The sequence below is a fragment of the Brevibacillus sp. IT-7CA2 genome, from assembly GCF_949767855.1.
Taxonomy (GTDB): Bacteria; Bacillota; Bacilli; order Brevibacillales; family Brevibacillaceae; genus Brevibacillus.
The window spans coordinates 461374-518698 of record NZ_CATKQT010000033.1 but is presented as its reverse complement, the minus strand read 5'-3'; the positions used below and the strand labels follow the sequence as shown (position 1 = coordinate 518698).

At 48.2% G+C, this 57325-nt stretch carries 57 protein-coding genes and 1 pseudogene (2 of these 58 running past the window's edge); 16 read left to right on the top strand and 42 right to left on the bottom strand.

Going from position 1 to position 57325, the window contains the following annotated elements; genetic code table 11:
* The 12 genes from ACM6JA_RS19085 to ACM6JA_RS19030 all read right to left on the bottom strand — a co-directional run.
* On the bottom strand, positions 1-1222 hold the 5' portion of the coding sequence (locus tag ACM6JA_RS19085; RefSeq protein WP_414853597.1) for an FAD-binding oxidoreductase. It extends 194 nt beyond the left edge of the window; the window shows 1222 of its 1416 coding nt (coding positions 1-1222); it begins with the start codon at positions 1220-1222; the stop codon falls past the left edge of the window.
* A 27-nt stretch (positions 1223-1249) separates the two neighbouring features.
* Positions 1250-2158 carry an N-acetylmuramic acid 6-phosphate etherase gene (gene murQ, locus ACM6JA_RS19080; protein ID WP_414853596.1) on the bottom strand — a complete coding sequence of 303 codons (909 nt, stop codon included), beginning with the start codon at positions 2156-2158 and terminating at the stop codon, positions 1250-1252.
* Positions 2159-2202: 44 nt separating this feature from the next.
* On the bottom strand, positions 2203-3171 hold the full coding sequence (locus tag ACM6JA_RS19075) for an ABC transporter ATP-binding protein (RefSeq protein ID WP_064201227.1): 969 nt from the start codon (positions 3169-3171) through the stop codon (positions 2203-2205).
* Complete coding sequence (locus tag ACM6JA_RS19070; RefSeq protein ID WP_414853595.1) at positions 3168-4142, bottom strand: ABC transporter ATP-binding protein; 975 nt, start codon at positions 4140-4142, stop codon at positions 3168-3170. The genes ACM6JA_RS19075 and ACM6JA_RS19070 overlap by 4 nt, the downstream gene beginning before the upstream one ends.
* An 18-nt stretch (positions 4143-4160) precedes the next feature.
* Positions 4161-5381 (bottom strand): serine hydrolase domain-containing protein, encoded by a 1221-nt coding sequence (locus ACM6JA_RS19065; protein WP_414853594.1) that lies wholly within the window; start codon positions 5379-5381, stop codon positions 4161-4163.
* Between the two features lie 25 nt (positions 5382-5406).
* Complete coding sequence (locus tag ACM6JA_RS19060; protein WP_007727463.1) at positions 5407-6240, bottom strand: ABC transporter permease; 834 nt, start codon at positions 6238-6240, stop codon at positions 5407-5409.
* A 15-nt stretch (positions 6241-6255) separates the two neighbouring features.
* Positions 6256-7197 carry an ABC transporter permease gene (locus ACM6JA_RS19055; protein WP_414853593.1) on the bottom strand — a complete coding sequence of 314 codons (942 nt, stop codon included), beginning with the start codon at positions 7195-7197 and terminating at the stop codon, positions 6256-6258.
* Positions 7198-7268: 71 nt separating this feature from the next.
* Positions 7269-8804: an ABC transporter substrate-binding protein gene (locus tag ACM6JA_RS19050; RefSeq protein ID WP_414853592.1), complete on the bottom strand. Its 1536-nt coding sequence runs from the start codon at positions 8802-8804 to the stop codon at positions 7269-7271.
* 27 nt (positions 8805-8831) lie between these two features.
* The gene (locus ACM6JA_RS19045) at positions 8832-10052 is read right to left on the bottom strand and encodes an anhydro-N-acetylmuramic acid kinase (protein ID WP_414853591.1); all 1221 of its coding nucleotides are present in this window, start codon (positions 10050-10052) and stop codon (positions 8832-8834) included.
* A 317-nt stretch (positions 10053-10369) separates the two neighbouring features.
* Positions 10370-10747: a VOC family protein gene (locus ACM6JA_RS19040; RefSeq protein ID WP_087345013.1), complete on the bottom strand. Its 378-nt coding sequence runs from the start codon at positions 10745-10747 to the stop codon at positions 10370-10372.
* 5 nt (positions 10748-10752) lie between these two features.
* Positions 10753-11118: an MmcQ/YjbR family DNA-binding protein gene (locus ACM6JA_RS19035; RefSeq protein ID WP_414853590.1), complete on the bottom strand. Its 366-nt coding sequence runs from the start codon at positions 11116-11118 to the stop codon at positions 10753-10755.
* Positions 11119-11194: 76 nt separating this feature from the next.
* Entirely contained in the window at positions 11195-12019 is an 825-nt protein-coding gene (locus tag ACM6JA_RS19030; protein ID WP_414853589.1) for an AraC family transcriptional regulator, read from the bottom strand.
* Positions 12020-12191: 172 nt separating this feature from the next.
* Between ACM6JA_RS19030 and ACM6JA_RS19025 the strand changes: the two genes are divergently transcribed.
* Positions 12192-12965, top strand: coding sequence for a YheC/YheD family protein (locus ACM6JA_RS19025; RefSeq protein ID WP_414853693.1), 774 nt, complete (start codon positions 12192-12194; stop codon positions 12963-12965).
* A 36-nt stretch (positions 12966-13001) separates the two neighbouring features.
* On the opposite strand, the gene mscL is transcribed toward ACM6JA_RS19025, so the two are convergent.
* From mscL to ACM6JA_RS19010, 3 genes are read right to left on the bottom strand one after another with little or no spacing between them, the layout of a single operon-like run.
* Positions 13002-13466 carry a large-conductance mechanosensitive channel protein MscL gene (gene mscL / locus ACM6JA_RS19020; RefSeq protein WP_414853588.1) on the bottom strand — a complete coding sequence of 155 codons (465 nt, stop codon included), beginning with the start codon at positions 13464-13466 and terminating at the stop codon, positions 13002-13004.
* Positions 13450-14412 carry a nucleoside hydrolase gene (locus ACM6JA_RS19015; RefSeq protein WP_414853587.1) on the bottom strand — a complete coding sequence of 321 codons (963 nt, stop codon included), beginning with the start codon at positions 14410-14412 and terminating at the stop codon, positions 13450-13452. The genes mscL and ACM6JA_RS19015 overlap by 17 nt, the downstream gene beginning before the upstream one ends.
* A 4-nt stretch (positions 14413-14416) precedes the next feature.
* A complete protein-coding gene (locus ACM6JA_RS19010) occupies positions 14417-15265 on the bottom strand; it encodes a nucleoside hydrolase (RefSeq protein ID WP_414853586.1) in 849 nt (282 codons plus the stop codon).
* A gap of 216 nt (positions 15266-15481) precedes the next feature.
* Here ACM6JA_RS19010 and ACM6JA_RS19005 point away from each other — a divergent pair, with 216 nt between their 5' ends.
* Positions 15482-15823, top strand: a complete 342-nt coding sequence (locus tag ACM6JA_RS19005) for a hypothetical protein (protein WP_414853585.1) — start codon at positions 15482-15484, stop codon at positions 15821-15823.
* A 370-nt stretch (positions 15824-16193) separates the two neighbouring features.
* Here the strand turns inward: ACM6JA_RS19005 and ACM6JA_RS19000 are convergent, their stop codons facing one another.
* From ACM6JA_RS19000 to ACM6JA_RS18975, 6 genes are all read right to left on the bottom strand, one after another.
* Positions 16194-16409 (bottom strand): hypothetical protein, encoded by a 216-nt coding sequence (locus ACM6JA_RS19000; RefSeq protein WP_017250899.1) that lies wholly within the window; start codon positions 16407-16409, stop codon positions 16194-16196.
* A gap of 52 nt (positions 16410-16461) precedes the next feature.
* Positions 16462-17673 (bottom strand): ABC transporter permease, encoded by a 1212-nt coding sequence (locus tag ACM6JA_RS18995; RefSeq protein ID WP_414853584.1) that lies wholly within the window; start codon positions 17671-17673, stop codon positions 16462-16464.
* Entirely contained in the window at positions 17660-18391 is a 732-nt protein-coding gene (locus ACM6JA_RS18990; protein WP_414853583.1) for an ABC transporter ATP-binding protein, read from the bottom strand. Before ACM6JA_RS18990 ends, ACM6JA_RS18995 begins: the two co-directional genes overlap by 14 nt.
* 4 nt (positions 18392-18395) lie before the next feature.
* Complete coding sequence (locus ACM6JA_RS18985) at positions 18396-19991, bottom strand: efflux RND transporter periplasmic adaptor subunit (protein WP_414853582.1); 1596 nt, start codon at positions 19989-19991, stop codon at positions 18396-18398.
* Positions 19992-20134: 143 nt separating this feature from the next.
* The gene (locus ACM6JA_RS18980) at positions 20135-21568 is read right to left on the bottom strand and encodes an ATP-binding protein (protein ID WP_414853581.1); all 1434 of its coding nucleotides are present in this window, start codon (positions 21566-21568) and stop codon (positions 20135-20137) included.
* Complete coding sequence (locus ACM6JA_RS18975; RefSeq protein ID WP_414853580.1) at positions 21534-22217, bottom strand: response regulator transcription factor; 684 nt, start codon at positions 22215-22217, stop codon at positions 21534-21536. Before ACM6JA_RS18975 ends, ACM6JA_RS18980 begins: the two co-directional genes overlap by 35 nt.
* A 135-nt stretch (positions 22218-22352) precedes the next feature.
* Here ACM6JA_RS18975 and bluB point away from each other — a divergent pair, with 135 nt between their 5' ends.
* Positions 22353-23006 carry a 5,6-dimethylbenzimidazole synthase gene (gene bluB / locus ACM6JA_RS18970; RefSeq protein ID WP_007727497.1) on the top strand — a complete coding sequence of 218 codons (654 nt, stop codon included), beginning with the start codon at positions 22353-22355 and terminating at the stop codon, positions 23004-23006.
* Positions 23007-23262: 256 nt separating this feature from the next.
* Here the strand turns inward: bluB and hrpB are convergent, their stop codons facing one another.
* Entirely contained in the window at positions 23263-25767 is a 2505-nt protein-coding gene (gene hrpB, locus ACM6JA_RS18965) for an ATP-dependent helicase HrpB (protein WP_414853579.1), read from the bottom strand.
* A 138-nt stretch (positions 25768-25905) separates the two neighbouring features.
* Between hrpB and ACM6JA_RS18960 the strand changes: the two genes are divergently transcribed.
* On the top strand, positions 25906-26736 hold the full coding sequence (locus ACM6JA_RS18960) for an MBL fold metallo-hydrolase (protein ID WP_414853578.1): 831 nt from the start codon (positions 25906-25908) through the stop codon (positions 26734-26736).
* A 36-nt stretch (positions 26737-26772) separates the two neighbouring features.
* Positions 26773-27633 carry an S-layer homology domain-containing protein gene (locus ACM6JA_RS18955; RefSeq protein ID WP_414853577.1) on the top strand — a complete coding sequence of 287 codons (861 nt, stop codon included), beginning with the start codon at positions 26773-26775 and terminating at the stop codon, positions 27631-27633.
* Positions 27634-27667: 34 nt separating this feature from the next.
* On the opposite strand, the gene ACM6JA_RS18950 is transcribed toward ACM6JA_RS18955, so the two are convergent.
* On the bottom strand, positions 27668-28378 hold the full coding sequence (locus ACM6JA_RS18950) for a DUF421 domain-containing protein (RefSeq protein ID WP_414853576.1): 711 nt from the start codon (positions 28376-28378) through the stop codon (positions 27668-27670).
* A 154-nt stretch (positions 28379-28532) separates the two neighbouring features.
* On the opposite strand from ACM6JA_RS18950, the gene ACM6JA_RS18945 reads away from it, so the two are divergent.
* On the top strand, positions 28533-28925 hold the full coding sequence (locus tag ACM6JA_RS18945) for a VOC family protein (RefSeq protein ID WP_414853575.1): 393 nt from the start codon (positions 28533-28535) through the stop codon (positions 28923-28925).
* Between the two features lie 24 nt (positions 28926-28949).
* Here the strand turns inward: ACM6JA_RS18945 and ACM6JA_RS18940 are convergent, their stop codons facing one another.
* Positions 28950-30464, bottom strand: coding sequence for a PH domain-containing protein (locus tag ACM6JA_RS18940; protein ID WP_414853574.1), 1515 nt, complete (start codon positions 30462-30464; stop codon positions 28950-28952).
* A 2-nt stretch (positions 30465-30466) separates the two neighbouring features.
* Positions 30467-30958, bottom strand: coding sequence for a PH domain-containing protein (locus ACM6JA_RS18935; RefSeq protein WP_414853573.1), 492 nt, complete (start codon positions 30956-30958; stop codon positions 30467-30469).
* A 308-nt stretch (positions 30959-31266) separates the two neighbouring features.
* Between ACM6JA_RS18935 and ahpC the strand changes: the two genes are divergently transcribed.
* Both ahpC and ahpF read left to right on the top strand, forming a co-directional pair.
* Positions 31267-31830: an alkyl hydroperoxide reductase subunit C gene (gene ahpC / locus ACM6JA_RS18930; protein ID WP_106832905.1), complete on the top strand. Its 564-nt coding sequence runs from the start codon at positions 31267-31269 to the stop codon at positions 31828-31830.
* 13 nt (positions 31831-31843) lie between these two features.
* Positions 31844-33373, top strand: a complete 1530-nt coding sequence (gene ahpF / locus ACM6JA_RS18925; protein WP_007727514.1) for an alkyl hydroperoxide reductase subunit F — start codon at positions 31844-31846, stop codon at positions 33371-33373.
* A gap of 48 nt (positions 33374-33421) precedes the next feature.
* Here the strand turns inward: ahpF and ACM6JA_RS18920 are convergent, their stop codons facing one another.
* From ACM6JA_RS18920 to ACM6JA_RS18905, 4 genes are all read right to left on the bottom strand, one after another.
* Positions 33422-34252, bottom strand: a complete 831-nt coding sequence (locus tag ACM6JA_RS18920; RefSeq protein ID WP_007727515.1) for a prohibitin family protein — start codon at positions 34250-34252, stop codon at positions 33422-33424.
* Positions 34253-34338: 86 nt separating this feature from the next.
* On the bottom strand, positions 34339-34554 hold the full coding sequence (locus ACM6JA_RS18915) for a hypothetical protein (protein ID WP_414853572.1): 216 nt from the start codon (positions 34552-34554) through the stop codon (positions 34339-34341).
* A 13-nt stretch (positions 34555-34567) separates the two neighbouring features.
* Complete coding sequence (locus ACM6JA_RS18910; RefSeq protein ID WP_238543350.1) at positions 34568-34717, bottom strand: zinc ribbon domain-containing protein; 150 nt, start codon at positions 34715-34717, stop codon at positions 34568-34570.
* Between the two features lie 32 nt (positions 34718-34749).
* Positions 34750-34872, bottom strand: a complete 123-nt coding sequence (locus tag ACM6JA_RS18905; protein ID WP_414853571.1) for a hypothetical protein — start codon at positions 34870-34872, stop codon at positions 34750-34752.
* Between the two features lie 273 nt (positions 34873-35145).
* Between ACM6JA_RS18905 and ACM6JA_RS18900 the strand changes: the two genes are divergently transcribed.
* The 3 genes from ACM6JA_RS18900 to ACM6JA_RS18890 all read left to right on the top strand — a co-directional run bounded on the left by ACM6JA_RS18900 (position 35146) and on the right by ACM6JA_RS18890 (position 36982).
* A complete protein-coding gene (locus ACM6JA_RS18900; RefSeq protein ID WP_414853570.1) occupies positions 35146-35412 on the top strand; it encodes a CD3324 family protein in 267 nt (88 codons plus the stop codon).
* Positions 35413-35489: 77 nt separating this feature from the next.
* Positions 35490-36248 (top strand): MBL fold metallo-hydrolase, encoded by a 759-nt coding sequence (locus tag ACM6JA_RS18895; protein ID WP_414853569.1) that lies wholly within the window; start codon positions 35490-35492, stop codon positions 36246-36248.
* The gene (locus tag ACM6JA_RS18890) at positions 36245-36982 is read left to right on the top strand and encodes a class I SAM-dependent methyltransferase (RefSeq protein WP_414853568.1); all 738 of its coding nucleotides are present in this window, start codon (positions 36245-36247) and stop codon (positions 36980-36982) included. Before ACM6JA_RS18895 ends, ACM6JA_RS18890 begins: the two co-directional genes overlap by 4 nt.
* A gap of 58 nt (positions 36983-37040) precedes the next feature.
* Here ACM6JA_RS18890 and ACM6JA_RS18885 read toward each other — a convergent pair whose 3' ends face one another.
* Together ACM6JA_RS18885 and ACM6JA_RS18880 are read right to left on the bottom strand one after the other, a co-directional pair.
* A complete protein-coding gene (locus ACM6JA_RS18885; protein ID WP_414853567.1) occupies positions 37041-38882 on the bottom strand; it encodes an ABC transporter ATP-binding protein in 1842 nt (613 codons plus the stop codon).
* Between the two features lies 1 nt (position 38883).
* Positions 38884-40614, bottom strand: coding sequence for an ABC transporter ATP-binding protein (locus ACM6JA_RS18880; RefSeq protein WP_414853566.1), 1731 nt, complete (start codon positions 40612-40614; stop codon positions 38884-38886).
* Between the two features lie 158 nt (positions 40615-40772).
* Between ACM6JA_RS18880 and ACM6JA_RS18875 the strand changes: the two genes are divergently transcribed.
* Complete coding sequence (locus ACM6JA_RS18875; RefSeq protein WP_414853565.1) at positions 40773-41153, top strand: VOC family protein; 381 nt, start codon at positions 40773-40775, stop codon at positions 41151-41153.
* 80 nt (positions 41154-41233) lie between these two features.
* On the opposite strand, the gene ACM6JA_RS18870 is transcribed toward ACM6JA_RS18875, so the two are convergent.
* From ACM6JA_RS18870 to ACM6JA_RS18860, 3 genes are all read right to left on the bottom strand, one after another.
* Entirely contained in the window at positions 41234-41650 is a 417-nt protein-coding gene (locus ACM6JA_RS18870; protein ID WP_251254467.1) for a VOC family protein, read from the bottom strand.
* An 80-nt stretch (positions 41651-41730) separates the two neighbouring features.
* A complete protein-coding gene (locus ACM6JA_RS18865) occupies positions 41731-43035 on the bottom strand; it encodes an FtsW/RodA/SpoVE family cell cycle protein (RefSeq protein ID WP_414853564.1) in 1305 nt (434 codons plus the stop codon).
* Positions 43032-43364 (bottom strand): PadR family transcriptional regulator, encoded by a 333-nt coding sequence (locus tag ACM6JA_RS18860; protein ID WP_106778176.1) that lies wholly within the window; start codon positions 43362-43364, stop codon positions 43032-43034. The genes ACM6JA_RS18865 and ACM6JA_RS18860 overlap by 4 nt, the downstream gene beginning before the upstream one ends.
* A 167-nt stretch (positions 43365-43531) precedes the next feature.
* Here ACM6JA_RS18860 and ACM6JA_RS18855 point away from each other — a divergent pair, with 167 nt between their 5' ends.
* Together ACM6JA_RS18855 and ACM6JA_RS18850 are read left to right on the top strand one after the other, a co-directional pair.
* Entirely contained in the window at positions 43532-44791 is a 1260-nt protein-coding gene (locus ACM6JA_RS18855; RefSeq protein WP_414853563.1) for a hypothetical protein, read from the top strand.
* Positions 44792-44842: 51 nt separating this feature from the next.
* Positions 44843-45325 (top strand): GyrI-like domain-containing protein, encoded by a 483-nt coding sequence (locus ACM6JA_RS18850; protein WP_414853562.1) that lies wholly within the window; start codon positions 44843-44845, stop codon positions 45323-45325.
* Between the two features lie 58 nt (positions 45326-45383).
* Here ACM6JA_RS18850 and ACM6JA_RS18845 read toward each other — a convergent pair whose 3' ends face one another.
* Positions 45384-46766, bottom strand: coding sequence for a hypothetical protein (locus ACM6JA_RS18845; protein WP_414853561.1), 1383 nt, complete (start codon positions 46764-46766; stop codon positions 45384-45386).
* Positions 46750-47292, bottom strand: coding sequence for an RNA polymerase sigma factor (locus tag ACM6JA_RS18840; protein WP_414853560.1), 543 nt, complete (start codon positions 47290-47292; stop codon positions 46750-46752). Before ACM6JA_RS18840 ends, ACM6JA_RS18845 begins: the two co-directional genes overlap by 17 nt.
* Before the next feature lie 219 nt (positions 47293-47511).
* Between ACM6JA_RS18840 and ACM6JA_RS18835 the strand changes: the two genes are divergently transcribed.
* On the top strand, positions 47512-48450 hold the full coding sequence (locus ACM6JA_RS18835) for an ABC transporter substrate-binding protein (protein WP_414853559.1): 939 nt from the start codon (positions 47512-47514) through the stop codon (positions 48448-48450).
* Positions 48451-49785: 1335 nt separating this feature from the next.
* Here the strand turns inward: ACM6JA_RS18835 and ACM6JA_RS18830 are convergent.
* The 6 genes and pseudogenes from ACM6JA_RS18830 to ACM6JA_RS18805 form a co-directional block, all read right to left on the bottom strand.
* Positions 49786-49962 (bottom strand): annotated as a pseudogene (locus tag ACM6JA_RS18830) (YebC/PmpR family DNA-binding transcriptional regulator); the annotation flags it as partial.
* A 275-nt stretch (positions 49963-50237) separates the two neighbouring features.
* Positions 50238-51386 (bottom strand): hypothetical protein, encoded by a 1149-nt coding sequence (locus ACM6JA_RS18825; protein ID WP_414853558.1) that lies wholly within the window; start codon positions 51384-51386, stop codon positions 50238-50240.
* Positions 51387-52364: 978 nt separating this feature from the next.
* On the bottom strand, positions 52365-53084 hold the full coding sequence (locus ACM6JA_RS18820; protein ID WP_414853557.1) for a YebC/PmpR family DNA-binding transcriptional regulator: 720 nt from the start codon (positions 53082-53084) through the stop codon (positions 52365-52367).
* Positions 53085-53244: 160 nt separating this feature from the next.
* Positions 53245-54189 carry a metal ABC transporter substrate-binding protein gene (locus tag ACM6JA_RS18815; protein WP_414853556.1) on the bottom strand — a complete coding sequence of 315 codons (945 nt, stop codon included), beginning with the start codon at positions 54187-54189 and terminating at the stop codon, positions 53245-53247.
* Positions 54190-54203: 14 nt separating this feature from the next.
* Positions 54204-55064 (bottom strand): metal ABC transporter permease, encoded by an 861-nt coding sequence (locus tag ACM6JA_RS18810; RefSeq protein WP_056496552.1) that lies wholly within the window; start codon positions 55062-55064, stop codon positions 54204-54206.
* Positions 55064-55807: a metal ABC transporter ATP-binding protein gene (locus ACM6JA_RS18805; RefSeq protein ID WP_414853555.1), complete on the bottom strand. Its 744-nt coding sequence runs from the start codon at positions 55805-55807 to the stop codon at positions 55064-55066. The genes ACM6JA_RS18810 and ACM6JA_RS18805 overlap by 1 nt, the downstream gene beginning before the upstream one ends.
* A 418-nt stretch (positions 55808-56225) precedes the next feature.
* Between ACM6JA_RS18805 and ACM6JA_RS18800 the strand changes: the two genes are divergently transcribed.
* A protein-coding gene (locus ACM6JA_RS18800; protein WP_414853554.1) for an amino acid permease crosses the window boundary here: on the top strand, positions 56226-57325 show its 5' portion. It continues 271 nt past the right edge of the window; the window shows 1100 of its 1371 coding nt (coding positions 1-1100); the start codon lies at positions 56226-56228; the stop codon falls past the right edge of the window.

Here is a 57325-nt window from a genome sequence, read left to right as displayed (position 1 = left end):
CGATTGCCGCCGCGAAAATTTCTTCGAAGGCATGCTCGACACGCTCGATCTCATCCGTGTTGCGAGCGTCTGTCATGCAGGTCGGATGCAAATTGCCGTCTCCTGCATGGCCAAAGGTGCAAATTTGCAGTCCGTAACGCTCTGTAATCTCTTGGATCGCAGCGACCATCGGCGCAATCGCGGCACGGGGAACTGTTGCGTCCTCCAAAATGGTCGTCGGACGCATCCGTGACAATGCGGCGAGCGCACTGCGTCTGGCAGTCATTACCTCATCTGCCTCCTCGACAGTCGTCGCTACCTTGATTTGGACGGCATCATTCTTTTTGCAAATAGCAGCGATCTGCTCCATGTCCCGATCGACCGTCTGTGGCTCTCCGTCCTGTCCGATCAGGAGGATCGCCGCCACATCTGTCGGAAGCCCGATCTGTTTGAAATCCTCGACAACACGGATCGTGCCCTGATCGAGAAATTCAAGCGTGCCAGGAATAATGCGATTGGCAATAATATCGGAAACAGACCTCGCCGCCTGTGCCATATCTGCGAACATCGCCAGCATGACTCGCTGTGTTTGCGGCTTCGGAATCAGCTTGAGAATAGCCTCGGTAATGATAGCCAATGTGCCCTCGCTGCCGACCAAGAGCTTGGTCAGATCATAGCCCGCCACATCCTTCATCAGCTTGCCCCCGGTACGGATGACCTCTCCGTTCGGCAACACAGCTTCGAGACCGAGCACGTAATCCTTGGTTGTTCCGTACTTCAACCCGCGCAGTCCACCCGAATTGAGCGCAATATTCCCGCCAATCGTGGAGATGACCATGCTGCCTGGATCTGGTGGGTAAAACAAACCGAGTGCCTCTACCGCCTGATGGATGTCGACCGTTCGAACCCCCGGCTGCACCGTTATCGTCAAATTTTGCTCGTCAATCTCTACGATCTGATTCATCCGGCTCAATACCAAGACAATCCCGCCACCGACTGGTATCGTTCCGCCGCATAGATTGGAGCCTGCTCCACGCGTCACAATCGGGATGTGATGTCGTGCTGCAACTCGCATGACCTGTTGGACTTCGGCTGTACTCTTCGGCATGACGACCACATCCGGCAATGCTTGCTGCATCGGCGTTGCGTCATACGAATAGGCGACTAATGCTTCCTGTTTGTCGAGACAGTTTTTCTCTCCGACGATGGCACGCAGTTCATCGCGAATGGATTCTGGCAACATGGAATCTCTCCATCCTTTCCCAAAAACTTAGTCCAACTGCTGAATAGCTTCCCTGATTCTTCCATTGGTAACATTCAACAGACGAGTGGCCTCTTCCCTGCTCGATCCGGTCAGCTTCATAATAATGGCTGTCTTCGCATCACCGTCTGCCTGATCAGCCAGTTGCTCCGCTTCCTCGTAACTCGCTCCGGTCACTTCCATGATGATCCGCTTTACTCGTTCCTTCAGCTTGAGGTTGGTCGCCTGCACGCTGACCATCAGATTTCCGTACACTTTGCCCAAACGAATCATGGTCGCTGTCGTCAGCATGTTCAGCACCAGCTTTTGGGCCGTTCCTGCCTTGAGCCTCGTCGATCCGGTCAATACTTCCGGTCCTACGACGACATTAATCGCTACATCTACACCTTCATTAATGTACGAAGGCTTGTTGCAAGAGACAGCAATCGTCTTGGCATCGATCTTCTGTGCCTCCGCCAAAACACCGAGAACATACGGAGTCCGTCCACTGGCTGCGATCCCTACGACCACATCCTTTTTGGTCACGCCGTATTTATGCACATCTTCTTGACCGAATTCAAAAGAATCCTCTGCGCCTTCTACCGCGCGTACCATTGCGGATGGTCCGCCTGCAATCACACCCTGAACGAGCTCAGGCTGGGTACCAAAGGTCGGCGGACACTCGGACGCATCCAATATCCCTAAACGTCCACTCGTTCCAGCACCAAAGTAAAACAGTCTTCCGCCCTTTTCCAATGCGTGTGTGATGACCTCTACCGCATCGGATACTTGATCGAGGACGCACTCTACTGCATAAGGAACCTTCTTGTCCTCATCGTTCATCATTTGTACGATGCCTCGGGCACTCAATTGATCCAAATCACTGCTGCCCTCGTTTTTTCCTTCAGTCGTCAATGCTTGCAAGTTCTCCAGATTCATGCTCTATCGAACCTCCTTTTCAATCTTACTGCCCCATGCTCACTTCATGACTGATCCAGATGGCAAGTGACAAAGTGCCCTGCTGAAACCTCGCTAGCCACGGGCGCGACTGTTTTGCAAATGTCCATACAGTGGCGGCAACGCGGATGAAATGTGCAGCCAGACGGCGGATTCGCTGGACTAGGCAGGTCTCCCTCCAAAATGATCCGCTGGGTCGTCAAATGGGGATTCGGTACAGGCACCGCTGATAACAGTGCTTGTGTATAGGGATGTGTTGGTTTCTCGTACAACGATTGTTTATCCGCTACCTCCACCACTTTTCCGAGATACATGACCGCTACCCGGTCCGAAATATGGCGGACGACACTCAAATCATGCGAGATAAACAAATACGTCAGATTGAACTCCTTTTGCAAATCTTGCATCAGGTTCAAAATTTGCGCCTGAATCGACACGTCCAGAGCAGACACAGGCTCATCGGCCACAATCAGCTTCGGGCGCAAAATCAGTGCCCTTGCTATGCCAATCCGCTGGCGCTGACCACCGGAAAACTCATGCGGAAAGCGATCCAGCTGCTGCTTGGAGAGGCCGACGATCTGGATCATCTCCTCGACTTGCTTGCGGCGTTCTGCTGAATTGCCGATGCCGTGGATGATGAGTGGGTCCTCCAACAGCTGCCCGATTGTTTTTCGTGGGTTCAGCGAGGCAAACGGGTCCTGAAACACGAGCTGCATGTTGCGTCTAGCCCGTCGGAGCTCTGATTCATTGAGCTTGCGGATATCCTGTCCTTCAAAAAAGACTTCTCCATCAGTCGGTTCAATCAGGCGCAGGATGCATCGTCCTGTCGTGGACTTCCCACAGCCTGATTCGCCTACGATGCTGACAGTCTCACCTGGATAAACAGTCAGGTTGACTCCATCGACGGCACGGACGATTTTCTCCTTGCTGAAGAATCCTTGCTTGCTCGTGAAATGCTTGGTCAATGATTTGACTTCCAGCAGTGGTTGTCTCATTGCACGTCCTCCTCGCGATACAGCCAGCAGCGGCACTTTTGGTTGTCTGCGACAGGCGTAAGCTCTGGATTTTTCTCGCGGCAAATATCCATGACTTGTGAGCAGCGCGGTGCAAAACGACAACCCACAGGCATTTCGCTCAAAAGGGGCACCGAGCCCGGAATCGCATCCAAACGCTCTTGGTTGACACTGACAGAAGGCATCGATTTCAAAAGCCCTCTCGTATACGGATGCTTCGGCTCGTCAAACAGCTGCTTGACGTCGGCTTCCTCTACGATTTGACCTGCATACATGACGATGACGCGATGACACATCTCCGCCACCACTCCCAGGTCATGTGTGATAAGCAGGATGGAAGTGCCTTGCTCTTGCCGGACTTTTTTCATGAGTTCCAATATTTGCGCCTGAATCGTCACGTCCAACGCCGTCGTCGGTTCGTCGGCAATCAAGAGCTTGGGCGCACAAGACATCGCCATCGCAATCATCACACGTTGACGCATCCCACCTGACAATTGGTGCGGATAGTCGGAAATGATTTCATCGGCACGCGGAATTCCGACTTCGTTCAAAAGCTCGATCGTCCGTCGCTTGGCTTCCTGTTTGGACAATCCGAGATGCCGACGAAGTGGCTCGCTGATCTGTTTGCCGATCGAATGCAATGGGTTGAGCGAAGTCATCGGCTCCTGAAAAATCATCGCGATCTGATTGCCACGAATCGTCTGCATTTGTTTATCCGTAAGTGAGAGCAGCTCCTTGTCTTGAAAACGGATGCTCCCGGTCAACTCCACATTCCGTCCCAAGAGCTGCATGATGGACATGCTGGTCACGCTTTTTCCACATCCGGATTCACCGACCACACCGACGGTTTCACCAGGCTCTACAGAGAGACTGACACCCTCGATCACGGTCAGCTTTTTGCCTGCTTGGATAAAAGAAGTTCGCAAATCATCAATCGTTAGCATTGCTGCCATGAGTACTCCCCCTTTTCATCAGGATGTGTGGTCAGGTTTGATTACAGAAAATAATCGGTTATGGTGAGCGGTCCGCCACGCCCCGATCAACGGGCTCGCGACAGGATGCACGCGGTTTGTCAATGTAATCAGCGTCACGTCTCTTGCTGGGTCCGACCAGATCGACGTTCCTGTAAAGCCGGTATGCCCAAAGGCGCGCTCCGAAACAAGATCTCCCCCACTGCAGCCTGCGGCAAGCTGTTCCAAGGAGCCGCCTGTCGGGGAAATGATCCACCCCAATCCTCTGCGATGAATCGAATGGTCTGTGAGTGAGCGAGTAGCCAAGGCACACAGTGTCGGATCAAGCTGCACGGAAGCCTTCCCACTCGTCCAAATGTGCATGTAGCGCTCTGTATCAGCCAAGGTGGAAAAAAGTCCGGCGTGCCCGCTGACACCTTCCAAGCCGTAGTGGGCGTTGCAATCGTGAACAGTGCCACTAATCACTCCTTCTCGCCAACCGTATCCGGTCAAAGCTTGCTGCCATTCCAACGCCAAAGGATGTCTGGCTTCTGCTAGCTCCGACAAAAAATTCACAGCCATCTCTTGTTCAAAGGCATTGCCCTTCTCCGTAGCAGCAATATCCATTCCTTGCAGATGTGTTTGTTCGAGCGGCAAGTAGCTCGTATGAAGCATTCGGCTCGGTTGAAAAATCAGTCGCTTCGCCAGCGCGTCCAGTTCCTCGTCCCAGATGCGCTCCAGTAAAAAGCCCAACAGCATGAATCCCAAATCGCTGTACACAACGCTACGTCCTGGGTCATCCAGCATCGACTCGTTTGCGATGAGCCGCAAATAGTCCTCCCGATTTTTCCCCAGCAAAAAGTACGGACGCCATGCAGGAAGTCCCGATGTATGTGTGAGCAGGTGAATAATTTTGATCTGCCCTTTGCGTTCCTCATCGTGGGCACTCGCCAATTCTGGCAAGTAGGTCGTCACGGAATCAGTCAACGAGAGCTTGCCTTCCTGCACACTGATGAGAATGAGCGGCAGGGTCACCATCACCTTGGTCAAGGAGGCCATATCGTACAGCGTTTGACTATGAACCGGCCTTCCATCGTGTCCATAGCTTGTTTTTCCCATGCAAACTGTCACAGCAGGCGCACCTTTTCGCAGTATGCTGACAGCGCCTCCCGAAAAAATGCCCTGATGAATCCCTTGCGTCAGACTGGACTCCATTCGTTCTCTGATCTGTTGCACGTTCATTCGTTCTCACCTCTGCCTATCGTTCCTATTTCCCACGATGACGCGGGTCGAGAATATCACGGACAGCATCCCCAAACATGTTGCAAGCAAGAATCGTCACCGTCATGGCAATGCATGGCCAGATGATCATGCCCGGAGCCAGCTCCATGTAGCGGCGTGCCTCTGAAATCATTCCGCCCCATGACGGGTCTGGCGGCTGAATCCCCAAGCCCAAAAAACTGAGGGCCGATTCTGTCAGGATCGCACCTGAAATCGCCAGAGAGGATTGAACCAGCAGTGGTGCCGTTACATTCGGAAAAATCTCCTGAAACAAGATACGCGGTGTACTCGCACCAATGGCACGAGCGCTTTCTACGTACTCTAGATTTTTGATAGAGAGAACCGCTCCCCTCACCGTCCGGGTGAAGATCGGAATATTCACGATCCCGATAGCCATGATCGTGTTGAAGGTTCCCGGCCCTAATGCGGCGACAATCGCCAGCGCCAGCAAAATTTCCGGAAAAGCAAACAAAACGTCCATACAGCGCATGATAAAACCGTCAATCCAGCGCCCGAAGTAGCCAGCGATCAAGCCAAACAGCGTACCGAAAACGGCGCTGACAAGAACGGCAGAAAGCCCGACCACCAGCGATACGCGCGCACCGTGGATGATGCGGCTCAAAATATCACGACCAAATTGGTCCGTACCTAGCAAAAACTCACCCGAGCTGCCTTCCATCCGATGATCCTGAAACATCTGTGTCGGGTCATGCGGAGCCAACACCGGAGCCAGCACTGCCGTCAAACAGAGCAACGCCAGCAAAATGGAGCAGAAGACAGCTGTCTTATTCGCCAAAAAACGCTTTCGAAATGTGCTCATGTCGCATTCCCCTTGTCAATACTTGATACGCGGATCAATCCAGGTATAGATCAGGTCGATGAGCAGATTGACCAGGACAAACACCAGAGCGACGAACAAAACGCCTCCCTGTACAACCGGATAATCCCGCTGATAAATTCCCTCCAGAATGTACTGGCCCAAACCTGGAATCGAGAACAGCTGCTCGACGATAACAGACCCACCCAGCAGGTAACCGATCTGCATACCTGCGATCGTGACGATCGGAATCGAAGAGTTGCGGAACGCATGGCCCATGACGATTGTCCATTTACTGTTACCCTTGGCCCGCGCTGTCCGAATAAAATCTTTGTCCATGGTTTCCAAAAACGCAGAACGAGTCATCCGCATCACGCCAGCAGCCACCACAATCCCCATCGTTGTCGCAGGCAGTATGAATACCTTGAACGCCTCGATCGGATCATCCCAGAAGTTCACCACATCAATAGGCGGGAACCAGTTGAAATAAAGCGAAAAGCCGAGCAAGAGCAGGGTCCCGATGGCAAAGTTCGGAACAGAAATGCCTAGCAGCGTAAACACACGTACCACAATGTCTGTTTTGGAATGAGCGCGAATCGCCGAGAGAATCCCGAACGGAATCGCGAGTATCCACCCAATCAGAACGCCAAATACAGTCAGTTGCATGGTGATGGCAAAACGCTTGAGAATTTGGGGCAAAATCTCCTCTCCTGTATGGACCGATACGCCAAAATTCCCTTGCAGGATTCCTGTGACCCAATGCAGGTACTGGTTAATCAACGGCTGATCCAGCCCCATGCTTTTATTCAACGCCGCAATTGCTTCCGGTGTGGCATTCGTTCCTAGCATGATGGAAGCTGGATCGCCCGGCACCAGATGCAGGATCGTGAAGATCAAGACAGATATGCCAAACAGGATGGGAATCAGGCTGGCGACACGTTTGATTAGATAAGATCCCACGAGTTTCCCTCCATATTTAGAAACTTGGCTCCGCCTATCCTCTGGCGGAGCCTCATCACACGTATGCTACATTACTTGATCGAAGTTTTGATCAGCGAGTATACTTCACCCGCTGCGGACGGTGTGAAATCGACGTTGTCACGAACCGCGTAATAGTTTTTCGGTGATGCCAGGAACAGGTTTGGTGCATCTGCTACCAGCATGGTTTGTGCTTCGTCATACAGCTTTTTGCGCTCTGCCTGATCTACTGTCGTCAGTGCTTTTTGCACCAGTTCATCGTAGGCAGGGTTGGAGTAGTTCCACACGTTGGCAGAACCAGTTGTCGAGAAGAAGAAGCGCATGGAACGGTCAGCATCTACACCAGAAGTGTTGCGGCCTACCATCAGGTTCATGTCCTTGGATTTCCACGTATCGATGTAGTTCCCCCACTCAAGCTGGTTGATCTTCGCATTGATGCCAATTGCTTTAAGCTGTTGTTGAATCACTTGTGCCGTCTCTACCATGTCTGGGTAAGTTGCTGCTGTCTCGATTTGGGTCTCGAAACCGTTTGGATAGCCCGCTTCCGCCAGCAATTGCTTCGCTTTTTCTACATCTGTTTTGTAGGTTGGATAAGTAGCAGGGTCCAAAGCCGAATTGGTCAACGCAGGCGCGATCGGACCAGTCAGAGTCGCTTCCCCTTTCCAAACAGTCTGGATAATTTGGTTACGGTCAACGGCATAGCTGATCGCTTCGCGCACTTTTGGATTGTCAAAAGGCTTTTTGTTTACGTTAATGCCCAGGTAACTGTACTCCAAGGATTGGTAGTTTTTGATCTGTACGCCTGGCTTGCCTTCCAAGAGCTTCGCAGAATCAGCAGACACCATGCTAATGTCGACTTTACCAGAGCGAATCGCAGCGAGACGCTCCGCCTCGTCCTTCATGATTTGGAACTTGATGGACTCTACCTTTGGCAGTTCTTTATTGAAGTAATCCGCATTTTTCTTCAGCAGGACATATTGTCCTGACTCACTTTTTTCCATTTTGAATGGCCCCGTACCGATTGCTTCCTTGGTCAGGTCAGTGGACCCTGCTGGCACGATGGAAGCATAGGCGCTTGCCGTATTTGCAACGAACGAGGCATCCGCATTTTTCAGCTTGAAGACAACCGTCGTTGGATCTTTCACTTCAATCGCTTCTACACTGGAAAAATAAGATTTCGCGATCGAACCCGTGTCTGGGTTCATGATTCGCTCAAAGCTGAATTTTACGTCCTCTGCCGTCATGTCTTTGCCATTGTGGAATTTGACGCCGTTTTGCAGGAGCATGGTGACCGTTTTTCCGTCTGGCGCAATCTCCCATTTCTCTGCCAGGTTCGGTACGATGTTCATGTTCTCGTCCAACTTAGTCAGGCTATCGTAAATGAGCGCATAGACCCGCAAACTGGATGCGGCTGGAACTTTGTGCGGATCGTAGCCCACTGGCTCTTGCTCGGCTGCCACGATCAGTTCTGTTTTTGCTTGTCCTTCTGCTGACTTGCCTTGCTCTGCGGGTGCTGTTCCTCCACCAGAACAAGCGGAAAGCACGAGAGACAGTGATAGGAAAAAGCCTGCCAATACTCTTTTTTTCACGATGTTACCCCCTCTGTTGATCTCATGTTAGAAGCATATATTTCCTAACGGTACGGCCCTCTTCGCCCCTGTTACGGATGGCACATTGGATGGTCGTCCCATTAGTGTCTCATGACCCAAAATGGCAAAAGCGACGGCTTCCTTCGCATCGTCAGGCATCCCAAACTGCTGCGCCGTCATCACGGTCATTCCTGTCGGCAATTGACGCTGCAGCATGGTGAGAAGCGTCTGGTTATGAGCGCCTCCCCCTGAGACGATCACTTCCTCCACTTTGGTTGTTGGTAATACGAATTGCATATAGGCATTCGCAATTGTCGTGGCAGTCAATGCTGTCACGGTTGCTAGCAGATCCGTCTGACTAATCCCGAGTTGATTCGCATCATGAAACAGCTCTTGGGCAAAAGCTTTGCCGTATACTTCGCGACCTGTGCTTTTCGGTGGCTTGATCTGGTAATACGGGTCCTGCAGCCATTTTTCCAGTAGCACTGAAGAGATGGTGCCACCTGCGGCCAGCTTGCCACCCTCGTCATACCTCATCTGTCCGTTGGTCATGAGCTGAACGATTTGATCCATGATCATATTGCCAGGGCCTGTGTCAAAAGCAACGACTTGATCGATAGCTGCGCTTGCAGGAAGTAATGTGACATTGGCGATTCCACCGATGTTTTGCAGCAGTCTGCCTTTTTGCGGATGGCGGAACAAAATATAGTCCGCATACGGAACAAGCGGTGCTCCTTCTCCATCAGCAGCCAAGTCTCGAGCGCGGAAGTTTCCCACTACCGGAATACCCGTACGCTCTGCCAGCGTGGACAGCTCGCCGATTTGCAAGGACGCTCTGACCTCTGTCATTCCTTGTGGTCCTGGAAATGGCGTGCGCCCGGCAATATGCCAAATGGTTTGTCCGTGCATACAGACTGCATCTACTTCAGCTGTCGTGACACCAGCTTTCTGCATCAATTGCTGTACCGCATAGGCATACCATTCAGATAAGCCGTAATGAACCGCAGTCAACTGATCCACTCTCGCTGTCTCTACACTGCACAGATTCATGACCCACTCACGCAAGTCATCGGAGTAAGGCATATAAAAAAAATCGCGGAGAGTCACCTTTTCGATCTCGCCCTGTTCATCTGTGCGGATCGCTACGAGTGCGGCATCAATGCCATCCAGCGAAGTACCCGACATGAGGCCGATGAGTACATGCTCATTTTTCGCACGATAATCGAGCAATTTTGCAGGTTGATCCATGTCAAAAGCCCCCATTTGAGAATCGAGAATCGTTGAAAAATTCGTTCCTGTTATCGCTTTCATTATATGTAGCAAAATTACACAAGTCAATCGATTATTAGTAAATTTTATTTCTTGAAACAACAGCCATGCACAAGTCTCACCCCGTTCAAGCTGTCACAGCACGAGCCCGTTCTATTGAGAAAAACCAGCGATGTAATGGGTATGTTTTCCTATTAAAAAGTTTTATATATCAGCCATTGATTCCGTCCACAAACGCAAACAAGCCGAACCTTTTTCACATAGGCTCGGCTTGTCTTCTATATGTAAGGATCGTATTACGCAAACAAACTGATCAGGTTCCCATCTGGGTCTTTCACAATGGCATACCGCTGGCCCCAAAAAGCATCCCACGGCTCACGGTGACTCTCGTAGCCATGTGAAACGATTTTCGTATACAACGCATCAAGCGCCGCAGCATCCTCACACAAAAAAGCCAGCTCAATCCGATGCCCGACAGGTGCTTCCCATCCTCCATACACACCCTTGGCAACTTCCATTGTATCAAAGGCCAGACGAACACCGTCCTGCGCTACCTCCACATGCGGCTCGTCATTTGCTCCCTCGGGAATATCGAAACCGAGTACTCGATAGAAATCCAACGCTTTTTTCATGTCCTGTACGACTATCCCTACCATATCAAGCTTGATCCCCACATCACTCACTCCTGTTCGCTCTTGATTTCTTGCTGGACGCGCTTGGGCAGCTTTTGGAGCACCGTTTCGTACGCATGCTCGATCATCTTTTCCCATAAGCCTTCGGGAATGTCAGCGTCCAAGTAGACAGAATTCCAATGGGATTTATTCATGTGATAGCCGGGTACGATCCCTTCGTAGGTCTCGCGCAATTCCTCCGCACGCATCGGATCGCATTTCAAGGTGAGGATCCGAACACCTTTGGAATCGCCTCCGATCATGGCAAATATTTTGCCTCCGACATGGTAGCGATCGCATTCCCAATCCATCTGATAGTCATGGGTGGTACCGGGCTGCTTCCGACAATATGTATCTACTGTTTGTTCATTCACATGAATTCACCATCCTTTCTTTAGGGTAACGCGTCTCGCAAAAAGAAGATTGTAAAAAACGGACAACTTTTCAAGATTATCGATTCGCACGATCTGGCGAGATAATTTTACTTGGAGCTTCACCGTAAAAAGTGTGGAAGCTCTTGATCAAGTGCGACTGATCGTAATAGCCACATTGGAGAGCTACATCTGTAAACGAAGTGCGTGTTCCCTTAGCCAGCATTTGCAGCAGCCCTTGAAATTGAATGATTCGTCCCAGTTCCTTCGGGCTCATTCCCAACTGGTGTTGAAACGTCCTGCGCAAGGTTCTCTCGCTATAATTCACTTTCTCGGCGAGCGCGGCCATGGAAAGATTTCCTCTGTATTCATATAAATAGTTCATGCTTGTCAAAAGCAACTGGTCTGCCGGATCATCTAACCACAATCGTTTGATAAGCTCCTGCTCCAACCAAGCGATCCGCTCCGCCGTGTCGGAAGCCTCGAGCAAGCCTTCTATCACCTGATCCGCCTCTTTGCCCCAGATGTCTTCCAGATTGGGATGATGCCCGTTGATCATGGCGACCGGGTAGCGTAAAAAGCGAGACGCTCCCTCAGCGTAAAACCGAATGCCGATCAAGGATTGTGGTTCGGTCAATGGGATAACCTCGTACGTCCTCATCAGTCCCGTTAGAAATGCCCCCTTCTGATAGGAAGTGGCGCCGAGATTGAAAATGATATCGACGCATCCATCGGGTATGACTCGGCTTGTAGGTGCTATCCCTTTGCCGTCGTACTCTGAGGTCCAGTAGCAGGCTATATAGTTCGCCAGGCATTTGCTGGGCATGTACTCTTGGTAGCGATAGGCATTTTGGGCGCTCGCTCGTTGCAGAGTCGGAGTTTGCACCGGGCGGAATTGCCGCATAATTTTCGCCATCCTTCTCCTCTGATTAGAACATATATTCCCCCACAATCCGTTAACTCCTTCTCAGTCCTTGGCAATTTTTGAAAAACGTCCCCTTTCAAAAGAAAAACGGTCACGATCGCTTCTGCATATGCTGGGACGAATGGATTTTTCGTAAAGTGAGGTGCATGATGTGATCTCCTCCTCCAAGTGGAGCCTTCATCAGTTCTTTTCAAAAAGTCCTTACATTCGCCCTTACCTACCGCCTACTTCTTTATATCAGCCCGCAAGTTTGGACTCGTATGTAGCCAAGTATTCTACCGTCTATATCAAACCGACGCGAACCCATATGGGGAAAGGCATTATTCGTGTCTGGAAAACGGATGGCGGGGGCTATCAATTTGTCAAGGAGCGCGGAGAACCTATGGATGCAGATTCTTTGGCTAACTTGAAGCAGCAGCTCGCCGCGCAGTGTACGGAAAAAAATTACGTAATTCAAAAAGGATTGGATTTAGCTGAAATTGACGGCCGCCCCTTTGATATTCGCGTCATGATGATGCGCAATGGCTTGGGCAAATGGCAATATGCCGGCATGCTAGCCAAGGTAGCCGGTGCCGACAGTATTATTACCAATGTCGCTCGCGGCGGCGGATATGCCGTCACAGTCCCGCATGCCTTGAAGAAATCAGAGGCAGTCGCGCCCGACAAAATAAAAAGTGTCGTCTCTCAGTTGATCCAAATCAGTCACCGTGTATGTGCCCACTTTAATAAATATCGGCACAGCTCGCAAATCGGCGTTGATTTTGCTATTGATAAAACTGGAAATCTCTCCATTATTGAGGTCAATTACGACTTTCCTTCCCACGGGCTGTTTGCCAAGCTCAAAGACAAGACTTATTACCATACGATTAAAAGACTTCACTATCAGTATAAAAACCGCGTGAAACGAAAACAGAGGAAGGCATAATCGCCCTCCTCTGTTCGTTTGATTCGTGTATTTGTCTTATTCGTGTGCCAATGCTGTTCCTTTTGTGTCCAGCATGGAGGTGCAGTTCGGGCAGCGTGTAGCCTTGAGCGGAATCGCGGAGATGCAATGCGGGCACTCTTTCGTTGTCTCAGGTGCTTTCTCCACTTCTTGCTTGCGTTTGAAACGGTTGAGCTGCTTGATGACGATAAAAATGGAAAAGGCGATAATGACAAAATCAAGGACGGAATTGATGAACAACCCGTAGTTCAGTGTCGCAGCTTTAGCTAATTTTGCTTCAGCGATCGTCTTATAAGGAACTCCGCTCAAATTGATGAAGAGACCGGAGAAATCGACCTTGCCCAAAAGCATCCCAATCAATGGGGTAATGATGTCATTGACAAGCGAGGTCACAATCTTCCCGAAAGCCCCACCGATCACGACACCGACAGCGAGATCCATCACATTTCCTTTTAACGCAAACTCTTTAAACTCTTTTAACACAATGATTTCCTCCTTCATTTCCTAAAACATGTTTCAAAAAATGGCTGACAAAGCGCTCATGGTCAACCTCCAAGCACACGTCCACATTCGGCGGCTGCGCTGGATGTTCCCGTCTGTCCCCAATCGTACGGGCATCACTGGCTCCCCCGGACGTATCTACCGCAACATGCATTGGGACTGACTTCACAAACGTTGGATCAATGACGACACCTACCGCTAACGGATCATGCAGACCGCAGCCGCGCAAATTGCCCACTGTAGCATAGGCATTCATGTACACCTCGCACATATCCGCGAAAACATGACGCAAGCGAGTATCCTTCGCTCTCCATTCCTGCAAGTGTTCGCGGGTAAGCAGCGTTTGCATCGTCACATCCAGGCCTACCAGCGTCACTGGAATACCGGACTGGAAGACATACGCTGCCGCTTCCGGATCGGCGCAAATATTCGCCTCCGCTACAGGGGTGCGATTCCCCGGCACCGTTACAGCCCCTCCCATCACGACCACTCGTTTGACAAGGGATACGATTTCTGGAGCAGCCATAATCGCCTGCGCCAGATTGGTCATGCTCCCGACGGTCACGAGTATCAATTCGTGAGGATATTCCTTTATCGCAGAGATGAGATATTGTGTGGCACACTGTGGCTGAGCCGTTGTCGAAGGTTCAGGAAGGACGACATTGCCTAACCCGTTTTCACCGTGGAAGAGCCTTGCTTTTCCTGTGAGGTCGCGAACAATCGGCTTCGATGCCCCCTGATAGACAGGAATCGTAGAGGCATCCAGCAGCTCTAGCACCTGTAAGGTATTGCGTGTTGCTTCCTCCACCGTAATATTGCCAAAAGTCGTGGTAATCCCACACACTTCAAGAGCAGGCGAGTGAACGGCATAAGCAATCGCCAGCGCATCATCAATCCCGGTATCTACATCCAAAATGATTTTTTCCATGCGCTTATACCCCTCCCTGATCCAAAACGGTTTGCAGCCATCGCTCTGCCTCTGCCATCTCAACCTCAACGCATACGGTCGTATCGGTTCCTACACTCGGTTTCGCCCGTAGATCGGCTAGAATGGCACCGCGTGACAATTCACTTTTGCATTCGACTGAGAGCTTCATCTGTTCTGTCCGCATCTTTTCAGGCGAGAGAGCCGCCAGCATTGCTACCCATGCATGGAGCGTACGAGCAGAAGCGGCAAACTGCATGTCTGACATCGTCGTTCTATCGATCAGGCCCACTGCTTGTGCGAGACTGCCCAGCGTATGTACTTGCTCTTCCGTCAAACGAAACGAGCTGGTTGTATCTAATGGAACAAGCACAAGCGGCAAGCGGGCTGCCAAAACGAGCGCAGCTGCTTCCGGATCACCATGCATGTTTGTTTCAGCAATGGCCGTAACATCTCCTGGTACACGTATGGCTCCACCCTGCACCACGATTCTCGTAACTTTATGCGCCAACAGTGGATCACGCGCGACAGCCATAGCTAGCGTCGTCAAACGGTCAAACGTCACGAGCGTCAAATCACTTTCCTCATCTTGCGTGTTTTCTGCAAGGAGCCGTACACCTTCCGAGGTGGTCGTCTCTATCGTTCCTGAGAAAAGTGGTTGCTTGGCACCTGTTACGATTGGAATTTCATAGCCTGGCTGTGCAAAATCAATCAGCTTGCTAGCCAAGCTTGACTGCGTGTCTCTGCAAATGATTCCTGCCACTTGAACATCAGGCGACCGCAAAGCATACAGCAAGGCCAGCCCTTGACCAAATCCACCGCAAAACTCGATGATCAACCGGTGTTTTTTTGCCACAATCTCATCTCCCGCTTCTCGCTATTGCCATTTGTCAAAACCGCTTTTCCTATGCTATCCAAATCAGCAGCAACCGTCAAATATCCAAATGCTCATCTCTACCTTCTCTTCTCTTGCATCGAACGGATAACTATCTTACACTTATTCATAACTTCGACAAAAATCGCCATCACGCAAGACTAATGCGCCAAGCCATGCAAAAGGAGTATAACGGTCATGCTTTCGTTGAACCACTCAACCATGGATGCTATTTCTCTCGTGAAAAACCAACTGATCCAAGCGATTGTGCAGCACCAAACGAAGCCTTATCTGCCTGTTTGGGGAGAACTGTTTACAGCGTTGCGGGAAATCCAAAAGGCAGGCCAGCATTCACAGAAAAATTTACACGTCTATTCCATTGAGCCGACAGGCGATCTCTGGTATTTGTACCGAGAGAATGTTTTTTCTGTCGATCTGCCTGGGATGGGCATCACGATTTCTCTCACACAGGAGCAATTGATTGATGCCTTGCTGAAAGGAAGCTTTCAACCTACCTTATCGATAACAAAGCCGTCATGAGAAACGGCTTTTTTTCATGTATTTTGAACAAAAAAAGCCCCAAGATCAAATCTTGGGAGGGAGTAGTACGTTGTATTTACGTGAATAAGCTTATTTTATATCCAACTACTCACTCATTCCATCTGTATATTCAGGTAATTGTACCTATTATATCCTCTGGATAAAAATGCTGTCGAAAACGAACATTTGTACAATATTTAAAAAAAGAGGCGGCCCTTCTGCACAGATTGGGTGCCGCCATCCCGAACTTCCCCAAGTTCGTTCATATTGGAATTGTACTATGAAACAGTCCTATCGAAAAGTGTCAGGTTTTGTTTTCCTGTGAATTATTACAAATCCCTGACGCCTGCTCGGGCCATCAGGGATCATTCTATTTGCTATCGTTGTTGAGCACATCAGCAGCTCTCGGTCCAAAAATGATATACAAATAGACATATTGGCTGACGCTAACTCGAGGAAAGACGAACGCAACACTGGTCTTGCCCTCTTGTTGTCTGACAAAATAACGCAATTTGCTTGTTTTGATCCTTTTCACAATGCGTGTCGCTTCTCGCCATGGTACGGAAAATTGAACGCTTTTTTCCATCAGCACCAACACCTCTCACGGCTAGTATGCCCGGATTGGTAAAATTACACACTCACTCATACCGCAGTGCGTCAATTGGTTTGAGCTGTGCTGCTTTTCTCGCCGGATACACACCAAAAATGACACCAACCAGTGTAGATGTCAAAAATGCATACATGATCGGCGACAGACTAATGGAGGTCGCCATCTGACCGAGCTTGCTAACCAAAAACGCCGCCCCTACCCCTAAGGCAATACCAATCACCCCGCCAATCAGGCTAAGCGTAACCGCTTCGATCAAAAACTGACGGAGAATATCTCCCCGCTTGGCTCCAATCGCCTTGCGAATCCCGATCTCCCGTGTCCGCTCCGTGACGGATACAAGCATAATGTTCATTACGCCTATCCCGCCAACAATCAGCGAAATGGCAGCAATGCCAGATAAAAGCGCGGTCATCGAGCTGGATACTGACTGTGCCGTGCTTAATATGTCAGATTGAGACGTAATGCGAAAGTCATCGGCAGCTTGTGGTCGTAGTTTGTGATTGGCACGAAGGGCTTGCTGAATATCTTGTTGCGCCTTCTCCATCAAGTCCGACGATGCTGCCGAGACGTAGATCGAGCCCACGTTTTTACCTCCGGTCAACCTGTTCATCGCAGTAGTAATCGGAATGATGATCCGATCGTCGTTGTTAGTCATGCCTGAACTTCCCTGGCTCTGCAATACGCCAATGATGGTAAACGGAATCCGGTTGATCTGAACGGTTTGCCCCACTGGGTTTGCTCCTTTAAACAGGTTGCTGACCACCTCTGTCCCCACCACAGCCACGTTGTATTGCATCTTCACTTCAAAGTTGCTAAAGAAACGCCCTTGTCCAACCTCTACATTCCTCACCTGAGGGAAATCAGCTGACGTCCCCTCGAGCATACTGGAATAGTTGTTGCTTCCCCAGACAATCTGCCCCCGCGCATTGACGCTGGGAGCCACACCCGAAATAGACTCTTCTTGCATCAAGGTTTCTGCATCTGCCATCGTCAGCGTATTCAGAGAGCCAGCCCCAAGGCTTATCCTGCCTTGTGTCGCCTGACCAGGTGTGACAATGAGCAGGTTGCTCCCTAAACCATTGATCTGCGAAGCAACAGACGTGGAAGTCCCTTCTCCGATCGCCACCATCGCAATAACAGCAGCCACACCGATGATAATTCCCAGCATCGTGAGAACGGAGCGCAAGCCATTTGCCCTGATGCTGCGAAATGAAATGCGTACACATTCAATAAAGCTCATCTGCTCTACCCTCCATCGACGCCCTCCTGCGATCCCCCACCACTTCATCCGCGATGATTTGCCCATCACGAAACCGGACGATCCTCTTGGCATACTCCGCAATATCAGGTTCATGTGTCACCACAATAACCGTTTTGCCCGCATCGTTCAGCTTTTGAAAGATACCCATGATCTCTTCACTCGTCTTCGTGTCCAGCGCTCCTGTCGGCTCATCTGCCAGCAGGATGACGGGATCATTGACGAGAGCTCGCGCGATTGACACGCGTTGCTGCTGCCCACCTGACAGCTCATTGGGCTTGTTGTTCAATCGCTCTGCCAATCCGACACTCGTTAATGCCCGGATGGCTTTTTCTCTTCGTTCCCGTGCAGGCTTACCTCCATATAATAGAGGCAGCTCTACATTTTCAACTGCGGTTGTACGTGGCAACAGATTGAAATTTTGAAAAACAAAGCCGATCTTTTGATTGCGGATGACCGCCAATTCATCGTCATGTGCTTGTGATACAGGATAGCCGTCCAAAAAAAATTCCCCAGAGGTGGGCTTATCCAGACAGCCAATCACATTCATCATGGAAGATTTACCTGAACCGGACGGCCCCATGATTGCCACGAAATCCCCTTCCTCAATCGACAAGCTGACACCCCTGAGTGCATAAATCTCCTGATCTCCGATGACGTACTGTTTTCTCAGCTCTTCTATTTGAATGACCGGTTTCATCTGCCTACCGTCCCCTTATCTGGACGCCCATTCCGCCGAATCCCGGCATACCGCCGCTGCCCATTCGATTTCCATTCTGACTCGTTCCAGATGAGGTCTGTGTATTCACGAGGATGACAACACGCTCTCCTTCGGTAAGCCCCTCCGTCACCTCTACCTGATCGGCAGTGAAGTATCCCATTTTGATCGGAACAAATCGATACGGCATATTCACTCTGCCCTCTTTGCTTCCACTGCGGTTATTCGCTTGCTTCGTCTCAGCCTGATTCCCTTCAGCTGCTTCACCAGCTTGTTGTGCAGCAGCATCCTTTAGTACATACACGCCATCCTTGCCATTTTGCGTTTGCAACGCTTGCGCAGGTACCACGAGCACATTTTTATGGGTTCCTCGTTCGATCGCGACGTTCATCGTCATCCCGATCTTCAATTTGTTATCTTGGTTTGCCACAGACAAAAGCACATCGTAAGTGGTGACTCCAGCGTCGGTTTTCGCTTCTGGATAGATTAGCTTTACTTTTCCACGGAACGTCTCGTCCGCATAAGAACTCGTCGTAAACGTAACAGGCAAGCCTTCCTGCACTTTTCCGATGTCACTCTGGCTAATCTGGGCCAATACCTCTAAATCTCCGCTATTTGAATTATCCATGATAATGAAATCATTGCCGGGTATTTCACCCACATTGCCATTCACCTGAACGATCACTCCGTCCATCGGTGCTTTCAAGGTGACAGCTCTCAGTGCCTTTTGTGCTTGTTGCAGCCCCGCTTTTGCCTGTTCCACCGCTGCTTTGGCCGATAATACTGAGGCAGCATCAGGGCCTTCATTCGCTTCCTGTAACGCTTCTTGCGCTGTTTGATACGCAGCCAATGACTGCTCTACCTTCACACTGGCCTGCCCTGTGGTCTGTCCGGCTGTCAATACTGCCGAGTTGTAATCGCGTTGGGCCTGATCCAACGAGGACTGGGCACTGTCGAATTCACTCTTGGCAATCGCACCTGCCGCGAACAAGGCCTGCTGGGAAGTGTACGTCTTCTGAGCACTTTCCAGGTTTGCCTTTGCCTTCTCTACGTCATTCGCCGCTTTTTTCCCGTCAATGTTTTGCTTTGCGAGCTCCCATTCGTTCTTGGTCTGATTGACGGCGGCTTGCAAAGACGTGATTTCAGCGGGACTTTTACGCTTTTGTGCCTCCTCTAGCTTGGCTTGCGCCGATAAAAGATTTGCTTCCGCATTGGTCACCTGGATTCTCGCTACGGAATCATCCATCGTCGCCAGAACTTGCCCTGCCTTCACAGCATCACCAACGCCGACCTGAATGGTAGAAATCGCATCCTTGGCTTCTTCTGCATCAGAAAACGAGAGAGACGAGCGCTTGGAAGCCTGGACAGTGCCTGATGCCTGCACGACTTCTGAGATGTCTCCCCTTTTTACCGTCTCCACTTGAAAAGCGGCCTGCGCCGTTTGTGGGGTAAAAAACGACTGGTAGCCGAATATACCACCTGAAACGATGACAGCCCCGACAGCCAAAACTCCAACCATCCACCTTTTCTTGTTGCTACCTACCTTCGAAAACAACTCTTTCTTTTTCTCCTTGTGAGTCACGCTCAGTCCTCCTACCGTCTACTTGATTGAAGACTTGTCTTTTTGGTTGCGACCACTATACGGAACGAATACGTCAGGGAAAAGTCAGATGAAGACACAAAAAAACGACCAGAGAACCAGGTCGTTTTTGGATCGTGCCTATTTTATTTGCGCAAAATCAACGTGAAGGTGCTGCCTGACGCTGTACTCTCCGTCAGAATCAACATACCTCGTAACGCTTGGGCAATCATTCTGCTAAAAGACAGACCAAGCCCCAGCCCACGGACGATGTGCTTCTTGTCCTCGCCACGGTAGAATCGTTCGAAAATCAAAGACTGTTCCTCTATCGGTATCCCACGTCCATTGTCCTTCACGTCAATGCGAACCTCATCTGCTGTTGCAGATAGTGACACGACGATCCGCCCGTCCGATTCCATCGCTTGTGCTGCATTGTTTAGGAGATTGTACATGATTTGCTGCACACGTAGCGGGTCGGTCTCTATCATGATCGGATCAGAGGTACTTTCGATGTGCAAGCTGAGCTTCTCTTCTTCCTGCACAATTTTCCATTGGTGCGTAATTTCCCGGATCAGCTCCTGCATGTTTTGAGGTTGCCGGCGAATGCGAATGTCACCCACAGCGAAAGAGTTAAAATCGAGCAAATCCTCTACCATCTTTTGCAGACGTGTCGTTTCCTTCGTACAAATATCCAAAAACTCCTTGGCTTCCTCACCGCTCACAACCTCTTCCCTCACGGCTTGTACCAGCCCACTGATGGACGTAACAGGTGTTTTGAGTTCATGGGTCACCCCTGCCAATAGCTCTGTACGCATCATTTCCAGCTGCTTCAGTCGTTCTGCCATTTCTTCAAAGGAATGGATCAGCTCATACACTTCTTGTTCGCGCTTGTTTTTATCCAATTGAATCTCGTAGTTTCCCAGCACGATTTGCTTGGCAGCGTCTGCCACATCCTTGATCGGCTGAGATAGCTTTTTCGTCAGCAAATAAATGACGAGCCAGCCAAGCAAACCGAGACCCAGAAGCATGATCGCGAGCAATTGGAATTCGGTCATGCTGCGTATCACCTGTTTTTGTGGGGTGAACAGCATGACCCATCCAACCACTCGCTCATCAACCTTAATGCTTTCCTTCACGAAAAGCACTTCGTCGCCCCGCGCAAGCTCAAACTGTGACAGGCTGTCATCCGCTTCCACCAGATCAGGCGCGATGCGCTTCAGTTCCCCAGAAAAAGGACCGGGTACGCCAAACACTGGTTGTTTGTGTTCATCTAAAATCATCATAATTGGCTTGTAATTGACTCCGAGTGATTCCTGGCGACTGTCCACAATACGAAACAAGAACGGAGCCATTTTTACCTTGCCTTCCACATCAACGACCCGATCTGCTACTTCCGCTGCCATCAGCCTCATAAAATCAAGACGTTTTTGTGTCTCGCTATAAGAAATCCAGTAGCTGGATGCAATCCCGATCACGAAGAGGCCGATACACAAGATGATCAAGTATCGCGTCGTCCAATAGCGAAACAAAGAGGTTCGTTTTTTCTCACTCATATACGCACAGCTTGTAGCCCAAGCCACGATAGGTACGGATTTCCCCTTCGGATGTCGGCCAATTCTCCAAAGATCGCCGGATACGTTTGATCGCGAGGTCTACTGCGCGATCACTTCCTTCGTAATCCATCCCCCACACCTGCTCGATGAGCTGTTCTCTGGTGAATGTCTGGTTTTTGTACTGCGCCAAAAATAGAAACAGGCACAAGTCCTTTGGCGTAAACGCCAGTTCGATGCCGTGCAGCATGACAGAATAAGCCTTGAAGTCGACTTTCAAACTGCCAAACTGCTTGACATGATTGCCTTCTATCAATTGTTTCGAGCGACGTAATACTGCATGTACGCGAGCTACCACTTCGTCGGCAATAAAGGGCTTGGTGATATAGTCATCGGCGCCTTTGTTCAAGCCCGCCAGCTTGTTATCGATTTGTCCCAGCGCTGTCAGCATGATGACAGGACACGAGCTTTTCGCCCGAATATATTCGAGAATACTCCATCCGCTTCGTCCAGGCAGCATCACATCCAGCAAAACGAGCGCAGGATTGAGTGAATCAAACTTCTGCTCTGCTTCCTCGCTGTTAAATGCCTGTTCAACCTGAAAGTTGTTTTTTTCCAAATACGCCTTTAATACCCGAGAGATGGGTAGCTCGTCTTCTATGATTAAGATGTTTTGCATGCTCGTACTCTCTCCCCTCTGCTCGGACTAATCTCCCCTTTAGCGTAGGACATGAATATGTCAAGCAGATGTCTGGAAGGAAGCATACTTTGTAAGTAAAATAAAGAGACCTGAATGCAAATAGGGAGGTTTCTCATGAAACGCTTAACAGCGGAAGAAAAAAACGGTTTGTATAAAGCCATCAGCAATCGTCGCGATATTCGTAGCTTTCGTCAAGACCCTGTCGCCCCGGAAAAGCTCGCCATGATTTTGGCTGCTGCCCACCATGCTCCTTCTGTCGGATTCATGCAGCCTTGGAATTTTGTCCTGGTGGAAGACGACGCAACCAAACAAGCTCTTGCAGAATGTGCGGATAAAGAACGCCGGGCACTTGCCATCCACTACGAAGGTACGGGACGAGAGTCGACCTTTTTGGAGTTGAAAATTCAAGGGATCAAGGAAGCACCTGTCACCATCTGTGTCACTTGTGATCCTACACGTGGCGGAGACCATGTACTCGGACGCAATTCCATCCCAGAAACAGATATTATGTCTGTAAGCTGTGCGATCCAAAACATGTGGCTGGCAGCCTACGCAGAAGATTTGGCGATGGGCTGGGTCAGTTTTTACAAGAAGGCGGACGTGCGTCGTATCCTGAATATACCGCCGCATATCGATCCTGTGGCATTGCTGTCGATCGGCTACACGGATCATTATCCAGAACGTCCACTCCTGGAGCTACACCAATGGAGACAACGCGAGGACCTGCAACAGTTGATTTATCGGGAGCAGTGGGGGAGTAAGGCGTAAGCTTTGATCTTATACGAAAGAAAGGGCGCTGCAACTACGGCACCCTTTTCTTTTACAAAAAAAAAGACCGCCTGATCAACAGGCAGCCCTGAGAAATAGAGGGGGTAGTACGTGATTCACGGTATCTTCCTGACGTGCCCGAACACGAAGAAGGTTTCACAATTGACGTGACTCACGAACATGGAACTAGCAAAATGGGAAATTTCACCTGACACCGAGCTCTTCCTCTATCCCCGAATATACCTAGCTAATCGATTTATATACGTGGACGAGTCCGATTTGTCGGAATGGCCGCTAGCGGATCATCTGGCCAATAATGCTTGGGATAACGGCCCTTTAAATCTTTTTTCACTTCAAAATACGCATGTGCCCAAAAGCTCGCCAAGTCCCGTGTCACTTGTACCGGACGATGAGCTGGTGAAAGCAGGTGCAATGTCAGTGGTACTCTGCCTCTGCCTATTCTCGGAGAGTCTTGCCAACCAAACAACTCCTGTAGCCGGACGGAGAGCACCGGTGCCACTGGATCGCTGTAATCGACAGGAATTTTGGAACCGCTCGGGACGATCACATGAGTCGGAGCGTATTCGTCTAGTTGTCTGCGCTGCTCCCATGAGAGCATACACTCCAGCAACGTCGTCACTGACAGCGACTGCAGGTCTTCCTTTCTTTTGAAACCATACACATGGGGTGCGAGCCATTCCTCCAAGGAAGCAAGCAGTGCCTCATCTTCCATATTCGCCCAGCCTTCCTCCAGACGATGCATAAACAGCAAACGCTCGCGATACTGTCTCGCCTGTCGATTCCACGGCAAAATCTCCAAGCCTTCTTCCTTTATTCCTTCCAAAAGCGCTGTTAACACCTCATCTGGCGAAGCCTCCGCAGGTATATCCGCCAGCAGGATCGCACCCAACCGTTTTTGCTTGCGGCTGCGAACTGCCCCTGCTGTATGCTCCCACCATACGTTCATTCGTTCGGTAATCTGCATCGCACAATCATTCAACAGCTCGCTTTCTTCCAAGCTAGCCGCCAGTAATATCCGACTGTCTGCGCCCTGGTCATCGAGTTCTGCTGCTACAATATACGGCGAAGCAGTCAGTGGTTGCTGCACGGAAAAAGCCGCCCCCCGCCCATTGCGAAGCAAATAACGTCCATCCGCCCTTCGCTGGGCAATCCGATCCGGGTACGCAAACGCCAGCAGTCTTCCTGTAGCTTCTGTACGAATGGAAGTGTCACTAGGATTGTTGTTTATCCATACCCGCTTGAAGTGAGCCGCCTCTTTCCAAAGTCTTTTGCATGCTCCTACATCAATCGAAAGCTCCACTGCCCCACTCTGTTTGTTTGCTACCTGACGAAGCAGTTCAACACGTGTACGCATATCCGCATCTGCTGACGCTTGGCGCCCCCTCACAATATCTCGTTCTTCCAAGAGGACAGCTAGCTCGCAAGCCAGTTCACCTTGCCCCAGTTCATTCGCTTTCTGAATCATGTGGCCTAATCTCGGATGCACACCCATCCCAGCCAGCACTCGTCCATGTGGTGTGATCTGCTTCCGCTCATCTAATGCGCCCAACTGAAGCAGCAGCTCTTGAGCCTGTGCCATCGCTGCCTTTGGCGGGGGATTCAGCCAATCCAGTTCTTCCGGTGCCCCGACTCCCCACAGAGCCAGTTCCAAAGTGAGCACAGTCAGATCCGCTTCCATGATTTCAGGTGCCTGCTGTGGAATGAGCATACGATCTTCTTGCTCTGTCCACAGTCGAAAGCAGGCCCCGGGTGCAAGCCGTCCAGCCCTTCCTCGACGTTGGTCTGCAGACGCCCTTGATACCTTTGCTGTCTCCAGTCTCGTCATCCCTGTTCGTGGAGAAAAGCGCGGGACCCGTTTTAATCCACTATCAATTACGATGCGCACACCCTCGACAGTCAAGCTCGTCTCGGCAATAGTAGTTGCGAGAACAATTTTGCGCTCTCCTGTTTTCCAGGGCTGGATCGCCTTATCTTGTTCCTCCTGCGACAAATTTCCATAAAGAGGCGCAATCCGGATATTCGTGCCCACACCACTTTGTTCAAGCAACTCTTGCACCCGGTGAATTTCTTTGGCTCCTGGTAAAAAGACGAGCATATCTCCATCTTCTTGTCTCAACGCTTGGAAGATCATCTGGACAACCACTTCCTCCAAACGCCCCTCCATCGGGGAATCCAAAAATTTCGTCTCCACTGGAAACATCCTGCCTTTACTATTAATAACAGGAGCATTTCCCAGCAAGGCTGACACAGGCTCAGCATCGAGCGTAGCGGACATCACGAGAATTCGCAGATCTTCCCGAAACAAGCTTTGTGCCTGAAGACTAAGGGCGAGCCCTAAATCCGCGTGCAAATTCCGTTCGTGAAACTCGTCGAAAATAACAAGACCGACATCAGATAGCTCCGGATCATCCTGTAGCATTCTCGTTAAAATTCCTTCTGTAATCACTTCAATCCGTGTGTCTGGACCTACTCTTGCTTCACGCTTGACCCGGTATCCGACCGTTTGTCCAACTTCTTCCCCCAGCAAGGCAGCCATGTAGGTAGCAGCTTGACGTGCGGCCAGTCTGCGTGGGACTAGCATTACAATTCGTCGATTGTGTAACCAAGCTTCTTCACGCAAGGCCAGTGGTACCCGGGTCGTCTTCCCCGCACCCGGAGCAGCGACCAACACTGCGTTTGTCTCTTTGCGCAGCGTGTTTACCAGCTCTGGCAATACTTCATTTATCGGCAATGCATTCATGTTTTCACCTCATACGAGCAATCATCCCTATTCATCATACATGATACAGGGATGTAGGTTGAGTGTGGATCGCAAACAAAAATGACTGAATAATCATTCAATAGTATAATGATTCCATCACTATGGGAGGTGTGCGGTATGATTCACATTCATCATCATGAAGACGTGGCATGTCTAGAAGGGAGTGTTCGCGTAGGGGATTGGGAATCAGGGATTACTGTTTATGTGACGGATGGCATGCTGGTTGATACTGGCCCGAAAGTACTCGAGCAAGCTCTCGTTCACCGGTTTCAGGAAGCCTCGTTTGATTCGGTCGTACTGACGCACAGCCATGAAGACCATGTCGGTACCGCCGCGTGGATTGCCCAGCATAAACAGGTCCCTCTTTTCATTCACGAAAAAGGAGTGGACATTTGCTCCCAAAAAGCACAGTACCCTTTCTACCGAAAGCTTACTTGGGGGATTCGTGATCCGTTTGTGGCCCAACCTTTGGGTGACGTCCATCACTCTCGCTCCATCGAATGGAAAGTGCTTGATACCCCCGGTCATGCCCATGACCATATAGCCTTATTGGACGAAAGGACCGGTCGCTTGTTCTGTGGCGATCTTTTTATGGGTGTGAAAACGAAGGTCATATTACGAGAAGAATCGATCCCCACCTTGATGAATTCCCTTCGTACGGTTCTCGCTTGTGACTTCCAATCGATCTTTTGCGCCCATTCCGGATATCATCCAGACGGGAAAACACGCTTGCAACAAAAGCTGGAGCATTTGGAGAATCTGTCTGGGGAAATCCTGCATTTGCATAGCCAAGGGCTTTCTCCCCATGAAATAAACAAGCAACTGTTTCCTTCTAAACCGCCAATCATTACGGCTTCGTCTGGCGAGTTTGACTCGTTGCATATCGTCACATCTGTTCTTGCAGAACACCTTCCTTTTCCAGCATCGGATAGTATACTAGGAGGATAATCCTTACCATTTCATAGAAAAAAGAGAGGAGAACATATGAAAGTCATCACGGTGTTACTTGCACTCATTCTGGGATTATCTAGTATTTATCCTGCGGTTTCTCATGCTGCACCGAAATTTAATGATGTCGATCCAAAGAAATACGGCTGGGCCATGAATTCGATCTCCTTCATGGTAGATAAGGGTGTGGTGAGCGGTTATCCTGACGGTCGCTTCCAGCCTGAAAGATTAGTCGACAAGGCAGAAATGACAGTCATGATCTATCGCCTGTTTGATCGTTACAGACCGTACAAAGCTAACCAAAAGACAGATTATGGCGATTATCACATCGAGAAATTTGCCGACGTGCCTAAAAATCACTGGGCGTACACAGAGATTAGCTCAATTGTCACAAGAGACTGGTGGAACGCTGTCCGCTATTCGTCCCATGGCTACTTTTATTTCCCAGACACGAAACTAAATCGAATTGGTGCGGCAAACGTCCTGCCCGTCTTTATGTTAGAAAACCAAGACATTCCAGCGGCAGAGGTCTTACAAATCCTTTCTGGCATGCGGGATATTCCCATCGTCTTGAGTCAGTATTCGCTTGACCCAAACTCGCCTGAAGACTTTTTCCAGGAGGATGGTCGGTACAACGAAGATGGGAGAGACCAAACGAACATCCTGTATCCGCTTCTCTTTGGCCAAGAGGGCGATGAAATATTGTTTACGGATGACTACAGTGGAATCCTAGGAACCAACCTCGCCCTCTTGCAAAAAACAGGGATCATGACTGCATGGAACGGCAAGTTCGAGGGTGCAGAAATGCTGACTCGCGCGGAAGCTGTCACTATTTTGCACAGATTTTATAACTATTTGAAGCAAACAGGGACACTCAGCCAATACTCGAGCAAATGAAAAACCTCCATCCCGGAGGTTTTTTTGCGAATCCTTATTCTTTGTCGATCGGATTGCTGATACGATCATCATACGGATCGAAATAAATATGTCCATTGGAGCTAATCACGGCGTAATTCACTTCCGCGACGCTCAAGCCTTTTTTGCCCACCTGCGAGAGTAGCCACTCGATGGTTAAGTTATGTTGGCGTAAATTGCTCTGGATGATTTGGCCATCCATGATCAATTCAATCGGGAATGCCTGCCTATTCCCCGTTTTCAGCTTTAAGTCTCCGCGTGTGACAGGCAGAAACTGCGGTTTTCGCAGGACCGATACCTCTCCATTCAACTCCAGCACAGCATATTGAACTTCTTCGATATTAAAAATGTTTCTCTCCCTCAGCTCTTGATTCAGCGTATCCAACGTCAGCTTCAGCTTGCGCATGTTATCTTCGAGAATTCTTCCATCCTGGATGATCACCGTCGGCTGGCCCGAAAACCATTTTCGCATCTTCCGGTTTTTCAGGGAGAGGATCATCAACACATAGGCGATACCACCAAAAGTGAGTAGCGTTACGAGCATGTGCGATATTTTGGCCATGTTGTTAAAGGCAAGATTTGCTGTCAGCGCCCCCAAAGTAATTGCCGCGACAAAGTCGTGATACGTCATTTGCGCAATCGTCTGCTTGCCCAACATCCTTGTAATGATCATCATGATAGCAAAAGCCAGCACTGCTCTCGCAACCGTTTCCACAATAGACTCCATGCTCCACCCCGAGGATGACGAAATTTGCACCACACCCCAATTATAGCCATGTTTATCATTGGAAAACCTGTCATGACTGCTTGGGCATACAGACTTTTTCTACAAAATCTTCTACAATAGAAAAAATCATACCTGTAGAAAGGAATGAAGTGATATGGCGATCAAAAAACTGGAGCATGTGGGCTTGATGGTAAAAGATTTGGACGCCTCGGTTGCCTTTTACACCGAAGTGATTGGGATGGAGCTCAAAGGAAAGCTCGCTCATTCTAACGGAGTCATTACCCTTGCTTTTCTTGGATTTCCGGGAAGCACAGAGACCGAGCTGGAGCTCATTCACGGATATAGCGATTCGCTGCCGATAGAGGGCAAGGTCCACCACCTTGCGTTTGCTGTGGACAACCTCGAAGTTGAAATCGACCGTTTGAAGCAGCTACATGTATCCTTTATCGATCAGGAAATAACCACCTTGCCGAACGGTTCGCGTTATATGTTCTTCAAAGGTCCGGATGGGGAATGGCTGGAGCTGTTTGAAAGCACAAGAAGGTAGAGGGAAAAGTTTCGCCTTCTCCTTCTACTCCACTTTGATCTCTTTTCTACGTCCCATATACCACTGATAAAACCCTTCTGCCAACTCTATCGGCACATCTGTTACCCCTTTATGACTCACTGGTTTGGCGCGATTGACCGTTTTGATCGAAGCAAGTCCTAGCTGCTTTTGCAGGAGGCCTCTTTTGACGTTGACCTCTATGATCTTCTCTCGTTTTGACACAAATAAAGTCGTAGTTAGGCTCCCTGTTTGGAACTGAATAAAGTGATCATTCAAGGTGTATCGCGTGTTGGTAAATTCAATGACCTCGAAGACCAGGACGAGCAGTGTCAACGCAATGGATATAACCCACCACGCTTGCTCCCACCCCCAAATATTTGGCTTGAAGTAGTAAAGCGCGCCAGTGCCTATGATCCAAATCCAGCTCGATCTGAGCAAGCGAACCCATAACGATTTTTGAGGGAGGCTCGTCATTTCTTCCGTCACTTCATACGCGGGCAATATTTCTGAGATCATCTCATACGCCCGTTTTACCGGTAAAAATGGATATAGTGAGCTGACATCCTGTTTATCTTTATCCGAATCACTATCCCCGCCGACAACAGTCAGCTTGACTTCGGCGAGACCCAACATGCGCTTTAACAAGGATTGTTTGATTTTAATCGCTTGTACTCTCTCTTTTGCGATCGAAAAAGCTGTTTCTTCGATGACTCCTTTGGCAATGTAAATCCGTTCGTGATCGGACGAAATCTCATATTTTCCGTAACGAAAATAGGTCGTGACCATGCCAAATACGATGGAGAGGACGAGAAGTCCAACGGCTGTGAGCGTGATCCATGTCCACGAGCTCGTAATAAGCGAATAAATACCTACTACCTGCTCCTCCACGTCGATATATTCGGTGAGCTTGAAATACGCCCATACCAGTAACGTAATCATCCCGAGGAAGCTGAGAGAAGTGAAGGAAGCCTTGATAATCTCTTTTTTCGTTGGTGTAAAGTGAATGGTTCGCTCAGGAGTTGTATATTGTGTACCGATTTCCTCATGAGAGGTCGTGTCTTCTTCTTTCCCTTCAGCTTCCGGCTCTCTTACTAATCGCACTGCCTGTTTCGCGTAAGACTCCAGGCGATCCGCTTCGTCCAAAGAAATCACGGCGAATTCCACAGTAGAATCATCGCCAACCATCCCTGTCTCAAACCGAATGGAAGTCACTTTACAAATCCGGTGCAGCAAGGTCGTATGTCGATTGACGTTTTGGATTTTGGTAAAGGGGATCGTTTGCTTTTTCTTCGTAAAAATTCCTTCGTAAAGATGGAAAGACGTATCATCTAGCCTATACTTGTACGAAACCCATTTCAAAACCAGATAGACCAGCATCCCTGCTATATAGATGTAAAACACAATTCGCCCGTACGTAATGAATGCGTTCGTCGAGTCATAATTGAACACAAACAAAATCAACGCAGGAAAAAACAGATGCTTTACTTGGATAATGAGATCAAAAAGGATATTTAGTGGATGGTATCGTTTTGCTTCCATCACTACTCCACTTCCTTTAATTTGGCGTAGTGAGCAATCTGTTCTCTTAATTGAGAAGCGACATCTCCCGGCAGTCCTGGAATCTCGTGCGAGGAGCCCATTGTTTTTATCGAGATAGTGTACAGCCCGTACCTTCGTAAAATCGGTCCTTGTTTGGTTGAGACTGCTTGGATTTTCGTCATGGGGACAAGGAAATGTCTCTCTATGATCACCCCGAATTTCATTTGCAGGAAGTCTTCGTCGATATCATACCGCCAGCTTTTATATAAAAAATACGGCTCGACAAAAGACCAAATCGTCGCGATCACACCGATAACGAGCAATCCGTGCAGACTCCATCCGATCCATTCCTTCCATACAAAACGGTTATCTAGATAATAAAGTACGGCCAAAATAACAAGTCCGATTACAGCTGTAATCCCCTCGGTAATAAGCTGTACCTTGAACGCATCCTTGGACAAGCTCTTCTGCGGTGCGTTAATTGGAGATGGCATATTATCACTCCTGTATGTTAATTACGCTATCAATTCGCTCTTTATTTCATACGTAAAACAATCCGCCCGGTTTCTACGGACGAATCGTCAATTTTTCATGCAGCAAACGAATACTCTTATGCCGTTCGAATCATACTAAATAATGGAGAAAACGCCTTGTAAAAATTATCACATTATAATCATTATAAAAAACTTGACTTACTGAATCATTTATTAAATAATAATCATTGTAAATTATATTCAAGCATGCCTCGTAACGCATGTCCTGAATATGTACTATACAAAAACCATATAAAGGAGCTAACACTATGTCACTCATCGGAACTGAAGTATTGCCGTTTAAAGCACAAGCATTCCAAAAAGGTAAATTCCTCGAAGTAACAGAAGCAAACTTCAAAGGTCAATGGAGCGTAGTATGCTTCTACCCAGCAGACTTTACTTTCGTTTGCCCTACTGAACTCGAAGATCTGCAAAACCAATATGCAACTTTGAAAGAACTCGGTGTTGAAGTATACTCCGTTTCTACAGATACTCACTTCACTCATAAAGCATGGCACGCAAGCTCTGAAGCAATCGGTAAAGTAGAATACATCATGATCGGCGATCCTTCCCATGTTATCTCCCGCAACTTCGATGTATTGATCGAAGCTGAAGGTCTGGCAGATCGCGGTACCTTCATCATCGACCCAGACGGTGTAGTTCAAGCTGTTGAGATTACTGCAGGTGGCATTGGCCGTGATGCAAGTGCTCTGATCAACAAAATCAAAGCAGCACAATACGTTCGCAACAATCCAGGTGAAGTTTGCCCAGCAAAATGGCAAGAAGGTGGCAAAACACTGAAACCAAGCCTTGATCTCGTAGGCAAAATTTAAGGTGTGATATAAAATGGCCCTTGACCAAGAAATCAAAGCGCAACTAGAACAATATCTCGAGCTCTTGGAAGGCGATATTGTACTCAAAGTCAGTGCAGGCACCGATGAGGCATCTTCTGAGATGCTTGCACTGATTGATGAGTTAGCCAGCATGTCTTTGAGGATCAGTGTGGAGAAAGCAGAACTAACTCGCACACCTAGCTTTAGCGTAAACCGTGTCGGTGAAGATACTGGCGTCGTTTTTGCTGGTACTCCACTGGGTCACGAATTTACTTCCTTGGTATTGGCTCTCTTGCAAGTTAGCGGAAGAGCTCCAAAGGTCGAGCAAAGTGTCATTGATCAAATCAAAGACCTTCGTGGTGAATATAAGTTCGAAACTTACATCAGCTTGAGTTGCCACAATTGTCCAGATGTTGTCCAAGCTCTGAACTTGATGAGTATCTTCAATCCTGGTATTACTCATACAATGATTGACGGTGCCGTATTCAAGGACGAGGTAGAGAGCAAAAACGTGATGGCTGTGCCAAGCGTTTTCCTCAATGGTGAATTTTTCGAAAGCGGTCGTATGACAGTGGAAGAAATTCTTGCCAAGCTGGGTTCTGCTCCAGACGCATCCGAGTTTGACAATAAAGACCCTTATGATGTGCTTGTTGTCGGCGGTGGCCCAGCAGGTGCTAGTGCGGCGATCTATGCAGCACGCAAAGGGATTCGTACTGGTCTCGTTGCTGAACGCCTTGGCGGTCAAGTCAATGACACATTGGGCATTGAGAACTTCATCAGTGTGAAATACATTGAAGGTCCTCAGCTCGCTGCCAACTTGGAGAAGCAAGTAAAAGAGTATGGCATTGATGTCATGAAGCTGCAACGTGCCAAGCGTTTAGAGAAGAAGGATTTAATCGAAATTGAACTTGAAAACGGCGCTGTTCTGAAGAGTAAGACAGTCATCTTGTCGACAGGTGCTCGTTGGCGGAATCTGGGTGTACCAGGTGAAGCAGAGTTCAAGAACAAAGGTGTAGCTTATTGCCCTCACTGCGATGGTCCTTTGTTCATAGGCAAAGATGTTGCAGTTGTTGGTGGCGGTAATTCAGGTGTGGAAGCAGCGATTGATCTCGCAGGTATTGTGAAACATGTAACGGTTCTGGAATTCTCGCCAGAACTGAAAGCTGACGCGGTATTGCAAGATCGTCTTTACAGTCTGCCAAATGTCACTGTACTCAAAAACGTTCAAACCAAAGAAATTACGGGTACTGATAAAGTAAACGGCATTTCTTACATCGAACGTGAGACAGGCGAAACCAAGCACATTGAATTGCAAGGTGTGTTTGTACAGATCGGTCTGGTACCGAATACAGATTGGTTGGGCGAAACGATTGAGCGCACTCGCTTTGGTGAGATCGTGGTAGACAGCCATGGTTCTACAAACATCCCTGGTGTTTTTGCAGCCGGTGATTGCACGAATAGTGCTTATAAACAGATCATCATTTCGATGGGATCTGGTGCTACTGCGGCTTTGGGAGCTTTCGATTATCTCATCCGCAACTAAAAACAAAGCCACTCCTTAACAAGGGAGTGGCTTTGTTCATTTATTCGGTTATTGGGTACCCACGTTGATAAACGGAGCAGCTCCACCCGTTACGTTAGGCAGCTTTCCATCCCATTTGCGGATCGCTTCGAGTTGCGCCTCAATCTGTCTGAGCTGAATCAGCTCTGGCGTAACCTCTTGCTTTTGCAGCCGCAGCGCTTGTGCCTGTGCTTCTGCTCTCGTAATTTCTTGCTCTTTCTCGATCTTGATCCGCTCCAGATCCAGCTTCGATTTGAGCGCTTGCTGCTCGGCTACCTGCTTGGATTCAATGGCGCGGTTGAATTCATCACTGAAAGTAAACTCGCGAATATTGATTTCGTCGAGGATGATGTTATAGTTTGACAGCTTTTTATGCAGAACTTCTTTTACCTTTTGGCTGACCTCGGAACGCTTGGATACCAGTTCTTCTGCTGTGTATTGAGCGGTCACGGCTTTAAATGATTCGGCAATGGCAGGATCAACAATTCGGCTACTGTACTCCAATCCCACTTGCTGATACAGTTTGTTGACACTTTCTGCATCCAAATGATGGTTAACAGCAATTGTCGTAGATACGGTTTGCAGGTCACGTGAAGCAGACGTCTGGCTCATTTCTGATTTTTGTACCCGCACTTCCATCGGCACCACGGTTTGGATGAACGGAATTTTAAAATGCATACCCTCTTGCAGCACTTTTGGCTGTACCGCTCCCAGTTGCAGCACAACTCCACTGTGCCCTGCGGAAATAATCGTAAAAGATTGCGTGCCAAGCAAGACCAACGCGACCAGTATCACAATCGTGGCGATCAGCTTTCCTCCTGCTTGAAAGGGACTCATTTTTACAACATTTTTGTCGCTCATACTCGTCCTCCCTCTATCTATACATGCTCATTCATTTATACGAGGGAGTGGGCTATAAGTTTCAAGAAATTTATGAAAAATACATGTCATGAGCGCTCTGCTTTCGATGCTTCTAAAAGAACTTGTGCCATACGCTCTGCCTCGATTTTGCATAGCTCAAATTCAACTTCACCAGATACATGCGAAATCAATTGAATTACATCCTCACACCCGTGATTGCATATTAAAAACTGTCCCCACCGCACTTCCGATCGTGGTACCTTGCGGGCGGAAAAGCCGCTTTGAAAGCCACCAAGACTCATGTCATTGCATCTCCTATCCGAAAAACAAATCTACAATATTCATCGTTGACGAAGAATTTTGTTTATACATTTCACTATAACCGCAATTCACGCAACTGATTACATCATATACCTGATACTGAACATTCAACATGCGCGATAAGCCACCGCCTGTAGCTGACATCTGTGTCACAGTTGTACGCGTGCAGCCGCATTTTATACATCCTCTGCGTCCACTGTTCCGATCTGACGAAGCTCTCTCTTGCCTTGTACACCTGCACTGGTTGTTTTGATCCAGATTTTCGTTGCATATTCCGCATGCTCCCAACATCTTACCACCTCAACTCATTCGATTATCCACAGCCCCCTCATCATACCCTTTATTTGGAAAGGGGGGCAAAGAAGATTGTTGAAGGATCTCCCCTTTCTCACTACTATAGAGACAAGAAGGGAGATGATTCATATGCTACACCCTTATGTACGAAGAGCTGATTACGGCTCTGAGCAAAGAGTTCCCCTTTCTCTTGGTTCAGAGCCTTCCCGCTATTGAGTTGAGGATCTCTTTGCTCATCTATATACGCACATCACGCTATATAGACAGGAGCAAAGCATATGAAATACAAAAATGCACAAGACCTATTGCCAGACGATCTGCTGCGGCAGGTTCAGCATTATGTACAAGGAAGTTACTTGTACATCCCGATCCACCATGAAAATAAACGACAATGGGGCGCTTCCACAGACACAAAGCAATGGCTAAGCGAGCGCAATCAAGCGATTTGGCAGGCCTATCGCGAAGGGGCTTCTGTCAAAATGCTCGCCGAGAAACATTACTTGACCGAACACAGTATTCGGCGCATTATTCGTGGACATAAATGAGACAGAGAAAAGGTCGACCGTGTGTCTGTTCCCCAATTGCGTTACACTCCTTTTTAATCAGTCAGGAGGGACAACGTATGAACCAGATTCACTTTCTCGACATCTCTTTTATGTACAACGAGCGACAACAGGTCATTACTCCTGTGCTGTTGCAGGATGAGCATGAAATAATCCTTGTGGACTGTGGTTATCCGGACTTTTTGCCACTGCTTCAGGAGGCCGCACACAAGCAGCAGCTTACGCTCGATGCCCTTACGAAGGTCATTGTGACGCATCACGATATGGATCACATCGGTTCTTTGGCAGCGTTAAAAAGAACTTATCCGCACCTCGAAATCATCGCCTACGAATCCGAAGCACCATACATCGCTGGACAAAAAACATCTTTGCGATTGGAGCAGGCGCAAGCAACACTGGACCATCTGTCGTCGGGTGAAAAGCAGGATGCTAAGGAATTTATTCGCTTTTTGCAGTCCATCGAGCCCACTGCGGTTGATCGAACCGTAACGAATCACGAACGCCTGCCTTGGTGTGGCGGCATCGAGATCATTCACACATCTGGACATATGCCGGGACATATTTCGTTGTATTTGATCGCAAGCAAAACGCTGATTGCCGGAGATGCTGTTGTGATCGAGAACGGTAGACTCGAAATCGCCAATCCGTCCTATACGCTGGATATGCAGGAAGCAATTCGCTCTGTCCGCCGCTTGCTTGATTATGACATCCAGCAGTTGATTTGCTATCACGGTGGAGCGTTTCAGGGGGACGTCAAGCAAGCGCTGCGGGAACTGCTCCAAGTCTACGCCCCGACCCAGGAGGTTTTGAACGGATGAAACAGAACAAATACGATGAGCAAGGTTTTTTCACCACATACAGTCAAATGGCTCGTTCGGTTGAGGGACTGAACGCCGCGGGAGAATGGCACGCGTTCCGGGAGCTACTGCCTTCCCTGCGCGAGAAAAAAGTCCTCGATCTAGGCTGTGGCTTCGGCTGGCACTGCCGATATGCGCGTGAGCAGCAGGCCCGCTCCGTGGTGGGTGTCGACCTTTCCGAAAAAATGCTGGCTCGTGCCAGAGAGACGACAACTGATCCTGCCATCGAGTATCTGCGTCTTCCGATTGAAGACATTGATTTTTCTCCAGCGGAATTCGACGTCGTCATCAGCTCCTTGGCCATCCATTATGTGGAGCGCTTTGACCTGCTTTGCCAACGTATCTATCACTGTCTTGCTCCTGGAGGTTCCTTCGTTTTCTCCGTGGAGCATCCCGTCTTCACTGCTCTCCCTGAACAGGACTGGCATTACGGACCCGGGGGCGAACGATTGCACTGGCCAGTGGACAACTATCAGCAGGAAGGCATCCGGCAAACCACTTTTCTGGATCATGAAGTCGTCAAGTATCACCGAACGTTTTCGAGCTATATGAACGATCTCCTTGCTGCCGGATTTCACCTAACAAAAGTAGCTGAACCTGGTCCTCCTGAAGAAATGCTGGATATACCCGGGATGCGAGACGAAATCCGTCGGCCGATATTCTTGTTGATCGCCGCCAGCAAACAAGCATCCTAACCAATAAAAAAAGCACCCGGTCCTCCACGTCATTTCCGTGTTTGGACGGGGTGCTCTCTTATTCCCCAGCAGCCTCCAGATTTTTAAACTGGTTGTAAAACAGTTGATAATAGGTACCTTTCTGCTCGATAAGTTCATCGTGACTGCCTTTTTCCACGATCTCTCCCCGATCCACAACCATAATTGTGTCGGCATCCCGAATTGTATTAAGTCTGTGTGCAATCACAAAGCTCGTACGCCCCTCCATAATAGTGAGGAGCGCATCCTGAATATTCAGCTCTGTCCGTGTATCGATGCTGCTTGTCGCTTCGTCGAGTATGAGCAGCGACGGCTTGGCGAGTATGACACGGGCAATCGCCAAAAGTTGGCGTTGTCCCTGACTCAGGTTGCCCCCATTTTCCGTCAGCATCGTATCATAACGCATCGGGAGCCGATTGATGAACACGTCCGCATTCGCCATTTTCGCAGCGGCTACTACCTCGGTATCTGTAGCATCCGGCTTGCCGTACATAATATTTTCCTTGATGGTACCGGAAAACAAGTACGTATCCTGCAAAACAAAGCCAAAGCTGCGCCGCAAGCTGTCCCGGGAATACTCTCGAATGTCTTTTCCATCCAAATATATCGTTCCTGAGGTCACATCGTAAAACCGCGTGAGCAAATTCACAATGGTGGTCTTGCCTGCACCCGTTGGTCCGACTAACGCGATGGTGCTGCCTGCCTGTGCCTCGAAGCTGATATTTTTCAAAATCAATTGATCTGGACGATAGCCGAAGCTGACCTGATCAAAAACGACGTGACCCTTGGGCTGTGCAAGCACAGTTGCACCCGGTGAATCCAATGGCTCCTCTTGTTCATCCAATACTTCAAACACCCTCTCCGCCCCAGCAACACCGGATTGAAGCACATTGAAAATGTTCGCGAGGTCGTTTAGCGGACGGACAAACTGTCGGGAATAACTGAGAAAGCTCGCAATCACACCTACTGTAATCAATCCTTTTACAGCGAGAACCCCTCCGACAATCGCCACCATGGCAAAGCCGAGGTTGTTAATCACGTTCATGATCGGCATGAGAAAGCCTGTCCATACCTGTGCCTTCATCCCGATCTTGCAGAGCCGGTCATTGATCGTCGTAAAGTCCTCAATGGCTTTTTGCTCATAATTGAAGGCCTGCACCACCTGTATGCCTGAAATCGTCTCTTCAATATGCCCGTTCAGCTTGCCCAGCTCCATCTGCTGATTTTTGAACAGTACGCTCGTTCGTTTGGCAATCGAGCGTGTGAGCAGGAACACGAGTGGCACCGTGATCAGGCATGCGAGTGTCAGGATCGGAGACAAGACGAGCATCATCACCAGCGAACCGAGGATCACGATCCCTCCTGACATCAACTGCGTTGTGGATTGAGAGATGGAGTTGCTGACGTTGTCGATATCATTCGTGAGCCTGCTCATTAACTCCCCGTGCGTACGCTCATCGAAATAAGCAATCGGCAGCTTTTGCAGCTTGTCAAAAAGGGCTTGCCTCAGATTCGTGACGATCCGTTGCGAGATGCCTGCCATCAACCAGCTTTGCAAAAACGTCAGTGCCCCATCCAAAATGTACGAGCCGAGCAGAGCAAGAATGATGATAGACAAAAAGCTAAGAGCTTCCTCGCCACCTGTCATCGCATCAATCGACTTTCCGATCAAATAAGGCGCAGACAGCATGAGTAGTGCATCGACAAAAACAATGACAAATACAATCGGCAGCAGCTTTTTTTCTTTCCCAAAAGCTTGCCAGAGCCTTTTTAGCGTACCTGAAAAATTTTTGGGCTTACTCACTGGACCTCTGGTAGCACCATGTCCAAAGCCTCGGCCAGGTCTCGGTGAAAATACTGGTTGTTGCTTCTGTTGACTCACCTTACTTCACCTCCCGGCCGATTTGTGACTGAAAGATTTCCTGATATATGTGGCAAGAGGTCATCAGTTCGTCATGCGTACCGATGCCAGCGACTTCGCCATTGTCGAGCACGATGATTTTATCCGCATCCATGACAGACGTAATCCGCTGTGCGATCAAGATGCAGGTAAGACCAGCCGCATAGGCTCGAAGCGCATCCTTAATCTTCTCTTCTGTCGCCACATCTACCGCGCTTGTACTGTCGTCGAGAATGAGGATTTCCGGCTTTTTCACCAAGGCTCTAGCTATGGAAATACGCTGCTTCTGTCCTCCAGAAAAGTTGACTCCTCCCTGCCCTACGCGTGTCTCATAGCCTTCAGGAGTGGCGGAGATGAACTCGTGAGCCTGCGCCATACGCGCCGCTTGCTCGACCTCCTCGTGGGTTGCCTCTGCCTTGCCCCAACGAATGTTTTCCATTACCGTGCCTGTAAACAGCATTGTTTTTTGCGGCACAATCGCCATTTTTTCACGCAACCGCTTGGGCTCGATGTCTCGTACATCCATGCCATCTACCCGAATCGTGCCTTCCGTTACATCATAAAACCTTGGAATCAAGCCAACCAAACTGCTTTTTCCAGCGCCTGTCGACCCGATAATCCCGACAGTCTCCCCAGGCAGACAAGTAAACGAAATCTGCTTGAGTACCGGCAGTCCGCCCCCACCGTCATACGAGAAGCTGACCTGCTCGAAGTCGATGCGTCCCTTTTTGCCTGGAAGCTCGTGAGGTTGTTCCTCTTTCCAGCTCATTTGGTTTTCCTCAGCAAATACTTCTCCGATGCGTCCGGCTGATGCCTTGGCCCGCACAAACATGTTAAATACCAAGGAAATCATCATGAGTGAAAACAAAATTTGCGTCATGTAGTTCGTAAACGCGATGATATGACCGACTTCGATGCTACCTTGTTCTACGCCAAGCCCCCCAAGCCAGAGGACCGCGACAATTCCGAGGTTCATCGTCAGCATGATCGCTGGACTGAAGATGGACATTACCCGCGTAGCCGATACTGATTTGGATTGCAGCTCTTCGTTTGCCCGTGTAAATTTGCCACGTTCAAAATCAAAACGATTGAATGCCTTAACGACTCGTACGCCAGATAAATACTCACGCATCGCACCGTTCACTCTGTCGAGCGCCTGCTGTACTTTCAGAAAGAACGGGAAACCGATTTTCATGTTCAAGAGAATAAATAGGCCCACAATGGGCACAACGATTCCGAGAATCACAGCCAAATTCACGTTTAATTGGGTTGCCATAAACAACCCGCCAATGCACATCAACGGCGCCTTGACGAATATTCGCATCATGCCGTTCACAAACATCTGCACTTGATTGACGTCATTGGTCAGGCGTGTCACGAGCGAGGCTCTGTCGAACTTGTTCAAGTTTTCAAAGGATAAGGACTGCACTTTTGAAAACAAATCTGCGCGTAGCTGCGCACCAAAGTTTTGCGAAACGTATGTGGCCAGCACATTGCGGATCGATGCCGCGACTGCCCCCAACGCCGTGACGAGCAGCATCAGCCCGCCTGTCTTGAGCACGTAGTCCATATCCCGGTTTGCTACACCCGTATCGATGATGTGCGACAGGATCGTCGGCTGCAAAAGATCACATACCGCCTCTAAAGCCAAGAAAAACATGGAAATCCCGGCGACTACGCCGTATTTTTTTATGTATGTTAAGTAGAAGCGCATCCGTTCACCCCATCTGTGTTCTTACGTACAAGATAACGCTTAGCTAGCGAAATGTCACGAGTGATTGTCAAAATGAAAGTGTGGGACTTACAGGTTTTTCCTATCATCTTCGTCGAAATGATAGGCGATAGATTTTTCGTCGAATGGGAGATGAAATGATGGTTCAATCACTGTTAAAAGGCATGGAAGGGGTTTTTATACCTGTGACGGACCCGCGTGCCTCTGCAAAATGGTATGAAGAAAAGCTTGGCTGCAGACCTTTGTTTGTGGAAGAGGAAGCGATTACGATGCGGATTTCCGATGAATCAAGCACGGTGATCTGTCTCGTCCGCGTAGAGAACCATCAGCCGATGACATTTCCGGAAAATCATTTTGGTGTCGGCAAATACTTTAATTTTCTTCCCGCGGACATCGAGGCAGCACATCAACTGCTAACAGAGCGTGGAGTGAGGGTAACCCCGATTGATGGATTTGGGTCTACAAAGGTGCTGACGTTTTTTGACCCAGACGGGAATCCGCTTGGAATGTGCCAGTATTGAATTGAAATTGACAAAAAGGGCAAAAAGCTGGAATCACTTTTTCGATCCCATGCTTTTTGCCCTCATTTCGTATATTTCTTTTATTCCTGTGGAACAGCGCCTTGATCCATATGCAAGAACTCCCACAGATGGCCATCCAAATCTTGAAAGCTCCAGCCGTACATGAAGCCATGGTCAACCGGGTCTTTCGATGGAGTTGCGCCCGCAGCAAATGCTTTGTTTACGATCTCATCGACTTGCGCTCTGCTGTCAGCCGACAACGCAACAATAACCTCGGTGCTTCTGGTTGCATCCGTCAGCTCTTTTTTTGTAAACGTTTGGAAAAACTCTTCGACGAGCAGCATGGCAAAAATGTTTTCGCCGATCACCAGGCATGCTGCATTTTGATCTGTAAATTGCGGGTTAAATTCATAGCCGATCGCCGTAAAGAAGTCGATCGATTTGTTGAGGTCCTTCACCGGTAAATTGACGAAAATTTGTTTGGATTGCAAAGCCATGTGTACTTCCTCCTCGGGTTTGTTTTTCCTTGATGTCTATATCCTATCATTACCGATTACCCGAGGCTTCTTATAGATTGCTATTTTACCATGTAGGTATGTGGCTTTCCTATTGAGTTTCTGTGCCGATGTACGCTCAGGACGAGACCGAGGACGGCGAAATGAGCCAAAGCAGTCCCTATTCTGCTATAGCTAAGAAAAGGAATGGCAATATCCGCGATTGGCAACATGCCTGTTGACATCAGCAGTGGCCATAAGAAGTACACAGAGAATAAAGGAACGATACTGACAATAAGATGCTTGCCATACGGCTCGTCCACTTCCTTGACGACCCGAGCCAGTCTCATCATAAACAGGGTAATGACTAACAAGATCACGAGTCCCGCAATCCAGCCATAGCTATGGATTAAATACGTGAACTTGAAATCGGAGTCTATATGAGGGAATTCTAAAGGCGCACCGAAGCCCTTTCCCCAAAAACCTGCCGAGCGAATCGCATCCATTGCTACGAGATAATAATAACCGCCTCCTTCAGGATCTTTCATCGGTTGCATCCAGTCCAACAACATATTAAAAGTGTGGTGATCCAATAACCCTGTAGCTACATAAGCACCAGCAGACGTGATGAAAAGGGGAAGCTTTTCTTTCTTAACTGTCTTCGTGTACATCAAGAGTACAACAAAACCAAATAAGTAAAGCTTGAGATTCAAATACTGTTGCGTCATCAGCAAAAAGATAGTGGGCAGCAAAACAAACACAATTAGCTTAGAAGCAGTGCTCCGGAAGCGCCACTCCCTAGTAAGTAGCATACCTGCGACGCTTATGAGAAACAAATACATGGAAATCGTTCCAAAATCAAAAATTCCGAATCGGTTGAAATGCACTATCACCCTTTCATAAACTGTGTATTCATACCAAAAAACAAATAGGAAAACGCCTACAGTTAGCACGTATACATGCAACGAATACGGCAATAGCTTGCGATAGTCTGTAAAAGCCACCACAAGCATCACCCCGATACCCAATAGGGCTGAGAGCCAATACGTGTCCAGCTTGTACTGAAAGTAATTGACCGGAGTTCCATACATCGTCAACAGACCAACAGCTAGAAAAGCCATCACATACACCAGAAGCCTCCACTCCACTTTGGGCTTATAAATCCGATGCAATTGCTTCCCAACCGCAGCAGAATCCCCCATTTGCAAAATGGCTTGCCTCACAGCTTCTTCCTCTTCCACGCCCTCGTCCATCTGCTCATCCATCAAATCAAGCAAGTGACTTTCCAGCTCATCCCGAATTCTGCGATGCATTTCCGTTGCCCGCACATGGCGACATACTTGATCGAGATAGTCGGCAATCAAAGGATGTGTATTCGTCTGCTTCATGCTCTTCCCTCTCCCAGCACCCGATCAATCCCATCGCGGAACGTATGCCACTCGTGCTTTTTCTCCTTCAATTGCCCGCGACCTTCTGCCGTAATCCGATAGTATTTACGCTTCCTGCCATCCTTCTCATCCCAATACGCTTCCACATAACGCTCCGCTTCGAGCGCATGCAGGATTGGATACAGCGTTCCTTCTTTTAACGTAAATAGACCGTTTGACTCTTTCTCAATAGCTTTCGCGATCTCGTACCCGTACATTTCCTTTCGATCCAGCATCGTCAAGATCAGGATCACAGTACTGCCTTTTAAAAGCTCTTTATTGATTTTCATAGTGCCTCCCGATTTAACCGCTAATACCTAGATAAACAATACATCATAAATCTATGTATACAATTCTATCATCCAAATCTTGTAAGATCAACACATACGTGACATTCATCTTTCGAGAAGCGTCTACCTTCTACATACAAAAATGGAAAGAGAAAGTGATTCCACCTATGAAAAAGACCAACTACGTCAACATTCTGTTAGCTCTGAGCCTTACTCTATCAATCGTTCCTTCTGTTGCACATTCCGAAAATGCCATCCGTTCAGACAGACCGGAAACGACAGTACTCAAGTACGTTCCGACAGAAAAAGAGATTCAGGTACCACCTGGACTAACGGAACCATTTTTCGTACCATTTGCAGGCTCGAGTCCGAATGATCCCTATTACAAAGAGTTCAAGCAGAAATGGTTCCCTCATTTTGCCCTTGTTTCTCCTACTGGGAAGGTAATCGATCAGCAGGAAGCGTTATTGTATCCAGGCTACATCAGTCCATTGCAAGACGGGTATGGCTTTTTTCATATTATTACCCACTTTGGTAACAGCTCGTTTATTATTTTCGATCAACAAGGCAATACACAGGAATTAACCACCTATAACGATTACTTCACGCAAATAGACGGAGAGTGGTTTTTGTATTCTCCCACAAGCTATACCTCTTATCTGTACAATGCTTGTACGAAAACATCCAAGCAGATCACGGATGAGGAACTATTTCCAATCTCGAGTGAGCATACGGGAGAAAAAACTTTCGATATTCATCACTACCCTTTTGTCAAACGTAACGTAAAGGATGGCATGGTTTTATCCTACAAATTTGGTTTAAAAGATATGAATGGCAAAATACACGCAAAGCCGTTCTTTGATGAGTACATGGGATACAGCGAAGGATTGCATCGCGTGAAAATAAATGGCATGACCCACTTTATTACGCACGAAGGAAAAGTCGTGCTGAAGCCATCCCGAAATTACAAAGTGGAATCCAACTTCCATTCAGGAGTTTTTATCGTGTCAGGCAAAAAGGACAATGAAGAATTTTACTTATTGATGAATAAAAAGGGGACATTCGCTTCGAAAAAGTATGCCTTTCTGAAAGAGACGAGGGACGGACAGTTTATTGCGGTGTCGAAAACAAAGGACGGGTATTTTTTTCAGAAAATCAATGTGATGGACAAACTGACCACGACTCTTCCTTACAAGCTGGATAAACCAGAGCAGCTCAAGCAATTGAAACAGACTGGCAAACTCTTTCATACAGACACGCAGATCATTGCAGACGTGGCCAATAAGCAACCATTCCCGTTCCCACACAAGCTGCTCACGCCTCCTAGAAAGGAAACCGTTTCTATGGAATATACGGTAGGTGGCAAGAAATATATCGGTACGTTTACGCATGATGGGGCGAAGATATATGCCAGAGAACTGAAATAGTTCCTGGATTAGCTCTGTTCCCTATTCTCTTACACGAAAGGACGTTGTTTCATGGAACCAACCATTCTCATCCGCGAGGAAACACACGTAATTGGTATCACTTTTACGGCGAATGTGACAGAAGACTTGGGCAAAAAGCTCTCCGCTACTACGACGGAAGCTTTGCGAGCTAGAAAAAGCGAGATTCACAATCAGGTTGGTAAGGGCGAATACCTAATCCAAATCTATCCTGACAAAGATGACTTCGATGCAGCGATTGATCCTTTTACCACCCTTATTGGCATCGAAGTTTCCAGCCTCGCCGATATTCCTGAAGGGATGGTCAGTCACACGATTCCTGCGGGGACATTTGCAAAAGTAACCCACAAGGGACCTGAGACAAACTTGGGTGAGACGTATGGTTCTCTTTACGGGTCTTGGCTCTGCGAATCGGGATATGAGTATGCCGGATTTGATTTCGAGTATTGGGACGAACGTTACAAGCCAGAGCAAGAAGACAATGAAATTGATATTTACGTTCCGCTCTTCAAATAAGAGACATAGCGAAAAACCAGGGAATTCTCTCCCTGGTTTTTCTGTTGTTACGATGTGATTATCTACGCACCCACTCCCCTGTCAGAGCATCTACCATATAAAGCGGGGTATCGTGATAATAAATATGATAGACGAGACGCGGCTCTACCCTTCCTGTAGTTGGGTTCTCCATCAGCTTATAGACCAATCGGAATGGACGATGGGTGACGTATACGCTAGTCGCGTCTTCCCGTGACATTGCGTTGCTTTTGTCAGGAAGCGGTTTAGACTCCTCGGCATACGGGGGAATGATTCCGATCACCTGTTTCCTGTCCACATCAAAATGAACCGTATACCCCCCCATAATCGGTACTCCCTGATGGGACTTGAAGAATTGATAGGTTTCGATGTTGCCTTTTTTAGTGGCAGGACCAAGTAGTAGTTCTTTGGTGTCTAACGGAAGGTATTTCTGAAACTGCTTAGCTGCTTCTTGAACGTTATCCTGCTTCGGATGAGGGAGTTTCTCCTCTTTCTCAGGGATAATTCCATACCGATAGTCGAGAATATCGCCTGTTTCTGTCACCACGGTCAGTTCCATTTTTTGTTTAATTCGCGTCTCTATTTTGTACGTATGTACACCTGAGCCTTGATGAACTACGAAGGAAAACGGAGGCTCGAATCCCCACTCCTGAAAAAGTCTATCTGCTTCTTCCATGTCCGGAGCTACCAGCTTTATGCCTCCCGGTTTCACCGGAATTGGCGGCATTTCTATGAGACTGTAATCGGGATGATAGCGTTCTGTGGGGTAAATTTCTCCTGTGATGGCATCGATAAAACCTGAAAATGGAAACTCGTACTGCAATCGCCCTTCTCCCTCTGAATAGAGGAGCCGGGCGCTTTGCCCAAAAATTTGCTCAGCCTGTTTCACTGGCATTGCCTTTTTGGGATCAGGAAAGACCATGCGTGTCGTATCGTCTGTCTGTATCTCTTTTATATGATGCCTGCCCGCCTTGTCTATCGTAAATGTGTATTGGTCTTCCAGAACCGGTATGTTGTTAACCGTCTTGTTCATCACGACATGACCTGTTTCTGTATTGGACAGCATGCCGTTTACCGCATATTGGCTTGCATCTCGACCTGCCAATTCTTGCAGCAGCTTCTTCGCCTGCTCGTATACAGGATGAGCGGGAAGCTGCGGACTACTTGTTGCCGTCATCTGAGGGTCCACGCGTTCGTTTTGCCCCACCCCGGCCATGATGTACAGCCCAAAGCCAGAAGCGATCACGACGGCTGTCATCCCCGCTTTCAACGGATTCATGAACAGCCGTCTCCTCTTGCCGACCCGAATTGTTTCTTCTTCCAGCACTGTACGTAAACTCTGTACAAACTCCTTACGTGGGGGTGTACTTTTTTGCAGAGTCGCTAACCGTTCCAGCATATCTCGTTCATTTTGCCAATCCACTGTACAACTCCCCCTTCTTCGTATGCGTCAGTTTGCCATGCAGCAACTTCAGTGCCCGGTGCATCGTCGTTTTCACATTTGATTCTGAACAACCCAGTATTTCGGCTGTCTCTTTGACGCTGTACTCTTTAATGCCACGCAGAATGACAACCATGCGGTAATGCGGTGGCAGTCCCTTAATCGCGGCAATCAATTCCTGCTCGTCCTCCCGGCTTTCCGCTTCCTGTGCCGGATTCCCTTCCGAGGCTGGCATCACGACAGACAGCCAGTCCCCTGATAACAGCTTTTGCCACTTGCGTTTTCGATAGTAATTCATCGCTGTATGCTTCGCGATCGCAAACAGCCATGTCTTCACGTCAGATCGCTCTTCAAATCGTTCAAGCGATCGAATCACTCGCAAAAAAACCTCCTGCGTCAAATCTTCTGCATCATTCTGACGGCCGGCAAAGTACAGCAAAAATTGATACACATCATGATAATGCCGCTCATAGATGGCCAAGACCTGATGTTTCATTTCTTCATACAAAAAAGCTCCTCCATTCTCTTGCTGTCGGCTGATCGACTACTTTCCTATAGCGAAAATTTTCTCGGATACCAATTAGTGTCTTGAGTAGGAAAAAGGTTACAGCAGAATGTTTGAAAATGTTCAGGAATGCAACAGCGACGGATGGATCGGGTAGCCTATAATTTACATGAGTCCTGCTACTTTCCTGATAACACAAGACGTAAGAACGGAGTGACCTGTATGTATAAACGGCTATTAGCTATCCCGATTGCCGCTTTGCTCCTCGTCCTGGCAGCCTGCGGCAATGGTGGACAAACGGGCGATTCAGCGGCATCGAAACCGACCAGATCGATCAATTACTTGGGCAGCACTTATACAATTCCGGCCAGAACCAAAGATATTGTTTTCGTAGGCTTCCCTGCTTCGTATGAAGACTCTTTCTTGCTGGGAATCCCGCCTGTCGCAGCTACGATGGATAAAAACGGAAAGTTTCCGGCGGAATATCAAGCTATGACCAGAAACGCCAAGCATCTCCCTTATAATATTGCAAATAACCTAGGTGAGCTGGTTGCCCTCGAACCTGACGTCATCATGACAACCGACAAGACCTCCAAGGAAGACTTAGACAAATTGCAAACCGCTGCATCCGTCATTCCCGTCTCTACGAACGGAGCTCATTGGCAAGAAAACTTGCGTCTGCTCGCTGATGTACGTGGAAAAGATGCCAATTTGGATACTTTTGTAGGTAAAGTGAAGCAAAACGCATTGGAACTCCGCGACAAGCTCACTCCACTTCCAGAGAAGAAAGTGCTAACGTTGTGGTTCCAAGAAGGCTCCTTCTACGCCTATCCGAGGGATGAACGGTACAATTACCTGTTATATACAGACTTGGCCCTGCCTGTTCCAGATGTCGTCGCGAATATACAGGAGCGTACCGCACTCTCTATGGATGATTTGGCAAAAGAAGATCCCAACTACTTGTTTGTGATGGTCAACAAAGAAGACCAGCCCGCTTTCAAGCAGTTGCAAGAGCAGCCTGCATGGACAAACCTAAGCGCAGTCAAAGCAGGTCAAATGTACATGAATGCAGTTGAACCAGGATTGGCTGGTGGCACAGCCTACAGCAACCAATCGTTTTTAAATGCGATTCGAAAACAGATGCTAAAGATGAGTGAATAAAAAGATGGGCTTTGCTCATACTATACTCATCGAGCTCGGTGGTGTGTTCTCAATCAGGCTTAGTCCTTTACGGAGGCGATGTGCCATGGATGATTTACACGATCACCTAGTGAGTAAGGGAAACCGTACACTGCTTTAAGCTTCTAACTTCATACTGGAGGTAGATGCGTCGCACGTGATGATCGGTAACACCTCAAAACTAACGAGCTCGATATATGCCGTCTCCTTTATGGGGGCGGTTTTATTTCTTTTAAAATTCGTTTGACGGGCGATAGTGGTGGGGAGGAAACAGGAGAAAACGCTCAGCTTCTTGGGCCACCCCCTGTGGGATTGACTGCCCGGCTCCATGAAAATAGCGAAATTCGCGTCCAAAGTCGTCCATTCAGGGGGTGTCTCAGAGGTGGACGCTAAAAGCTTGTTTCCCTTTTTTTCATTGCGCCTCGGTCGGTGTACCAAAGATCTTCGCTTTTTTCTCCTGTTTCCTCTACGAGCTTTCCGTGTTAAACGATTTTTAAAAGCCTTAAAAGATGGAAGAATGTGTTCAGTTCCGACAGAGAAGAATATTTCCAGACGTAGCGACTTGTGGAGTCCTACCCAGCGGAGAAGGGATTTGCGGGCAAAAGAAACGCAACCGTGCCCATGCTTCGAAGCGCTACCACTTTTGCGTTTCCCCGCAAATCCCTTCGGAGCGGACATTCTTAGCCCTCAGCAGGACGGAGCCTGGAGCCTAGACTGGAAATATTCTTCTCTCTACCGCAGCCTATTTTAGGAACCTTACGTAGTTGCTGTAGTGCTGGGAGGAAACAGGAGAAAACGCTCAGATTCTTGTCCCACCCGCTGGAGGATTGACTGCCCGACTCCATGCAAAAAGCGAAACCGCGTCCAAAGTGGTCCTTTCAGGATGCCTTTTCAGAGGTGGACGCTTAAGGGCGTGTTTCGCTTTTTGCATTCCGTCTCGGTCGGTGTACCAAAGATCTTCGCTTATTTCTCCTGTTTCCTCTACGAGCTTTCCGTGTTAAACGGGTTTTAAAAGCCTTAAAAGATAGAAGAATCGCATTAGTTACGACAGAGAAGAATATTTCCAGACGTAGCGACTTGTGGAGTCCTACCAAGCGGAGAAGGGATTTGCGGGTAAAAGAAACGCAACCGTGCCCGCGCGACAAGCGGCTACCACTTTTGCGTTTCCCCGCTAATCCCTTCGGAGCGGACAGTCTTAGCCCCCAGCAGGACGGAGCCTGGAGCTTAAACTGGAAATATTCTTCTCTCCACCGCGGCCAATACGCAGCCACATAAAAAAAGACCTCTGTCCTAAAACAAAGGTCTTCCCCAAAAACATTATTCACCTAAATCAACGTTATGGTACACCTGCTGCACATCGTCCAAGTCTTCCAAAGCATCGATCAGCTTTTCGAATTGAGCTTGTACATCTTCTGTCAGCGTTACTTCGTTTTGTGGCAGCATGGTCAGTTCAGCTACAGTAAACTCTGTGACGCCGCCATTTTTGAGTGCTTCCCAATCATATATACAACCATAGCAAGTAATAATTGAAAAAGTGGCGTGGTATCTACTTGTAAGTCTAATGCCATTGTATTACTCATCTCCGAGCTACAGTTTAGGAAACCGTTGTTCTATCCTGCTGAGCTACGGGGACAACTATGGTTTGTGGCAAGAGCCTTTTTCTGACGCCTCACCTACTTTCTTATTATATGTAGGTACACATTTTCCGGCAAATACTGTGGTCATTTTCAGCTTCCGGCACGAGACACGGCTTTCTATTGCTTGATCGATTAGCGCTGCTCATAAATGCGGAAATACTCGCCTTCTGACTTGTCCGATGCAAAAGCAGAATAATGGGTGGAGGCCAGATCGGCCAAGTAATACGATTTCCCATCCCCAGCCCATCCAATGATGCGATAGTTATCAAGCCCACCTAAATAGGGGCTAATTTTGCCATCTTGAGGATCACCAAAAGGATAGGTGCACTTCGGAACTTGCTTGCAGGAGCGGATTAACATATAACTATCCCGGGAGCTTGCTGCTCCCATAAAAAACGCCTCTGCAGCAATCTGATGTCCGGCAGGTGACCAGAAGATCTTATACAGGGTATCTTCATAGGACACGGGAGTCTTCATAATCACCTTTTTTCCCTTTTGCAAGTCTAATAAGTATTCTTCCGTATCTGTCCGCATGTAACGGTACTTCATGTCATTGGAGTAAGAGGGAAACTGGGTCATTTTGTGATCGTATTTCAAGCCTGTCGGCACGTCCAGTTCCTTGTATGCAGTTTGAGTTTGGTAAAACAGCTTTTGGGAATTCGGCATCCAGTAGAACTTTTCTTCTGGTTCGAATTCATCCTGCTTCCAAGCATACTGGTCGTTCATCTTCATCTTGAGCGTAGGCAGATGCTGCAGGTACAGATGGGCATTTCCCTTCGTATCAGAAGATTTTTCGTCCTTTCGGGTATAAGCCATGTACTGTTCATCCGGTGAGACGGAGAAATCGAGCACTGGATACTGGGAAACTGGCGGGACAAGCACCGTCTTTTGGCCGTCTGCCAACGTGAGCTTTGCAATGCCTCCATTTTCACGGATGTAGAGTACGTCCTGCTTCGGTGACCATTTGGCAAAGCCGGATAATTGGGTCAGCGTGTGCTTTTGCAAATCGTACAGGAATGGGATTGTAGGATCTGCCTTTGCGTAGCCGATTCGCTCTCCGTACACAAATCTACCCGTTGGCGATATGATGGCCCGATGAATCAAGGGCATCTTCGTCTCGATTTTTTTGAACTTGCCATCTGTTGTCGCTTGATAGAGGACGACGGGGTCTGGCTTACGCGGGTCCAACTTAGCAGGAGTAGGAGCACCAGAAGAAGCACTGATCGGCACAGAGACCAGCAAGATGATCAGTAAAAATGAAGTCAGTAAACGTCGTATCATAGTAGGTCCTCCTAAGTAAATGTTCCATAATTAAGACGCAGATTGTTAACTTTAGTTTCTGCCATATTAATAATAATAAAAAAGTGGGGCAGCCTTGTTGAATCTCCTTACTGGATTGAAAAAGCTTTTACAAAAGAAAAGCAAAAAGCGGCAACCATAAACTCATAAAACTCTTCAACTTCTTTGTTACTAATGTTGGTTTTACATCCTTCAATTCTTTAATATCTTCATTGTCTTACCTAGTAACATCTCGATGCAATCAACCATCGTAGTTTTACCAACACCGTTTGTTTCATCTTCGTTTGACCGTTTTTCACCAAGAATGATATTAACACCATATTCATTAAAATCGTATTGCTTATGTATTTTTTCTTGCCTGAGACTGTAGATATATTTTTGGGCATAAAAGCAAGAACAACTTATCTACATGTAGTTGCTGTAGTGCTTTGAGGAAACAGGAGAAAACGCTCAGCTTCTTGTCCCACCCGCTGGGGGATTCACTGCCTGGCGCAATGAAAAAAAGCGAAACCCGCGTCCAAAGTCGTCCATTCAGGAGGTGTCTCAGAGGTGGACGCTAAAACCTTGTTTCTCTTTTTTTCATTGCGCCTCGGTCGGTGTACCAAAGATCTTCGCTTTTTTCTCCTGGTTCCTCTACGAGCTTTCCATGTTAGACGGGTTTTAAAAGCCTTAAAAGATTGAAGAATGTAATCAGTCACGACAGAGAAGAATATTTCCAGACGTAGCGACTTGTGGAGTCCTACCAAGCGGAGAAGGGATTCGCGGGCAAAAGAAACGCAACGTGCCCACGCGATGAAGCGGCTACCACTTTTGCGTTTCCCCGCGAATCCCTTCGGAGCGGACAGCCTTAGCCCCCAGCAGGACGGAGCCTGGAGCCTAGACTGGAAATATTCTTCTCTTCACCACAGCCACATAAAAAAAGACCTCTGCTTTAAACAAAGGTCTTCTCCATTGAAAACATTATTCACCTAAATCAACGTTATGGTACACCTGCTGCACATCGTCCAAGTCTTCCAAAGCATCGATCAGCTTTTCGAATTGAGCTTGTACATCTTCTGTCAGCGTTACTTCGTTTTGTGGCAGCATGGTCAGTTCAGCTACGGTAAACTCTGTGACGCCGCCATTTTTGAGTGCTTCTTGTACAGCGTGGAACTGTTCTGCATCTGCGTAAACAATGACAGCACTATCTTCTTCCAAAATGTCTCGCACGTCTACATCCGCTTCCATCAAGAGTTCCAGCACTTCATCAGAGGATTTGCCTTCAAAGCCAAATACCGCTGTTGGGTCAAACATGTAAGCAACCGAACCGGATACGCCCATGTTACCGCCATTTTTGTTGAAAGCGGCACGCACTTCAGGAGCTGTGCGGTTTACGTTGTTGGTCAGTGCATCCACGATGATCATAGAACCGTTTGGCCCAAAGCCTTCATAGCGCAGATCGCTAAACGTTTCATCAGAGCCGCCCTTTGCTTTATCAATCGCGCGGTCGATAATCGCTTTCGGTACGCTGTACGTTTTAGCACGCTCCAGGACGACCTTCAGAGCACGGTTGGACTCTGGGTCCGGCTCGCCTTGCTTTGCCGCTACGTAAATTTCCTTCCCGAACCTTGCGTAAATACGACTGGTGCTCGCGTCTTTAGAAGCTTTCTTTTCTTTAATATTGTTCCACTTACGACCCATAATCCCACTCTCTTTCAATATGACAGATTAAATATGAATACTCCGGATTCCTTTTGCACACTAGCCTATTATACCTCAATCTGATGAAGGATGTTAAGCAGTGGAAGAATTTAAAAGCACAGCCCCTAATTAGGAGAGCTGTGCTTTGCTTTTACGAATCTTATTTCTTGGTCAATCCTTCGTAAATCGTCTTGATATTCCATTCCATCATTTTGATGTACGTATCGCCATCTTCTCCCGGCTTTCCGAGAGAGTCCGTAAATACTTTCCCGACAATCGGTACACCCGTTTCATTCGATACCATCTCCATGCTACGCGGATCGATACTTGTCTCTACGAACAGAGCCGGGATTTTTTTCGCACGGATCGTATCAACCACCTGTGTGACCTGCTCTGGCGTTCCTTGGTTCTCCGAGTTGATTTCCCAAATGTATGCTGCTTCAAAATCGTACGCTTCGCTGAAATATTTAAACGCTCCCTCGCTCGTCACAAGCAAACGCTGTTCTTTCGGAATCTGGTTGTATTGCTTAACTGCTTCCTCGTGCAGAGCAGTCAGTTGTTCAATGTACTTCTTGGCGTTTTGCTCATACGTTTCCTTGTGCGCTGGGTCCACCTTGATCAAGGCATTTTTTGCATTCTCCGCATACTTGATCCCATTGCGTACATCCAGCCAAGCGTGCGGGTCTTCTTCGCTCTCTTTGCCTTTGGTTGTCAAGTGCTTGGCAGCTACGCCCTCACTGAGTCGGAACACGGGTGCATCAGGACCTGATTTGCCTGCTGTAGTCATGAGATTATTGAACCAAGAGTTACCTGCTTCCAAATTCAGTCCGTTGTAGAAAACCGCATCTGCATCCGTCGTTTTTTGCACGTCAGCAGGCAATGGATCATATTCATGCGGATTGGAGCCAATCGGAGCAAGACTATGGATCTCTACCCGATCTCCCCCAACGTTTTTCACGATGTCATACAGGATGGAATACGTGGTCACGACCTGCAGCTTGTCACTATCTGATTTCGTGGGCTCGTTCGCACTTTGCGGAGCACCACACGCTGCCATTAATACGGTTGATATAAGAAAAACGAAAAACAGATTCCACTTCTTCATGACGATATTCTCCTTTACTTTGAGAGCTCGACTCGTTTTTGCCGAGCTCGGATTGATTTCCATACCACCCCGTGTTTTCGGGAGAAGAGAAAGGCCAGGAAGAAGAACACAGTTGCAACCACGACAATCGTGGCACCAGAGGCCAAATTATAAGTAAAGCTAAAATAAAGGCCGATAACCGAAGACAGCATTCCAAAACCGCCAGCCAAAAAGATCATGATCGACAAACGGTCCGTCAAAAGATAAGCGGTAGCAGCCGGTGTAATCAGCATGGCGACAACCAATACGATTCCTACGGTTTGCAGGGAAGCGACAGTTACCATCGTCAGCAAGGTCATCAGCAAGTAATGAATGAGGTTGTTACGCAAACCGTAGGCAGCCGCAATGGTCGGATCGAACGAAGTCAGTAACAGTTCTTTGAAAAAAGCGTAGACTGTCACGATGACGATGACCCCAATGCCAACCGTCACCCACATGTCTGAAGAACGCACAGCCAATACATTCCCGAACAAAATGTGATACAGATCGGTACTGCTTTTCAGCATCGTAACCATGATGATCCCGATTGCAAAGGCGGACGTGAACAAAATTCCAATCGCCGTGTCGTTCTTGATTCGGCTATTTTGGCTCACGTAGCCAATTCCAACAGCAGTGAGTACACCCGTTAAAACAGCGCCCACGAAGAAATTGATTCCAAAAGCATAGGAGAGGGCCACCCCAGGCAAAACAGCGTGTGAGATGGCATCCCCCATCAAGGACATTCCCCGCAAGATGATAAAGCTACCGATGACGCCGCAGATTAACCCAACCACTACAGATGTAAACAATGCTTTTTGCAAAAACTCATACTGTCCAATTGCCATCAAGAAATCCATTATGCAAGCACCTCGGTCTTTTCGAGAAATGGGAGTTGATAGGAATATGCTCTCGACATGACTTCTCGATTCAGCACTTCATCGACCGTCCCGTACTTGATCAATTCTTTGTTCATTAGAAGAAGCTGATCAAAATACGCATATGCTTTGGACAAGTCATGATGGACGACGACAATCGTTTTGTCCTGAAACTGCAGCTCTTTCAAGATGCGAATGATTGTATCCTCACTCGCCACATCAATTCCCACAAACGGCTCGTCCAGAAGCAGCAGCTCTGGTTTTTGCGCAAGTGCCCTTGCCAGGAAGACACGCTGTTGCTGCCCGCCGGAGAGCTCCCCAATCTGCCTGTCGCGGAAATCCTCTAGCCCTACTTTTCTCAGGCATTCCAGCGCCCACGCTTTTTCCTTTTTTTTCGGAAATTTGAACAGTCCGACACTTGGGTATGTCCCGATCAGCACTGTATCCATGACGGTGATCGGGAATGTCCAATCAATCATGCTCCGCTGTGGTACATAGGCGATTTTCTTCCGGAATTCATTTGTCTCTTTCCCAAAAATCCGCACATTCCCCTTATCTCTCGGAATGAGGTCCAAGAGCGCTTTGATCAGGGTTGACTTCCCTGCCCCATTTGGACCGATGATTCCAACCATGCTCCCTAGTTCAACATCAAACGAAACATTCCGAACAACTTCATTCCCAAAGTAAGAAACATGCAGGTCCCTTACAGCGATAGCAGAATCCATGATTTTTTCCCTCCAAATAATAGCCCGTTATATGATCCCGCCCGAAAAACCGATGGTGAAACGGGTAATTCCTTTATGCACATATGCCTACACACAACAATGTAGTCTTATACCAATAATATTCACCCGAACAAACTAATATGCATTCGTATAAAAAAGTTGCCCTAATGCAAAATTAAATGATTTCCATTACCATGTCAATATATTCTTTTTTCTGAAATACAAAAAAAGTGCAGCTCTTGCTTAAAAAAGCCAATACTTCCAAAATGTTACTATTTCGTTCATAATTAAAAGCTTTTTTTCTATAAAAATAAATAAACATATGTGAAACAACTATAGTTATGTTAATATGAACATTATCTGTTTGATAAAAATCTAAAAATTAAAAACTAACTAAAAATAGAGAGAGGTGGATCGTATGCAGGATCAAAAATTGGAGAGAGGTCTAAAAAACAGACACGTACAACTCATCGCGATCGGTGGAGCAATCGGAACAGGATTATTTTTGGGCGCAGGAAAATCGATTCATTTGGCCGGCCCATCCATCTTATTTGCGTACTTGATTACGGGTATCATCTGCTTTTTAATCATGCGCTCACTCGGGGAGCTCCTCTTGAGCAATTTGGACTACCATTCTTTTGTGGATTTCGTCAAAGACTATTTGGGGAATATGGCCGCATTTGTCACGGGCTGGACTTACTGGTTTTGCTGGATTTCCATCGCCATGGCTGACCTGACAGCGGTTGGTCTGTATACGCAATACTGGTTTCCGGAAATACCGCAGTGGATGCCAGGCTTAATTGCCCTCGTGATTTTGTTAATCATGAACTTGGCTACGGTGAAGCTTTTTGGAGAAATGGAATTTTGGTTCGCGCTCGTAAAGGTCATCGCGATTCTCGCCCTGATTTTTGTCGGCATCTTCATGATCATCAAGGGCTTTTCTACGAATGCAGGTGCGTCCAGCTTCACGAATCTCTGGAGTCATGGCGGTATGTTCCCGAACGGCTTCAATGGGTTCCTTCTCTCCTTCCAAATGGTCGTGTTCGCATTTGTTGGGATCGAGCTCGTCGGTCTGACAGCCGGTGAAACGGAAGACCCAAAACGAGTCATTCCAAAAGCAATTAACCAAATCCCGATTCGGATTTTGATTTTCTACGTTGGCGCACTCATCGTCATCATGAGCATTTATCCTTGGAACGCGATCAACCCGTTGGAGAGTCCATTCGTGCAGGTCTTCGCAGCAATTGGCATTGCAGCCGCTGCCGGTATCGTCAACTTCGTGGTACTGACATCCGCCGCTTCCGCATGTAATAGCGCCATTTTTAGTACAAGCCGGATGGTTTACTCCCTTGCCAAAGAAAAGAATGCACCTGTGCCCCTTACCAAACTGACTGCCAACAAGGTCCCGGCAAATGCACTATTCTTTTCGTCGGTTGTTATCCTTATCGCCGTTGTATTGAATTACGTCATGCCCGAAGGCGTATTTACACTGATCACTAGCGTGTCGACCGTTTGCTT

Excerpts from the sequence above, each read along its gene's own strand:
- ACM6JA_RS18895 (WP_414853569.1), top strand. The coding sequence starts at position 35,490 with ATGAACCAGATTCACTTTCTCGACATCTCTTTTATGTACAACGAGCGA.
- ACM6JA_RS18825 (WP_414853558.1), bottom strand. The coding sequence starts at position 51,386 with ATGATACGACGTTTACTGACTTCATTTTTACTGATCATCTTGCTGGTC.
- ACM6JA_RS18920 (WP_007727515.1), bottom strand. The coding sequence starts at position 34,252 with ATGAGCGACAAAAATGTTGTAAAAATGAGTCCCTTTCAAGCAGGAGGA.
- ahpF (WP_007727514.1), top strand. The coding sequence starts at position 31,844 with ATGGCCCTTGACCAAGAAATCAAAGCGCAACTAGAACAATATCTCGAG.
- ACM6JA_RS18815 (WP_414853556.1), bottom strand. The coding sequence starts at position 54,189 with ATGAAGAAGTGGAATCTGTTTTTCGTTTTTCTTATATCAACCGTATTA.
- ACM6JA_RS18975 (WP_414853580.1), bottom strand. The coding sequence starts at position 22,217 with ATGCAAAACATCTTAATCATAGAAGACGAGCTACCCATCTCTCGGGTA.
- ACM6JA_RS18995 (WP_414853584.1), bottom strand. The coding sequence starts at position 17,673 with ATGAGCTTTATTGAATGTGTACGCATTTCATTTCGCAGCATCAGGGCA.
- ACM6JA_RS18875 (WP_414853565.1), top strand. The coding sequence starts at position 40,773 with ATGGTTCAATCACTGTTAAAAGGCATGGAAGGGGTTTTTATACCTGTG.
- ACM6JA_RS18960 (WP_414853578.1), top strand. The coding sequence starts at position 25,906 with ATGATTCACATTCATCATCATGAAGACGTGGCATGTCTAGAAGGGAGT.
- ACM6JA_RS18810 (WP_056496552.1), bottom strand. The coding sequence starts at position 55,064 with ATGGATTTCTTGATGGCAATTGGACAGTATGAGTTTTTGCAAAAAGCA.
- ACM6JA_RS18890 (WP_414853568.1), top strand. The coding sequence starts at position 36,245 with ATGAAACAGAACAAATACGATGAGCAAGGTTTTTTCACCACATACAGT.
- ACM6JA_RS19000 (WP_017250899.1), bottom strand. The coding sequence starts at position 16,409 with ATGGAAAAAAGCGTTCAATTTTCCGTACCATGGCGAGAAGCGACACGC.
- ACM6JA_RS18950 (WP_414853576.1), bottom strand. The coding sequence starts at position 28,378 with ATGGAGTCTATTGTGGAAACGGTTGCGAGAGCAGTGCTGGCTTTTGCT.
- hrpB (WP_414853579.1), bottom strand. The coding sequence starts at position 25,767 with ATGAATGCATTGCCGATAAATGAAGTATTGCCAGAGCTGGTAAACACG.
- ACM6JA_RS19005 (WP_414853585.1), top strand. The coding sequence starts at position 15,482 with ATGCTTTCGTTGAACCACTCAACCATGGATGCTATTTCTCTCGTGAAA.
- ACM6JA_RS18945 (WP_414853575.1), top strand. The coding sequence starts at position 28,533 with ATGGCGATCAAAAAACTGGAGCATGTGGGCTTGATGGTAAAAGATTTG.
- ACM6JA_RS19070 (WP_414853595.1), bottom strand. The coding sequence starts at position 4,142 with ATGGCAGCAATGCTAACGATTGATGATTTGCGAACTTCTTTTATCCAA.
- ACM6JA_RS19030 (WP_414853589.1), bottom strand. The coding sequence starts at position 12,019 with ATGCGGCAATTCCGCCCGGTGCAAACTCCGACTCTGCAACGAGCGAGC.
- ACM6JA_RS18860 (WP_106778176.1), bottom strand. The coding sequence starts at position 43,364 with ATGAAAATCAATAAAGAGCTTTTAAAAGGCAGTACTGTGATCCTGATC.
- ACM6JA_RS18955 (WP_414853577.1), top strand. The coding sequence starts at position 26,773 with ATGAAAGTCATCACGGTGTTACTTGCACTCATTCTGGGATTATCTAGT.
- bluB (WP_007727497.1), top strand. The coding sequence starts at position 22,353 with ATGAAACGCTTAACAGCGGAAGAAAAAAACGGTTTGTATAAAGCCATC.
- ACM6JA_RS19045 (WP_414853591.1), bottom strand. The coding sequence starts at position 10,052 with ATGGATCAACCTGCAAAATTGCTCGATTATCGTGCGAAAAATGAGCAT.
- ACM6JA_RS19075 (WP_064201227.1), bottom strand. The coding sequence starts at position 3,171 with ATGAGACAACCACTGCTGGAAGTCAAATCATTGACCAAGCATTTCACG.
- ACM6JA_RS19015 (WP_414853587.1), bottom strand. The coding sequence starts at position 14,412 with ATGGAAAAAATCATTTTGGATGTAGATACCGGGATTGATGATGCGCTG.
- ACM6JA_RS18805 (WP_414853555.1), bottom strand. The coding sequence starts at position 55,807 with ATGGATTCTGCTATCGCTGTAAGGGACCTGCATGTTTCTTACTTTGGG.
- ACM6JA_RS18835 (WP_414853559.1), top strand. The coding sequence starts at position 47,512 with ATGTATAAACGGCTATTAGCTATCCCGATTGCCGCTTTGCTCCTCGTC.
- ACM6JA_RS18850 (WP_414853562.1), top strand. The coding sequence starts at position 44,843 with ATGGAACCAACCATTCTCATCCGCGAGGAAACACACGTAATTGGTATC.
- ACM6JA_RS18910 (WP_238543350.1), bottom strand. The coding sequence starts at position 34,717 with ATGTCAGCTACAGGCGGTGGCTTATCGCGCATGTTGAATGTTCAGTAT.
- ACM6JA_RS18820 (WP_414853557.1), bottom strand. The coding sequence starts at position 53,084 with ATGGGTCGTAAGTGGAACAATATTAAAGAAAAGAAAGCTTCTAAAGAC.
- ACM6JA_RS18990 (WP_414853583.1), bottom strand. The coding sequence starts at position 18,391 with ATGAAACCGGTCATTCAAATAGAAGAGCTGAGAAAACAGTACGTCATC.
- ACM6JA_RS18915 (WP_414853572.1), bottom strand. The coding sequence starts at position 34,554 with ATGAGTCTTGGTGGCTTTCAAAGCGGCTTTTCCGCCCGCAAGGTACCA.
- ACM6JA_RS18870 (WP_251254467.1), bottom strand. The coding sequence starts at position 41,650 with ATGGCTTTGCAATCCAAACAAATTTTCGTCAATTTACCGGTGAAGGAC.
- ACM6JA_RS18855 (WP_414853563.1), top strand. The coding sequence starts at position 43,532 with ATGAAAAAGACCAACTACGTCAACATTCTGTTAGCTCTGAGCCTTACT.
- ACM6JA_RS18935 (WP_414853573.1), bottom strand. The coding sequence starts at position 30,958 with ATGCCATCTCCAATTAACGCACCGCAGAAGAGCTTGTCCAAGGATGCG.
- ACM6JA_RS19060 (WP_007727463.1), bottom strand. The coding sequence starts at position 6,240 with ATGAGCACATTTCGAAAGCGTTTTTTGGCGAATAAGACAGCTGTCTTC.
- ACM6JA_RS18940 (WP_414853574.1), bottom strand. The coding sequence starts at position 30,464 with ATGGAAGCAAAACGATACCATCCACTAAATATCCTTTTTGATCTCATT.
- ahpC (WP_106832905.1), top strand. The coding sequence starts at position 31,267 with ATGTCACTCATCGGAACTGAAGTATTGCCGTTTAAAGCACAAGCATTC.
- ACM6JA_RS19065 (WP_414853594.1), bottom strand. The coding sequence starts at position 5,381 with ATGAACGTGCAACAGATCAGAGAACGAATGGAGTCCAGTCTGACGCAA.
- ACM6JA_RS18880 (WP_414853566.1), bottom strand. The coding sequence starts at position 40,614 with ATGCGCTTCTACTTAACATACATAAAAAAATACGGCGTAGTCGCCGGG.
- murQ (WP_414853596.1), bottom strand. The coding sequence starts at position 2,158 with ATGAATCTGGAGAACTTGCAAGCATTGACGACTGAAGGAAAAAACGAG.
- ACM6JA_RS18900 (WP_414853570.1), top strand. The coding sequence starts at position 35,146 with ATGAAATACAAAAATGCACAAGACCTATTGCCAGACGATCTGCTGCGG.
- ACM6JA_RS18865 (WP_414853564.1), bottom strand. The coding sequence starts at position 43,035 with ATGAAGCAGACGAATACACATCCTTTGATTGCCGACTATCTCGATCAA.